This window comes from Bacillus sp. T17B1, from assembly GCF_026796395.1.
Taxonomy (GTDB): Bacteria; Bacillota; Bacilli; order Bacillales; family Bacillaceae; genus Bacillus; species Bacillus spizizenii_A.
Genome location: NZ_JALAYA010000002.1, coordinates 914 through 58,584, shown reverse-complemented (window position 1 = coordinate 58,584; position 57,671 = coordinate 914). Strand labels below are relative to the sequence as shown.

Genomic DNA, 57,671 nt, shown 5'->3' with positions numbered 1-57,671 from the left:
ATCTTAACAGCATTGATCGAACCACGACCACCATCGTAGAACGCACTGTCACAGAATACATTCATTATTATAACAATATTCGTATTCAAACGAAACTAAACAACCAATCACCGATAAACTATCGACAATTGGCTGTTTAAAAGGTGTTTTGATCCCTGTCTCAAAAACGGGGGTCAGTCCCAAGCACTCAGATTTTTTATTTCATCTGTCTACTTTTAGGGGAGCATATCATTTTAAGAAATTGAACATATAACACTTATATATAGGAGGAATAATCGTGCAACAACTATCTAGCCAACCTACTTTAACTCGAGCAGAACTAGCTGAACTGGATAAAAAGCATTATTTACACCCAACAACTCCGCCAACGGCGATTGCCGAAGAAACGGGCTTTGATCGTAAAACGATCAGCAAATACATAAAGAGTGATGAACAGCCCAAAACAAAAGGAAAAAAGAAACGAGAAAGTAAGCTTGAGGCTTTTAAGCTCTACCTTCTGTAGCGTGTGCAGGAAGGAACAACCAATTGTGTCGTCTTGCTTGAGGAAATCGAAGCGATGGGCTATGAAGGCAAAAGTACGATTCTGCGTGACTTCATTCAGCCCTATCGGGCTCACCCAAAGAAACAAACCACGGTCCGCAAAATGATTCAAAAAAATTCCTAACTTTCTAAAGTGGTTGTGATGGAAGAAAACCTGCGGATATTTTTTTAATCGTATTCTGCAGGAAAGGAATTAAAATTTTTTATTCAGAAGGAGAGTCAGCCATGTCAAATTTTGAAGAAGCTAAAAAACGATTAAGAGTATCTATTGCTCCAATCATTACGCCATTTAACGAAGATGTTTCACGACAAGATCTACATCCTCGGCTCCGGCTTCTGCAACAATTGCATTTACTTCTCCAGTGCCTGGATTAATAGACTTAAATGTTTTACCGGACAAAGAATCAATCCATTCCCCATTAATAAACAGTTGATATTTTTTCACTTTTTTGTCTCCTCTCTTTTTAACGCATAAATGATGAAAAACAAACTTGACTTGAAATTATTTTTTACGAACGTTCGTCAGTAATACTACGAACAAAAGTATTACTTTTATTACAAAAGAAGCAGGTATTAACAATGATTTATTTTCTAGTTATAGACTATCAAAGCTTAACAATTTTTTATTGGAAAAATCGGAACTCAAGAAAAATTTATATTTCTATCGAACCGATCTATTAAATTCCAGAAATAAAATGCAAATAAAAACTCGTAAAAAGGCTTGTTCTGCTAGAACAATGCTCTGTTTATTGCCATCTCTTTATTGTTAATTGATTTACTTTACTGCTTCTATTGCGCAGTAAATTTACCTAGTCTCGTATACCCGAAATTTTAAGCTCATTAATCAGATACACTTGTTCAATTACCCTTCCTTAAATGAATGTTGTGCAGTGCGTTTTGTACCATGGTAGATTATACTAATCTTGAATTTACTCTTTTTTATTCTACTTATAGCAGCCCTTATAATTACAAGCTCTTTAATTACAAGGGCTGCTTGCTGTTGTAAATATTTTTTAAATGTCTTCAGAAAAATTGATCAGCTTTGATCTTAGAACCCCTTTTCCCGCTTCATATTTACACGTTTTCTTGTTAAGATAGAGTAGTTGGTTCCTCAAGTGGCTGATTAGCCATATTGCTATTTTTACGTCCAAACACTAAATATATAATTAAGCCAATAAGGAACCAAGCACCACAGGCAATCCAAGTCACTGCAGACAAATTTAAGATTAAATATCCACAGGAAAGTACCGTTAAAATAGTAATAACAGGAAGAAATGGAACTTTAAACGGACGAGATAAATCGGGATTAGTTTTACGAAGGGACAGTACACCAAGCGAGACAATAATGTATGCTCCTAACGTTCCCATACTTACCATTTCCGCTAATTTATTTAATGGAATAACTCCTCCGAAAATAGCTACCAATATACCTGTTACCCATGTAGTTACAACAGGTGTGTCAGACTTCGCATTTACTTTATTTAGTACCTTGGGGAATAATCCATCACGACTCATAGCAAAGAATAGACGTGTCTGTGCGTAAATCATACCCATAAGTACAGTTGTCATTCCTGTAATTGCTCCCAATGAAATGAAACCAGCAACCCAATCCTGGTGAATATAATTCAAGGCAAAAGCAACAGGATTTTTAACATTCAACTCTGTATAGGGTACTATGCCAGTTAAGACCAGAGTAACGATCATATATAGCGCTGTACAGATTAGTAGTGAGGCTATAATTCCTATTGGCATATTTTTTTGTGGATTCTTAACTTCTTCCGCAGCTGTTGATACTACATCGAATCCTAAGTATGCAAAGAATACAGTCGCTGCACCAGCAGCTACCCCAGAAAAGCCGAATGGCATAAAAGGAGCCCAGTTGTCTGGCTGTACATACCATACACCTACTGCAATGAAAAGTAGCACTGCTCCAACCTTGATAATTACCATGGTACTGTTTACACGAGTTAACTCCCTTACTCCCTTGGAAAGTAAAAAAGTAAGAGTCAAAATAATTACGATGGCTGGAACATCAATAAAAGTCCCTTTTTCTAAATTATAGCCACTCGTTAAAGCTGTTGGCAGATAAAGGCCAAAGCCATTTAGAAGCCCTTGAAAATAGCTTGACCATCCACTTGCTACTGCTGAAGCAGCCATTCCATATTCAAGAATAAGGGCCCACCCCGTGATCCAAGCGACCAATTCTCCAAAAGCAATGTAACTATAAGTGTAGGCACTACCAGTTGCGGGTAGAGAAGAGGCAAGCTCTGAATAACAAAGGGCAGCAAATGCACATACAATTCCAGAAATAATAAAGGAGAGAACGAGAGCGGGACCTGCATGTTCAGAAGCTACTATCCCTGTTAAGACAAAAATGCCTGTACCAATAATACAACCAATACCTAACAAGATTAGATCCGTGGCACCAAGTACTTGTTTTAATGAATTCTTCCCACTGTTTGAATTAATAAGTATAGTTGAAATTGATTTTTTACGAAAATTCATACCCTATTTTCCACCTTTCAACGTTTTTCAGAACACTTTTATTATGATTTATCTATACTAATGATTGAAAATTGGAATATAACATTTCTGTTCATAATCATATTTAAGTAATGCCATTTAAAAAACTGCGCTCTCTTTTAGTGCTCATCATATCACTCTGACAAATTAGTACAGTCCGCTGCAAATACACCTTATCTATTAGTTAACTCAGACAAGTTAATGAATATTGTTTGCTAAAAAGATTTCCGCAGCAAATAAGGCATGCTAAACCATTCGAACCCTTTCTGGCTAAAGTAAGAAAGAATCTTAATATAATATATGCTATTTTTAACGACGACCAACCTGATGACAGCCCAGACTATAATGAAAGCGCTTTTTTGTTCAGCTAAAAAAATAAGTTTTCTGCTTTTAAGTGTACCTAGAAAACCTTATATATTGGTATTATGAATGACAACCAATGCGGTTAATTTGCATTGGTTGTCTACACCATAGTGAAAGTGTTTTTCTAAAGAGACAAAATGGTGGATTTTCTGCGCTCTTATTTTGACCATCTTAGCGTAGGCTGTTTAAAGGCAACTTTCTTTGTATTAACAGGCGAAATTAATAGAGTTTTTCATATGAGCATTATACGCAGAAAGTCAATATAATGATTATGCGTGTTTTTATCCATATCATTGACTGGCTTTCAATAATTAATTCACTAGGCTTTGGTAAGCCTTAACAATATCGTTCACTACACAATCGACATCTTCTTTTGAAGTTCGGAAACCAAGAATACAGATTCGCAGGGAGAATTCTCCATTCAATCGAGTTGATGATATTAAATATCGTCCCTCTCCATTAATACGTTCATTTATCTTCTGGTTCAATTCCTCTAATTTTGAGGAATCATTTATTTCTTTAGGATGAACTCTAAAACAAATTATCCCAAATTTTGCTGGTGATAAAATATCGAAATTCCCATTTTTTCTCATCAAATCTTCGGTGTATACGGCTAAATCCATCGCACGATCAATTGCTTCACTAATAGCATTAAGACCAAAGTAGTTTACTGATAGCCATATTTTAAGAGCTCTAGATGATCTTGTAAGTTGTTCTCCGTACTCTGAGAAGTTCACTTTAGAATTTATAGAAGCTGCATCTTTAAGATATTCTGGGTTAACTTGTAAGGCATCTCTCAACTTACTAGGATCGCGTGCCAATAAGCAACCACATTCAATTGGGACAAATAGCCATTTATGCGGATCAATTGTAATGCTGTCCGCTTTTCCAATCCCTGCTAGTTCTTTTTTTCCCCTTTCCGTAAGAACTGAAAATCCCGCGTAAGCAGCATCCACGTGCATCCATAATTTTTCTTCTTCACATATTTCCGAAACGTTATGAAGAGGATCTACAGCACCAGTATTTGTTGTACCAGCACTTGCGACCACCATAAATGGAAGCAATCCCAATTCGCGATCTTTATGCAAGGTCTCTCGTAATTCTTCTACATTCATTCTAAACTGATTATCAACGGAGATTTTTCTTACATGTGTATGCGGAATGCCAGCCATCCAGGCTGCTTTCATAACTGAAGAATGAGCTTGATCCGAAGAATAGATGACCAGTTTTGAGATGTCAGAATAATTTGTTCCTAAGATACTATGTCTAGCTGCAATTACAGCTGTATGCGTTGCTGCTGAACCCCCTGGCGTTAAGAGACCACTAGTTCCTTCTGGCATCCCAAACCATTGACGAAACCATTCAAGAACAACGAGCTCCATCTGGTTGATGCTAGATGCCATATCCCAAAGTCCTGTAAAAAAGTTGAAACCAGCAGCCATATAATCGCCTAACACAGAAGGAAACGTGGGACTGCTTGGCACATAAGCTATATATCCTGGATGTGGTTCACGTGCTGTATTTGGAAAAATGTCTTGATTCAGTTTTTGCATAATTGCATCAAAATCAAGCCCTTTATTAGGTGGTCCTTTCGGCAATAGCTTTTCTGTCTCTGCACGTTCCATTGGTACGAAAACAGGCTGAGAACGCAAACTTGATAGGTGTTGTGCAATAGTATCGGTAACCTGATACCCTAGGTTTCTCATAGTGTCGTAATCTAAATCAAGTCGGGATTTTCCTGTTATATCTACTTTCTGTCGATTTTCCATTATAAATCACCTCTTCAAGAATTTTTTTAAATGAGATTACTTAAAAACATTTTTAGCAATTTTGATAGTTAAATATAAAAAATATTCAGTTAATATTCCTGTGATTTCACTTTAAATTCTATAGTTACTATAGGGTCAATATATTAATTTAAAACATTTATAATTTTTTGAATTTTATTTTAATGTGATCTGTCGCACTGCTGATGTTCATTTCTAAAGACAACCAAAAGGGAGTTTTATCTTCACTTTTAATTTAGTAAGATGAGATCAATGTATACATTTTGCCAAAAACAGTTTATCTATCCAATACGGTGAAAGAGACAGATTACGCAATTTACTCCAATGCCGACAGATAGCAATCGACAATATAAAAAAGAGCTTTTTAAAAAGCCTGTTTGATTCCTATGTAAAATTAATTTTGTCCTTCTGAAAGCCTTCTTTGGTTTACAGCTGTACAAAATACGAATGATATATTCCGGTTGATCTGTTTGTCTTTTTGATCACCACATACCCGCAGTTTTCTCGCTCGACAAAAACTGCCACACAGCTCTTGCTTTTTCCTACGCCTGAACTATGAGGTGCCCAACCTTAGTGACCAAAAAACCTTCGCTTTTGAACTTCTGTCAAATATTTAGGAATCGATGTGCCAACATTATGTTTCCTAAAGCTTTAGATGTCTTCTTTTGCGACTGAGAATTTCAGTTTTTCGGCAGAACCAACCGGGTACAGCAATTTGTAAATCGTTTTGAAGCAGGCTACTCCCTAATGATTTGTTTCTTCTGACAACTAGGCAGATACAGCCTCTCCTTAATAATTTCAGTTACGGTATGAGATCCCTTTCCGTAGCATTCACAGTTTTGCGCCTACCTTCGCATTGACGCTGTGAGATCTCAGAGTTGCACTGTCCAGAAGAACTGTTCCATGTCGACTCTCGTGAAACTGTAGAAGACGACAGCCGATTATTCTGAAAATGTCGACAGACCGTATCCATATTGCTCCAGTGTTTCTAGGTGTACTCATACAAGTTTGCTAAGACATTGATAGCTCAAGACTTCCCTCCATGAATATATGTGGGAACTTAAACTTTACACGAAGCGCCATATCGTTTTTTCATTTCTACATGTTATAATTATAATTACACGCTTTCCCAGTATGGCTAATTTTCTCTAGTCCATGTATCATCATACTTATTCGCCTGTTTTCACACAATGAAAAAACACTTGCACTATTCATTCAATCTCATTTACCTTCGCATACTATTTCAACCCATTGACAAAATAATATAATTAACATAACTGTCATAACTATTAATTACTGAATTAGGGAGGACTCAAATGAAGAACAGATTTTCCATAGGAACAATGTCAAAATTACATAATGTGCCCATTCAAACTCTTAGATACTATGACAAGATTGGACTATTTAAGCCGATTGTAATTGATTCTAATACAGGATATAGATACTATTCTACGGAACAATTTGAACAATTACATACAATAAACTATTTAAAAAATTTAGGTATTCCTTTGAAAAGTATTAAACTTCAACTCGAAACTAGAGATAAGGAATATTTTCTAAATCTATTGAAAAAAGAGAGTGAGATCACCGAGCGCAGAATTAAAGAATTACAGTTAATTAAAACTAGATTTGAAAACCGAATTGATGAAATTGAGCAAGCAATACGAGGGCATAAGTTAGAAAGTGCAACAACAAAATTTTTTCCAGAAAGAAAAATATTACTTTTAGAAGAACCAATTTATTCAGAAGTTGAATTAGAGCTAGCCTTAAGAAAACTAGAAAATACATCTAATATAACTTCTTCAATATTTATAGGAAAAGTAGGTCTTACTGTATCCAAAAATAACATTGAAAGAATGAAATTTAATGAATATAATTCAATATTTATTTTATTAGAAGAACCAATTAAAAGTGAATTGGTAACATCACTTAAAGCCGGAAAATATGCTTGTATTTACTATTCCGGTGACCATAGTGTTTCTTCTAAATATTATAAAATGTTACTAGACTATATAAATAAAGAAGAATATAAAGTTATCGGAGATGCTGTAGAAAGAACAATTATTAATCAATTTATTTCCAAATCTAAAGAAGACTATCTTACAGAAATACAGATACCCATCGGTTAAGTCTTTGTTTATCTTATGTTCCATAATAGTCCAACATTACATCATTACTGCTAATTTCACACAGAAAGAATTATGCAAATAGATATTTTGACTAAGTTAACTCTCTAACTGTGTATATTTTTCAACCTGATTTAAAAATTTTAGGTTGTATTTAATACTCCTTTGCAATTCATTAAGCACACTTTTCCATTCTTTATGAAAAGACCTTTATATTCATCATATACTTGAATAATAAAGGTCTTCTTAATTAGCGTTTTAATAAAATAAACACAATCCTCGACTTTTTAAACCTACTCAATAGCATTAGCAACCAGCCATTATATCTTTTAGTAATCTATTTGCTGATCAAATCACTAATAAGCGAGATAGCTGATTTTTCATTTGTAACAGTAGTTACTCAGCAGCTTTCGTAATATTGTGTTTTTCATCTATATTTTTTAAGTGACTATGTTTATAACCATAAATAGCATAAACAATTAATCCGAGAACGAGCCAAACAGCAAAGCTAATCCATGTTAAAAGATGTAATTGAAGGGCTAAATACATACAAAATGCAAATGCTTATATTATGCAAAAAGTGTTCCGATATTAGTTAACTCAGCTAACCTACCTAAAGGAACTAAACCTGCAAAAACAGATGCTAAAATACACATAATCTATGAATACATTATAGGTGTTTGTTTCTTCGTGTTGATTTTCGAAAAAGATTTTGATAATAAACCATCTCGACTCATGGCATAAAATACACGGGTTTGTCCATACATTAAAACTAGCAGTACTGTAGTAATACCTACTATTGCCCCTACAGAAATAAACCCTGCAACCCAGTCTTGGTTGATATAGTTTAAAGCAAAAGCTACTGGGTTATTTACATTTAACTGTGAATAGGGCACAATACCCGTTAAGATAAGTGAAACGATAATATACAATGCAGTGCAAATAGCCAGGGAAGAAATAATGCCTATTGGCATACTATTTTGTGGATTACGGACTTCTTCCGCAGCAGTTGCTACAGCATCAAAACCAATATAAGCAAAGAAGACCGTAGCAGCACCCGTTGTAACACCTGAAAAACCGAATGGCATAAAAGGTGTCCAATTCTCTGGTTGCACATACCATACTCCTACACCAATAAATAATATAATTACCGCTAGTTTAATCATTACCAGCAATGCATTAAAGCGAGATGATTTTTTTACTCCCTGTGTTAAGAGCATTATAAATAAAAAAATGATTATAACAGCAGGTAAATCTATGTATGTCCCTTTCTCTGGGTTGAAGGCGCTTGTAAATGCAACAGGAAAATGAATGTCAAATCCAGCTAGTAAACCTTGGATGTATCCAGACCAACCACTTGCGACGGCTGATGATGTTAGTCCATACTCCAATATTAAATCCCATCCTAATATCCAAGCAAATACTTCTCCAAATGTAGCATAGCTATACGTATAAGCGCTCCCCGATACAGGAACACTTGAAGCAAATTCGGCGTAACAAAGTGCCGCAAAAACACAAGCCAATCCTGATAAAATAAAAGAGATAATTAATGCTGGCCCTGCATGTTGGGCTGCAGCAACACCTGTTAAGACAAAAATTCCTGTACCAATAATCACCAATTCCAAGCATTGTTAAATCAAAAGAACCTAGATCTCTTTTCAATTTAATATCTTCACTACCTGTTTGTGATAATAAAAAATTTATTGATTTTCTTCGAAATACATTAACATAATTTCCCTATTACTTAATATTCTGAAAATAATAATTATTTTATTTCTTTGTGATTCTGGTTATTGCGTATAGCTGACTTAATAAAATGCTGTTAGTAGTACAGTGATTTGGTAACAGTAAGCAATTGAAAATCCAGGGTTACTAATCTTATACTTAGATAAACTAAAAAACTTTAAATTAAAGAACAGAAGTATTATCAATTACGAAAAAAATAATATCATTACTAATTTGCTTGATAATACTATTATTATATATTTTCATCTCCATTCTACATTTTATTTTTGAAGATTTTCCTACCAAAAACTAACTTTCATTATTAATATCGAAAAACAAGATTGATAATATATTACGAATTTTTAAGGGTCTAATAATTTGTCAGATAATCTCACAAACTTTTTTAAGATGCTAGAGGGTTATAATCCCGTAAAACTTGTTTTAAAATATTCTCAACTAACACTATTGTTCAAAATTCTTGTGAAATTTTCTTACAAATATTTATTAATTTAAAATCTTTTTCTTGACCCTATAGTAACTAAAGCCTTTATTATTTATTTAATTTTATTATTGTGTTGAGAACAACTTAATTGATTTTTTATAAAGTATTAATTTAAAAAAATAATAAAATGACAGAACTTTAAAATTTTTAAAGGAGTTTTTAAGATGAAGTTTATAGTGGATTCGAATGTTTTTACAGCAATACCTAATGCATGCTTTGGCATTGTCGTTGCAAAAGGAATTGATAATACAAAATCTAACCCTATAATAGCTGATATGCTGGTTCGTAACATTAAGTCAGTGATAGAACGGTATGCTAATAAAAGTGTGAAAGAGGACTCTGCTATCCTTCCTTACCGTGAAGCATTTAAGAAGGTAAATATTAACCCTAATAAATATATGAGTTCTATTGAAGCTATGATAACCCGCATTAGTAAGGGAAAAGGTTTGCCTAGTATTAATCCAATTGTTGACCTTGGAAATTCATTATCATTAAAATATGTTTTGCCAATGGGGGCTCATGATATTGATCAAATTGAAACAGATATAAAAATACGCTTTTCTACGGCCTATGACATATTTACTCCTTTTGGTCAAGCTGAATCTGAGGAAATGCCTGAAAATGAGTTAGTCTATGCTGTCGGCAATGAAATTCGTACACGCCGCTGGATTTGGCGACAGAGTGAAATCGGAAAAATCACATCTCAAAGTAAAAATATATTCTTTCCAATAGATGGATTTAATCATACTAACTTGGAAGCTGTATTGTCTGCTAGAGCGGATTTGTCCAATATATGTCAAGATGTATTGGGGTGTAGAGAGGTACAAATCGGCCTAGTAGACGCAAATAGTTCAGAATTTCAACTTTGAATTAAAAAATCAAAAATTCAATATTCTATAATAGCTCTTTGACATTAAAATTACCTGATTGATCGTTGCAAAAAAAACCATCCACTATGCTTATTATGCATCCATCAATACTTTGAGAAAATAAGCATTAAAGATATAACAAAAGCTCAATATTACGCATTTATGGTTAATGAAAGTTCTAGCAAGAGTTGTTAAGTTCCTAAAGAATGCTTAAACAGTAAAACACTAGGGCTACTTGAAAAGTATGAGCTAATTCTTGATATTGTACATGATGAGAGGTTATAACATGGTCTTGAGCTTTTCTATTGGTTTACTTATTCTAGGATGTGCATAGGTGTAGACGCATATTTCTCTGCTTTTTTAGTATCACCATAAGTTCGTTTATAAAGATCAACTTCTTTATCCAGTTGCTTTTCAGATTCTTTGAACTCTTTTTTAAAATGCTTTTGAATATACATATCTGTCAATTTATCAATTTCCGGTCTTACATTTTTAATTCCATTCATGCTATACGCCCAGAGCCTTTTATCTTCTGGCAACATGCTATGAATTTTTTTAAATTGCTTCACCATATCTCGATTAACCACACGATTTTTCAGGGACAATAAATCATCGTCACGTTTTGTTTTTACAACTCTTTCTCGAATAAATTCATTCAGTTTTTCATTTCTTTGCTCCGGTCAAGAATCGTACTGGCTACTTTTGATTTCATGAAATCAATTGATTTTCGCTATCGGTTCTCACGCTCTCGAAAGTTATTTGTTTGAACAGTAGCAACATGAACATGAATATTATCCGTATGAATGGCAGCCAACCAAATAGCACTATCAGACAAACCTTCTTTTCTGATCATTTCATTCACTGCATTTCGTGTCGCTTGTTTCATTTTTTGTTCATCCATAAAGCCATCTTTTAACACGCCATTTTCTTGCAGCCATTCATTATCAAAAGAAATGACATCTGCCAAAGAATACTTCCTTTTTGTTGCGATTGTTCAAGAAGGGATTTTAATTCTTCTTTTTCTTTTGCACCTAACTTGTCATTGTTTGAAGTAAACTAGCCAGTAGACTTTTCTTCATTGCTCATATAATCTTGATAGTTTTGAAAATCGTTTTCGTTCGAATAAGTACTTCTTCTGTCCATGTAATTCAAATAATTATTGAAATTATTTTTTGAACCGGACAATAAAATAAACTTGGATTTAATTACAACAGCAGGTCTTACATAATTACTCATCGTCAATCAGCTCTTTCAAAACAGATACTAATTCGTCTAACGTGTTTGAGGTTTTTTCCATCATCAAGGTGTTAGCAATAAGCTGCTTTTCCATGCGATCAACATGATTATCTTTCATTTGCAAAATTGAAAAATCCTCAAACACGTTTTTAAGAAACTCGTTTCTGGAAATCCTTTTTTTCTAGCAAGCTCTTCGATTTTCTTTACTGCCGCAGGCTCAACATTCCTTAGAAGTAAATCCATTCCCTTTCCCCCCTTTCACGCAACAAAGTAGCATATTGCTTGTGAATTGATAACCGTTGATATAGGATGTCATTGCACCATAATTTTCACATATGGAGGAGATCATATTGAGCCAATCCAATCAAATTGTCAACCATTTTTTATCCCATCGGAACGTGACCAATGAGCTTGCTGAAAAAATCAGCAAAGACCATTACGGCTACAAACCGGCTGAAACGTCTATGTCAGCGGAAGAGCTTGTCAAACACATTCTTACGTCTTTCCACTTGTTTGCAAATGTCATTAAAGAAGGCAATGCGTCACCGTTTCAAAACAAGCAGGAAGAAACAGAAACAGATCTCAATGTTCTGGCAAAAACATACACAGAAAAAACGGTCGCTATCCTTGAACAGCTGACTGAAGAGCAACTGGACAGAGAAATTGATCTGACAGCCACTTTCGGCAGAAAAGTCACAGGCAGCGCCCTGCTTCAGCTTGCAATGGAACATGAAATTCATCATAAAGGCAACCTATTCGTTTATGTGCGGGAAATGGGCCACACGGAGCTTCCTTTCTATCAGCAGCGTATGTAATGCAAACGAGAAAAAAGATACCTGATTTGAGGTATCTTTTTTTATGCCTCCGCCTCACTTCCAGATTTCGTCCAGACACTCATTATAGGTCAAATGAATAAAGATATTGAGCAAACCAATATTTCAAGGAACTAACGCGCGAAAATTCAAAACATTTAATTGATTAACACGACCTAATCATATATAATCTGATAAAAATAGTCGGGTTTTCAGGAGGCCTTTATCATGAGTGTAAGCATCATATTGATGGGTTTGTTTGTCGGAGCCTTAGTCGGATTGACGGGAGTGGGCGGAGCGGCCTTATTAACTCCTCTTTTAATTGTCCTTGGCATTAATCCTTCCATCGCGGTCGGTACGGATCTTGTATATAACTCGATCACAAAGCTGTTTGGCGTTGCCTCCCATTGGCGGCAGAAAACAATTAACTTTAAATTGGTAAAATACTTAGCCATCGGCAGTATTCCGAGTGCGTCGCTAGCCATTGGCATACTGCATTTGTTCCCCGCCTTTCATCAGCATCAGGAAGAAATTATTAAGCACGCTCTTGGCTATGTGTTAACACTAGTTGCGATTTCAATCATCGTTCGTTTGTTTTTGGATAGAAAACTTCGCCCGAACCGATGGCAGCTGATGCCGCTTGAAAATAAGCGGGCGCTGACGATTCTTATTGGTGTTGTGTTTGGGTTTATCGTCGGATTAACTTCAATCGGTTCGGGGTCATTATTTGCAATTGCTATGATTTACTTATTTAACATGAAAGCGTCACAGATTGTCGGAACCGATATCGCGCATGCTTTTCTTCTCGTTACGGCAGCAGGCATTTTGAATGCAAGCTTCGGAAGCGTAGATTATATGCTGGCAGCTAATCTGCTTCTTGGCTCAATTCCAGGCGTGCTGATCGGAAGCCATCTCTCGCCTCGATTCTCTCCGCGCCCGCTGCAATTTATTATGGCGTCCATCATTTTGGTCAGCGGCTTAAAATTGATCTAATGAAAAAGGCTATCCTCCGGAGGATAGCCTTTTTCATTATAACGTCACACCCGATTTAAAAATGGCAAGCTCCCTGAAATCATTTTTTTCATGGTTCACAAGTTGACCGCTGGCCACTTCAATCATATAGTGGATAAACTCCCGCAGCACAAATTCCTCATGCACATCATCCTCTGCTAAAAGACCTGCGTTAAAATCAATCCAATGCGGCTTCGCCTCGTACAGCTCGGTGTTTGTCGCTACCTTCACTGTCGGGACAAAGGTGCCGAACGGCGTGCCTCTCCCCGTTGTAAAGAGGACAATTTGGCAGCCCGCCGCCGCTAATGCGGAGGAAGCGATCAAATCATTTCCAGGCGCGCTCAAAAGCGTCAGCCCTTTTGTCTTGAGCACTTCGCCGTATTTCAAGACATCCGCAACAGGAGAAATTCCCGCTTTTTGCGTACAGCCCAGCGATTTATCCTCAAGCGTAGAAATACCGCCTGCTTTATTGCCTGGTGAAGGATTTTCATACACCGGCTGATCATGTTTTATAAAATATTGTTTAAAATCATTGATTAAATGGACAATTTTATGAAACACCTCTTCATTGGCAGCCCGCTGCATCAGGATGGTTTCCGCTCCGAACATTTCCGGGACTTCCGTCAGCACCGTGCTCCCTCCCTGTGCGATGATATAATCTGAAAAACGGCCAAGCAGCGGGTTTGCCGTTATGCCGGAAAAACCGTCCGAACCACCGCATTTCAGTCCGATTTTCAGTTCAGACAACGGAATATCTTCTCGTCTATCTCCTTTAGCGGCTTCATGAATCTCCTTCAGTAAAGCAATGCCTGCCTCCATTTCGTTTGTCACCGACTGGGATTCGAGAAACTTCACCCGATTCAGGTTCACGTCCTGCAGTGCTTGCTTCATTCCTGCCAGCTCATTGTTTTCACAGCCAAGCCCTAACACCAAGACACCGCCGGCATTTGGATGGCGAATGGCATTCAGCAGAATTTGCTTCGTGTTTTCGTGGTCGTCGCCAAGCTGCGAGCAACCGTATTGATGTTTTAACACGAGCACGTTATCGAATGGAGAAATATCCCCCATTTCTCTGACAAAACGCTGGAGCATTTTTTCAGCTATCCCATTGACACAGCCGACAGTTGGCACAATCCATAATTCATTGCGTACACCGGCATCTCCGTTTTCTCTTCTAAATCCTTTAAACGTTCGGTTCTCATTTGAGTACGGATTTTCATCAAATCTCGGTGTATAGCTGTATGTTTGGATATCAGACAGGTTTGTTTTTGTATTATGGACATGAATATGCTCTCCGATCGATATATCTTGTGATGCATGCCCGATTGGAAACCCGTATTTGATGATGCTGTCGTTTTCTTTGATAGGCTGAAGCGCAATCTTGTGGCCTCTTTTTATATCATCCTTGACTTCAATCGACATGCCATCCGCATTCAGCCGCTCTCCCTTCGTGATATCCCGCAGAGCAAGAAGGACATTGTCTTGTTTATGAATCTTTATACATGACTTCATCGTACCTCTCCCCTTTGTGTACAGCATCGTTCAAGAGCCCGCTGCATGCCCAGCTCATGAATATGATTCAAGCCATCAGCGACTCTGTCAGTCAGCCCCGGTATCTCGTTCAGATCTGCCCCCCACAGCCGCTCTTCACCTAACACCCTTGAGGCAATACGAAGCATGTCTCCATTCTCCTGATGCCACACCTTTTTGAAAAATTGAAGAACAGCTGGATCATCCTGCAATTTCTCGTTTCCCTGATAAAAATACAGAAGAGCGCTGAAAGAAAACACCAAGCGTTCAGGAAGCTGTCCCTTCTGTTTAGCATATTCCTGAATGGTCGGCAGGTTTCTTGTTTTGAATTTGGAAACGGAGTTCAATGCAATGCTTTCTAGGTAATGCTTAATATACGGGTTTTTGAACCGATTCAGCACATCATCAGCATATTGAGAAAGCCCTTCCATTTTTAAAACAGGAAGAATGTCGTCAGCGATCATCTCTCTAATAAACTGCCCCACTTCCGGATGCTCGACAGCATCCCGCACAGTTTTCAAGCCGTATAATAAAGCAACTGGCGTCATTGCCGTATGAGCACCATTTAAAATTCTCACTTTTTTAATTCGGTAAGGGGTCAGGTCGCTGACAATCTTTGTATGAAGCCCGGCAGCTGCAAAAGGCAGTTCTTCCCCAATCCAATCCGGCCCCTCGATTACCCATAAATAATACTGCTCTCCCACAACTATCAGTTCATCTTGATAGCCCAAATCTACAGTAATCTCATCAATGCTGTCGACAGGAAAGCCCGGGACAATGCGGTCTACTAAACTGTTACAAAACGTGTTGGCATCATATATCCACTGTGTGAACCCTTCTTCCAGCTTCCATAGTTCTGCATAATGAAGGATTGTTTCCTTCAACTTTTCTCCATTATTCTCGATCAGCTCACATGGGATTATGACACACCCTTTTGCCTGATCTCCTTTAAAGGCTTGATAGCGAAAGTAGAGAAATGCCGTTAATTTCCCAGGGAATGTTTTTTGCGGCCGATCCTCTAAACGATCTTTTTCGTCACATACGATACCGGCCTCAGTGGTGTTGGAAATGATAAACCGCAGCTCTTCACTTGAAGCCAATTCTTTAAACGCTTCATAATCTGAAAACAGATCAATTCCACGGCTGATTGAGTTGATAATCATATGCTCGTTTACCGCTTCCCCGTCTTTCATTCCCTGTAAAAAAAGCGTGTACAAACCATCTTGCTGATTTAACCTTTTGATTTTCTCTGACCCTCTTGGCTGTACAACTGTGACGCTTCCATTAAAATCAGTGTGTTGATTCAATTGATCAATCTGCCAATCGACAAACCCTCGCAGAAAGTTTCCTTCACCGAATTGGAGAATTTTTTCAGGATACTGAGTATAGTGATCGTACACATTTTTATTTAGCTTCTGCACCTTCATTGCCTCCCTCTCTCACTTATGCACACGTTAACATTTTTCTGTATAAAGAATGCCCGCTGAAAAACGGGGCATCACGTGGTCAATTGTCTAACTGAATCACGCACCATGAATGCTGTATTTTCCAAGATTTTTTCCGCTTTTGTTTCCGGCTCGCTGATCAGCGACAATAGTTTTTGCGCGCCAAGCACGCTGATTTTCTCTACTGGACGCTTCACTGTTGAAAGCCTTGGCGTAATGTATTGCGAGAATCCAATATCATCAAAACCGATCACAGAAATATCATCAGGGACGCGCAGGCCCTTTGCGAATATCGCATTCATCGCTCCGATTGCCATGTCATCATTTGAACAAAAGACAGCAGTTGGAGGATTCGGCAGTGCCAGCAGCCGCTCCATCGCTTGAAAGCCGCTCTCCATATCGTATTGCCCTTTGACACTGTATTCATGTTTGATCGGAATATGATGATGAATTAGTGCGGCTAAGTAGCCTTCCTTACGCTGCTGGGAAGATTTAAAGCCTTCGATTCCCTCAATGATGGCGATATCTTGATGTCCGTTCTTAATGAAGTATTCTACAGCTTCCTGAGAGCCTTCTTTGTCATTGGACAAAATATTGGTGATGCTTCGGTCATCAATATCGCGATTCAGTACCACAAGCGGGATGTTTTTTTCTCGAATATGATAAATAAAAGAATTGTCAATGTCACTTTGGCTCATTAAAATGATGCCGTCATATCTCATTGGCGTAACGGAGTCATAGTTCTTCAGATCATCGATCCCGCGCACATAGAGATTGTAATCCTCACTTATGGCTTGGTTTACGCCCTTGATTGTATCAGCAAAGAAGCTGTGTGAAGTTCCGTTTGTGATGCTTGTAAAGAATAGCCCGATCGTATGTGACTTTTGCATCGCCAGGCTTTTCGCGTTTACATTTGGTGTGTAATTGAGCTGTGCTGCGAGCTCCAGTATTTTTTTCTTCGTATGTTCTTTGATGTAAGGACTGTTGTTGAGTGCTCTGGAAACGGTTGTGTGGGATACGTTTGCGAGTTTTGCGATATCTTTTATGGTTACCATCTAATTCCCTTCCTTATCATACCGGCTGCGATTATTTACTGTATATTGTATCATCAAACATACCGCCTCTCTCACTATATTTCCAGATTAATAAGACAACGGATTTTCCGATTCTGTTCCTGCTTGTTTGCCGATAATCGGACGAACAAAACGAATAACAGCTAGTGAAGCAAAGACAGCTAACCCTCCGGCAAGCAAAAATGCTCCAGAAAACGTGCCCGTTCGGTCAACAATAAAGCCGGTTAAAGCCGGGCCGATAATTCCTGCCGTGTTGGCAAGGAAATGCATAAAGCCGCCTACAGAACCAACATTGTTTTGATCAACCACATCTTGAATGACAGCCCAATAGATAGCGCCTGTCAAATAGAGAAAGAACACTGATAAAGCGACAAGTGTGACAGCGCTCGCAGTAGTTGTCACAAGCCCGGCGAAACCAATCAGGACCGCTGATGAAAACAAACATGAGACAAGCACCACCTTGCGAGAAAACAGCACACCTTTTCGGGCTGTTTTTTTGTACACATAGTCAGAAACAAATCCCCCCGCTGCAAGGCCGATAAAGCCTAAAATCCATGGAATGACTGTGATGACACTCATCGATTCAACACTTAGTCCCCGCTCTTCAACAAGGTAGCTCGGAAACCACGTCAAAAAGAAGAAGAGGATGTAGTTGTAAGCGAAAAAAGCAAATGCCGTAAACAGGACTGTTTTTTGCTTCAGGTAAAAGGTGAGCGGAATTTTTTCTCTAGGAGACGTTTCTGCCTTGATTGCCGGTGCATCCCCCATCGCTACTGGCGGCTTCTCTTTGACAAACTTGAACCAGAGCACTGCCCATATTAATCCAATAATCATAATGAGAACGAAGGATACCTTCCAGCTGAACGCGACTGCGATCATGCCGACGATCGGACCAGAAATGGCTCCCCCGAGTGGCGTTCCGCTGTTGGTCACACCGACAACGGATGCCCGCTGGGTCGGCGGGAACCAGTTATTCACCATTTTATTGATGGTCGCAGACAGCGGGCCTTCTCCCATACCGAAGAGGATGCGTATAATCAGCAGGCTGACAAAACCAAAGGCAAGGGCGACTGCTCCGCTGAACAGCGACCAAACGACCATGGCGACAAACAAGGTCAGCTTTGCCCCGTAGCGGTCAGATGCCACGCCCCCAAGAAAGTTAAAAATGGCATAACCAATCGAAAAACTGCTGAAAATCAAGCCCATTTGCGTGGCAGATAATGTGAGATCATCCTGAATAAAAGGAGCCGCAATGGAAAGCGCCGAGCGATCCAGATAATTAATCACTCCTGCCAGGAACAAAAAAAGGATAACGGGAAGCTTATCTTTTGAGAACATCTCAACCTCACCCCTATGTTGGTTCAGTTTCTTCTGTTGCGCTGCTTTCGTTACACGCCTGAATAAGCCATAAATCCTCCATCGACAGGAACGGTGATTCCGGTGACAAAACCGGAATAGGACTCATCCGCCAGCCAAAGAAGTGTGCCGAGCAGGTCCTCCGGTTTACCAAAGCGCTTCATCGGTGTTCCCGCAATAATTTTGTTAGAACGTCCGGTTAAGGTTCCGTCTCGATTGATCAGCAGATCATGATTTTGTTTTGTCAGAAAAAAGCCTGGGGCAATCGCATTGACCCGCAGCCCGGTTTCGGCAAAATGAACGGCCATCCACATGGTAAAATTATTGATCGATGCTTTGGCGGCACTGTATGCAGGAACCTTCGTCATGGGTGAATAAGCACTCATGGAAGAAAGATTAATAATCGCCGGTGAATCAGCCTTCAGCAGCTCTTTTCCAAACACTTGAGAGGCCAGAAACGCACCGGTGAAGTTGGTGGAGAATACAGTTGAAAAGCCCCCCTCATCCATATCAAAAAAGGATTGGCCTTCTCCCGCTTCTTCATATGTCTCCACATCGGTTATCGCGTCAGGATGATTGCCGCCAGCCCCGTTAATTAACAGATCAACAGAGCCAAGTCGGCCGAGGATGTCCTCCTTTGCCTGCACAAGTGACCCCCTGTCCAGCACATCCGCAGAAACAGAGCATGCTGTCCCGCCAGCCGCCGTAATCTGCTTCACGACCGCTTGGCCTTTTTCAGCCGTCCGATTCAATATCGCCACCTTCATGCCATGCCGGGCAAGCTCCCGGGCCATCGCTGAACAAAGCACGCCGCTGCCGCCAGTAATGACAGCCGTTTTACCAGCCAGGTTCTCATGCAGGGGGATCATACTTCCACCTCTTTTTTTGCCATTGCTTCATAGGCGTCCCACAGCCCGTTCAAATACATGATGCCTAGGGCCCGATCGTATAAGCCATATCCAGGGCGGCATTGCTCACCCCAAAGATGGCGACCATGATCCGGTCTGACATATCCTTTGTAACCCTGCTTATGCAGTTCTTCCATCACGCCTTTAATGTTGATTGAACCGTCGTTCGTCAGATGAGATGTTTCAATAAAATCGCCATTCTCAAAAATTTTCACATTGCGAATATGTGAAAACGGAGCGATGTCGGCATACGCCTTAGCGATTTCCACCATGTCGTTAGCCGGACTGGCTCCCATTGAACCTGTACAAAGGGTGATGCCATTAGACGGTGAATCTGAAATCGCCCGCAGTTTTTTATAGCTTGCCTCCCCTGTGATAATGCGCGGCAGTCCGAAAATCGGCCATGGCGGGTCATCGGGATGTATAGCCATTTGAACACCGTGACTTTCTGCAACCGGAAGAATTTCCTCCAAAAAGAATGATAAATTGTCCCATAGTTGTTCTTCATCAACCATTCTGTAGGCTGCAAACAGCTCTTTGATCCGGGCTAATTTTTCGGGCTCCCACCCGGGCAGTGTCATGTCAGATGCTTGCTCCACCGTCCGAATCAGCTCTTGAGGCTCAAGGCTCTCCACCTTGGCCTTTTCAAAAAACAGAGCGGTTGATCCATCTTCCAGTGAATGGAACATGTCCGTGCGTGTCCAATCAAAAACCGGCATAAAATTATAACAGATCACTTTCACACCAAATTCGGCAAGGTTACGGATCGTTTGTTTGTAGTTTTCAATATACCGGCCGCGTTCTTCGTTACCGAGTTTAATCGCTTCATGAACATTCACGCTTTCTACAACTTCAGCGTGAAAACCATAGGATTGAATATATTCGGTCTCGGCTCTGATTTCTTCTTTTTCCCACACGTCGCCGACAGGTTTTTGATGGAGAGCCCAGACGATGCCTTTGACCCCGGGAATCTGCTTCACGTGTTCAAGTGTGACTGTATCGTTGCCTCGGCCATACCATCGAAATGTCATATTCATGTGTACACCTCCGGTTTCAGTCGATTAATCAAATGTAATAACGGCTTTCCGCACCTGGTCTGGATGCTCCTTGATAAACTGAAATGCGTGATGGACGTCATCTACTGAAAATGTATGGGTCACCAGCCCGTTATGCGCTAACCGTCCTTTATTCAAAAGCTCTACCACCTTGGGAAACTGATTAGTCTGCAATCTCGATCCGGTTATCGTGACTTCTTTTTTTGTAATCGGCAGCTGAGAAATCTGTGCCGCTCTTTCATCAAATCCAAGCACAACCACATGTCCCGCGGGAGAAACGACCTCAACTGAAAGCTCAAAAGTCGCCGGCAGACAAACAGCATCAATGACTACATTGGCTCCTTCATTCCCAGTCCATTCGCGGATTCGCTCAGCAACATCTTCAGTTTGGGCATTCACGACAGCGTCGGCGCCGTTTTCTTTCGCAAATGTCAGCCGCTCGTTGTTCAAGTCCGTCATCATGACGGCCGCGCCCGCCAGCTTAGCCATTTTTAACACACAGATCCCGATGGGCCCCGCTCCCTGGATTAGAACGGTATCACCTTTTTCCACCTGGCCTCTCCACACTGCCTGGGCACCTATCGTATAAGGCTCAGCCATGACCGCTTCCTCCCAAGGCAAGTCCTTTGAGACAACGTGAAGCTGCCTTTCCGGAAGCACAATATATTCCCGCATGCCGCCATCTTCATGTACGCCAAACACAGAGAGCTTGGCGCAAACATTCGGGCGCCCTTTGCGGCAGGCGTAACACGTTCCGCAATAAGAAATCGGCTCAATCACAACGTGGTCACCGGCTTTTAGGCTCTGCACATTGGCACCAACTTCCTCCACTTGTCCCGTTACCTCGTGGCCGATAACTCTCGGGAGGGTCGCAAGCGGATTCGTGCCATGATAAATGTGCATGTCTGAGCCGCAAATCCCGACTCGCTTGACTTTCACGCGCACTTCATCATCCTTTGAAAGAACCGGCTTCTTCATCTCTGCAGTCAGCAAATCATACGCTTTTCGCACTTGAACCGCTTTCATTTATCTCACCTGCTTTTTAAGAATTCATACACGCTCCGAGCAATTGATATTCCGTGTACCTTATTTCTTTCTTCATGCAGCTGCTCGATCTCGCCGGGCACATACACTCTCTCGACTCCAGCAGCCGGCGGTGACTGCTGCAATTCATTGAGCATGGCATCCATCTGCACTAAAAACGTATCCCGGTCGGTAAAAAAGGAAGGGTTAATCGCGCAAACGTAATGTCCCAGCTTTCTTTTTTGATCAAGGCCGCTGTACATTTTGGCGATATGAGGGCCAAAAGCCGCGCCCGCCAGCAATCCGGAAAACACATCCACCATAATAGATAGGCCATAGCCTTTTGGGCCGCCGAAGGTTGAAAGGGAGACGACCTTGTAGGGATCGGTTACTGCTTCTCCGTTTTCATCGACTCCCCATCCCTCAGGAATGTCTTTGCCCTCTTCACGGGCCTGCAAAATCTTCCCAAAGGCCACTTTGGATGTCGCCATATCTAGGATAAATGGTTTTTTATGCTTAGCCGGGACACCGTAAGCAATCGGATTTGTCCCTAAAAAAGGAGACCTCCCCCCAAATGGAACAACGATACTGTCCGTATGCGTCATTGCCATCCCGATCAGCTTTTCTTCAGCTGCTTTTTGCACAAAATAGCTTAGCGCTCCGCAATGACTGCTGTTTACAGCCGTCACCATGCCGACTCCGTTTTTCTTCGCCATGTCAATTGCACGGTCTATCGCCATATCACAAATTACATGGCCGAAACCATCGTCTCCGTCAAGCACACCGGTCACAGGCCCCGTTTCTTTAAAAACAGGATGTGCTTTGGGATTGACCCCTCCCGCCCTTAGCCTGTTCACATAATGTTCTGTTCGCAGCACACCATGCGAATGTACACTGCGCAAATCGGCGTGCACGAGGACATCGGCTATTTTTTCAGCGTCTCGTTCATTCAAATGAGCACCGATCAGCTTGACCCGAACGAGTTCCTTGGCTTCTTCAGCCGGTATCGTTACCGTTTTCAATCAAGTGCCTCCTTTCTTGTCTGTTTTTCAGGCACACCTGAGCGAAAACCCTTACAAACACATTGTATTTACAAACTATTTTAAATATTCTCTATATAGAATTGTCAGCTCTTTTGATGAAGATCCTGAACAATCTGTGCATGCTGCTGGTCTGTGAGTTTATAAAGAAAGCCGATAATGATCATCGCTAATGCCAAAGCAATGGCCGGATACAGAAGCAGAAGCGCTTTGATTCCGATTAGCGCCTGTGCTGTCTGGACTGCATTCGGCACATAGCCGATAATCCCCAAACCGATTCCCGAGAGAAAACCGGACAATGACTGAGCAAGCTTTCTGGAGAAATTGAAAAGTGAATATGTCGTTGCTTCTTTCCGTTCACCGGATTTCCATTCGCCATAGTCAATAATATCGGAGACAAGCGCCCACGTAATACCATTTGGGATACTGATACCGATAAAGGCGATACTGGCTAGAATCGTAAACACATAAACGTTAGATGGCAGCATAAAGTTGATTAGATCCGCTGCTACACTGATGCCGAAGCCGATCATTGCCGTTTGTTTCTTTCCAAACACCTTGACAAGCTTTGGCAGAAATACGACGCCCAAAAAGGAAGAACCGATAATAATAAAGTTCATATAAGCCATTAATTCAACATTGCCCAGGTTATATTGTGCGAAATAGACTAGCATGGCGGATTTAATGTTGTATGCGGAAATTGAAAAAATCGTCATCAGGACTAGGGTTAACAGCGGTTTATTCGTAATAAATGTTTTGATGACAGATGAGAATGTTAATTTTTCTTTTGGCGCTTCCGATATGACAATGCGCTCTTTGCAGTTGCGGTAGCAAATATAAAACCAAATTACGCCGAGTGCGGCAAACAGGCCCATGACCACCGGGTAGCCGACCTTCGGATTATCAAACTTGACGAGCAGCGGCATTACGGCCACACTTGTGATAAACAAAGCCCCAAGTGATCCGATTTGGCGGAAAGTCGAAATAGAGGTCCGATCCTCAGAATTTTGAGTCATCGCTGCCCCTAATGAGCCATACGGAATATTCACAAATGAATAGCCGATGCCCCAAATCATATAGGAAGCATATGCATAAATAAGTTTTCCAGTTGTTGATACATTGGGAGACAGAAAAATAAGAACAGTAAGCACCGCAAGCACGATGCTGCCGATTAATATATAAGGCCTGAATTTCCCCCGTTTGCCGATATGTTTGCGATAATCAATAGATGAGCCCACAATTGGATCTATTATCGCCGCAAACAGCTTGCTGACTAAAAAAATGCCGCCGGCCATCGCAGCCGGGATTCCCGCTACATCAGTAAAATACTTTAATAAATAAATCTGGCCGAGATCAAACATAAAACCGTTGCCAAAATCACCAAATCCATACGAAATTTTCTCTTTCAATGAAAGCTTCTTCTCCGTTTCGATCGACACAACCTTATTTGCCAGTTCAGTTCGCATCTTACACCTCTGTGTCTTAAGAATTTTCGGGTAGTGACCCGCTCAGGCTGACACATAATCGCGATACTGAGCGGACATTTGGTTACACGTTTGCTTTCTCTTCTTGAAATTGAAAGTAGTGTTTCGCATTGTCATAGCAAATCCCCTGCACAATGCTTCCCAGAAGCTCCATATCTCGCGGCACTTCGCCGTTTTCCGCCCATTCCCCGATCAAATTGCAGACGATCCGCCTGAAATACTCGTGGCGCGTATAGGAAAGAAAACTTCTGGAATCTGTGAGCATACCGATAAAGCGGCTGAAAAGCCCGACGTTTGACAACGCTTTCATTTGATCAAGCATCCCGTCTTTTGTATCGTTAAACCACCAGGCTGTGCCGAATTGTATTTTTCCCGGGATAACACCGTCCTGAAAACTGTTGATCATGCTGGCGATGACATAGTTATCGTTTGGATTAAGTGAATATAAAATGGTTTTTGGCAGCTTGTTCTCCATCTCAACTGAGTTCAACAGCTTGTATAAAGGCTTAGCAATTTCTTCATCATTCATAGAATCATAGCCTGTATCAGGCCCAAGTCTCTTCATCATTTTTGTATTCGTGTTTCTTAAAGCGTTGATATGAAACTGCATCGCCCAATCGAGCTCCGCATACAAACCGCAAAGAAACTGAAGCGTATACGTCTTAAATTTCTTCTCATCTTCATAGGAAACCTCTGTTCCTTGTAATCTATCAGAAAAAATCCGTCCCGCTTCCTCTTTTGTCGTCTCAGCAAATACCATCGAATCTATGGCGTGATCTGACACTCTGCCGCCGGCTGAATGGAAGAATCGCACCCGTTTTTCTAACGCCTTTAGAAACTCATCGTAGGTTGTAATTGAAATCGCTGCGGCATCTTCAAGTGCCTGCACCCAATCTGGGAAGCCTTCACGATTGATCTCAAGTCCCTTATCCGGCCGAAATCCAGGCAGCACGCTGACAGGAAAATCTTTGTCTTCTTTTAATAATAGATGGTATTCAAGAGAATCGACAGGATCATCAGTTGTGCAAACGACCTTTACATTTGATTTTACGATTAGATCCCTTGCCCCGAAGCCTTCTCCTTGAAGCAGTTCATTCGTCCGTTTCCATATAGCCGGCGCGGATTGCTCATTTAATATCTCATAAATGCAAAAAAAACGCTGCAGTTCTAAGTGAGTCCAATTGTAAAGTGGATTGCCGATCGCCATCGGTACGGTTTCCGCCCAAGCCATAAATTTCTCCTCATCAGGCGCATCGCCGGTAATGTATGTCTCTTCAATCCCATTGGCTCTCATGATGCGCCATTTGTAATGGTCTCCATACAGCCAGGCTTCTGTGATGTTTTGAAAGGTCTTATTTTCATAGATTTCTTTCGGGCTTAAATGGCAGTGGTAATCAATAATCGGCATGTCTTTTGCATACTGGTGATAGAGGCTGACAGCGGTTTCATTTTTCAATAAAAAATTTTCGCCCATAAAGGGTTCCATGTCCTCACCGTCTTTCATTCTATTTCAAAATGTTAACGTTAACATTTTGATTTACTTTATTTTACCGTTATACAACTCTGGGATCAATCTCTTTTTTGAAAATAAAATGTTAACGTTAGCAATCAAAACAAAAAAAGACATTGCCGGAAAGCATCCCGAAAGGAACACTTTTGGCAATGTCCGAGTTCACAAAAAAGGATTAGTAAGCCAGGCTGAAAAGTCCTTTAATGTGAGTTAAGTAGCGTACGTTACTTGCTTCTTTCATCAAGGAAGCAGGAAGACCTTTAAGCGGTGTAGAATTTGCACCAATGATGGCAACCGCGTCTTTGCGTCCGAGGCTTGCAAGTGTACCAGAGTTTACTGGTTTGAATGTTTCAAGCGTTTTGCCTTCTAAGTAAGCGAATAGGTTGTAACCGATCAGCTCACCCATTTGCCATGCGATTTGTGCAGTCGGCGGGTATGGACGGCCGTCTGGAGCAAAGTAAACTGCGCTGTCTCCAGCAACGAATACATCTTCATGAGATGTAGATTGCAGGAAGTCATTTACTGTCGCGCGTCCGCGATTCACTTCAAGACCTGATTCACCGACTAATGGGTTACCTTGTACGCCGCCAGTCCAAACAAATGTGTTGGCAACAACTTTAGATCCGTCTTTCAGATCAATCACGTTTCCTTCTACATTTGTAACAGGAAGACCTGTTAAGAACTCAACGCCGCGTTTTTCAAGGCTTGCAGTCGCACGCTCGATTAGATCATCCGGAAGGACAGGAAGGATTTTCGGACCTGCTTCAACCAGCTTCAATTTGATTTCTTTATGGTCTACGCCGTATTTTTTCGCAAGGTTCGGCATAATATCAGCAAGCTCACCGACAAGCTCAACACCTGTTAAGCCGCCTCCGCCGATAAGGATTGTTGCATCAGCTTCGTTTTTCGTTTGAGAGTACTCGCGCACACGATCTTCAACATGTTGGAAGACTTTGTTCGCATCAGCAGCAGATTTCAATACCATGCTGTTTTCTTCAAGACCTGGGATGCCGAAGTAAGCTGTTACAGAACCAAGACCTACAACAAGCGCATCATAAGTTAATGTAGAACCGTCAGCAAGCGCAACTTCTTTTTTATCAACAGAGAAAGAGCTTACTTCCGCGATTTTAAGATCAATGTCTTTGCCTTTGAAGAGTTTTTCTAATGGCATTGCAACCGCTTTTTCAGACACGTTGCCTGCTGCAAGACGGTGTAACTCCGTAATGATTTGGTGAGTTGGGTATTTGTTTACCACAGTCACGCGTGCTTGTTCTTTTGTGTAATGTTTGCGAACTGTTAGAGCAGAAAGAACTCCGCCATAACCAGCGCCTAGAATGACAATATGTTTTGACATCGTATATCCTCCGTCCTTTATATCAATTTGAATCTGAGATTATTTTTGTTTTTCGTTCATGATTTCAAGGTAGCTGTTAGCAAAACGGAACAGCTTTTGAGCTTGAGGATCTTTCAGCATGCGCAACAGGCCGAAAAGACCAATCGTTTCGTTGCTTGCATCCGCGCGGTCTTTCGCTTCGATTGCAGTCGCAGCTACTTCTTTCGCTGTTTCTTTTACAGGCTCAAGCATTTCAGTGATCGCACCGACAGTGTCGCTTTTTAGCACTTCGTCAGTTGCTACAGACTGAGCGAAATCATAAGACTTCGTTAAAATATTCACTAACTCAGTCAGCTTTGGAAGCTGGTCAACTAAAACGGTCAGTGATTCTTGAACTTCCGGCTTTAACAGCTGATCGATTAGATCTTGCTGGCTTTGGCTGACAGACGCATTTGTTTGATCGATTGTTTCTGGCATATCCAATTCTCCTTTACTATAAGCAGTTTGCAGATTTTTTGTGGAAAGGGTAGTGCCTCTCCCTGGTCTCATGCTTGAAAGCATAAGAATAAGGATTGTGAATTCATGCACAATCATTTACAAAAATAAATGTTTACTACCCAGTTTTTCATCTTGCCATATTCAGTATTATTTTTATCTCAAAAATAAACAATTGAATAAGTCAAAAATCTTTTACTCTCTCTGAAAATAGCAAACACAAAAAACTCCAATTCGATTACCTTCTATATGATAACACTTTTTGAACAAAATTTGAACGTGAATTGCTTCGATTATGAAATTAATTTATATGGAGCTCATGTCATAACATTTCTCCGGCACTAGTTATTGACAATCTACCAATTTTCTCCCCTTCACTTTACCCATATCTCCAATAGAGGTTCTCTTTTTCCTGTAATCGGATCTTTCGCTGGCAATGACAACCGCTTGATCTGTTCCCTCGCTTCCTTCCGTTCACTCGGCTCTCCCGTCTTCATATCATAATGAACGCCTCCCGGATAAGCGCCAATGACGGTAAAATTGGAACTCGCGCTTAGCTTTTTATGGCCGACTCCAGCTGGAATCACGACTGCGTCACCGGATTTGAAAGGAATAGCGGCCCCTTTTTCTCCCCCAAATTGAATCACAGCCTCTCCCCGGACTGCAATCAGGACTTCATGCGTATTGCTGTGATAATGATGGTATGGAAAAACACTCCCTGACCAGCTGTTAGACCAGCCATGCCGATTGACGATCCGCTCTGCCTGACCGGTGTCCTTGAGTGCGTTTTGATACACAACGAGCGGAAAATCAGGGTGATTCGGAATCCTGCCATCATCCTGAAAAAAGTAAGTCTGTGTCCTTGGTACCATCAATGTCACCTCCATTTTTTGTCTTCCACATAAAGCGGTTCGCAAAACATGTTTATTTTCTGACGACTCCATTGATCTGTGCGATACCGAATAGTATAGTAAAAAAAACATGCCAGAATGAGGGATATCATGAAAGCAATCGTTATCGGAATATTGGCTTCACTCTTTTTCGCCGTTACCTTTATTTTAAACAGAGCGATGGAGTTATCCGGAGGCAGCTGGCTTTGGAGCTCTTCGCTGCGCTTTATTTTTATGGTTCCGTTTTTATGTTTGATTGTCATCATGAAAGGGACATTCACCCCTCTCTTACAAGAGATGCGGAAAAAGCCGTTCTTTTGGATCAAATGGAGCTTTGTCGGCTTTGTGCTTTTTTACGCCCCGATCACATTTGCAGCTGCATACGGTCCAGGTTGGCTCGTAGCCGGGACCTGGCAAATCACAATTGTAGCCGGCGTTCTTTTATCTCCATTTTTCTATGTCAAAAAAGACATGCCGGTTGGGCCGCAGCTCGTTCGGCAAAAGATTCCCCTTGTTTCACTTGGCACTTCCGTAATCATCCTGATCGGAGCGGCACTGATACAGCTTCAGCATGCAGAATCGCTTTCTGGGAAGATGCTGCTTTTCAGTGTGCTGCCGGTTGTCATTGCGGCTTTTGCCTATCCGCTAGGAAACCGGAGAATGCTCGAAGAATATGGGGGCCAGCTTGATACATTTCAGCGTGTGCTGGGGATGACCTTGGCAAGCCTTCCATTCTGGCTTATCGTAGCAGCTTACGGCTGGTGGTCAGATGGCCTTCCGACAGCAGGACAAACTGTTCAATCCTTTATCGTGGCCGTCAGCTCAGGCATCATTGCGACCGTTTTATTTTTCTGGGCCACTGATATGGTAAGAGACAATCCGCAAAAACTCGCAGCCGTTGAAGCCACTCAATCCGGTGAAGTGATTTTCGCGCTGCTTGGTGAAATTGTTCTGCTGTCAGGCGTTTTTCCATCCCTTTTATCATTTGCCGGTTTGTTCATAATTATTGCGGGGATGGTATTACATACCTTTGCTTCACAGCCGAGAAAAAGGAAAAAGAAAACACAGTCAAATCTGACCGCGTAGGCATCTGCCGGAGAATGGGTGAAAGCCTGTTCTCCTTTATTTTTACTACCACAAGGCATTGGTTTCACGTTATATTAAATAGAGTATCAGCCTACTTATACTGAAAGGTGATTATTGTAATGGAAGCAAATGATCAAACACAAAACATACCAGCCATCTCCTTCAGATCAGTCAGAAAAAGCTATGAACAAGATGGACAAGCTTATGATGTACTGCAGGATGTCACCGGAGACATTCAACAGGGCGCAATCGTTGCTGTTTTAGGCCCTTCCGGTTCAGGTAAAAGCACCCTTCTGTCCATGTGCAATTTAATGAACACGCCGGATCACGGCGAAGTGAAAATATACGGAAAGGAAATCAGGGATTGGAATGTCAATGAGCTGAGGCGAACGGCAGCTCTCGCGTTTCAATCGGCTCCCGTTCTTGACGGAACAGTACGTGACAACCTTAGTCTCGTACAAAGGCTGCATCAATCCCAGCTGTACTCCCCTGAAAAGCTTGCTTCTCTTATAGGGCTGCCCCCAGAGCTGTTAGATAGAAGCGCCAAGGACTTATCGGGCGGACAGCGGCAAAGACTGTCACTGGCCAGAACACTCGCAAATCCTTCCTCTATTTTATTGCTGGACGAGATCACGTCGGCCTTGGACCCTGTGTCTGCTCTTGAGATTGAAGAACTGATCAAACGTCAGCATCAAGAGAAAAAATGGACAGTCATGTGGGTCACTCATAATATGGAGCAAGCAAAACGAGTTGCCGATACCATTTGGTTTATGGCGGATGGCCGTCTGCTGGAAATTGCAGAAACGGATACATTTTTCTCCAATCCACAGCATAAAGCAGCTAAAGATTTCTTGAAGGGAGGAACCCGCTAATGGATTACCTTTCTCTCTCTTTAACGATGATCTTTGTTTTGATCGCCTTGTTTTTATCAAAATCCTTTAAAGCCGGCGTAGAAAAAGACATGATCATTGCCACCATCCGGGCGGCTGTACAGCTGCTTATCATCGGTTATGTACTGTCGCTGATTTTCCGCGGAGACCATCCTGTTTTTATCCTTCTGATGGTGCTGTTAATGCTGGCAGTGGCAGCGCAAAATGTCATCAAACGAAAGAAAAATACAATCGGTTCGTTTTGGAGAGTGTTTGCGGCGTTAGCAATTGTAGAAATTGTGACGCAGGGAATTCTCTTGTCTCTTCATATCATCCCGCTTACGGCCCGTTATGTCATTCCGATCAGCGGAATGGTCATCGGAAATTCGATGGTGCTTTCCAGTCTATTTTTAAACCGGCTCAGCTCAGAAGTCGAAGTTCGCAAAGAAGAAATCCAATTAATATTGTCTCTTGGAGGCACACCGAAGCAATCCATACAGCGTATTCTTACTTCTGCGATGAAAATGAGTATGATCCCGACGCTGGAAAGCCAGAAAACACTGGGGCTTGTTCAGCTTCCAGGCATGATGACAGGCCAGATTTTAGCGGGCGCGGATCCGATTCAGGCGGTCCGTTTTCAGCTCTTAATCGTGTTTACAACGATGGCGTCAGCGGCGCTGACATGTGTGATTTTAAGCGTGCTGACATACCCGTCATTATTCACCTCGCATCAGCAGCTGAAGCAGAATGGCTGACAGACAAAAGCCGCTTTCCAAGAGAAAAGCGGCTTTTTGTACTCGTTATTCCGTTTCTTCATAATACTTGGACAGTTCAACAATCATCGCGCCCATCCGCTCAATCTCCGGCGCAAGCAGTCTCGTGATTCCTTCTTCCCGCAGCGCTTCAGCAGTCACTTTTCCGACAGCCGCAGCGATGGCGCGCTCTTCGAATACCGCCTTCACCTCATTGATATAGCCGCGCTCCCTGGCAAAATCAAATAGGGAACGGACCTGAATTGCCGTTGTAAAACATACGGCGTCGACCTCACCGTTCATCAGTTCTCGGCATAACCGCTCCACCGTTTCCTCCTCTGGCGGGATGTGCTGATAAGGCAGAATCGGCAGAACAGACGCGCCCTTTTCTTCAAGAAATGCTATGAGGGCTGGTGCTTTTTCTCCATGTAGCTGCACCATGACTGTTTTTCCTGAAAAGTCGTAAGGTTCCAAGGAACGGATTAAGCCTCTTGTTGTCCCGTCTTCGTCCGAAGCTTCCGGTGTGATCCCAAGCTTTTTCAACGCAGACAGCGTTTTGTAGCCTCGGCATGCCGCTTTCGCTTGGCGAATGGCCTGCAGAAACTCGTCTTTCAGACCGATTTTCTCTGCCATATCGACAAGAGTCTCCGTGCCGATGCCTGTCGTGAAAATGACCCAGTCAGCTTTTTCCTCCGCAAACGTCCGCAAATCCGGCTCCACCTGCTTCTCTGCTAAGTAAACCGTGCCTTGGAGAGGCCGGATGACAGGAGTTCCGCCCTGTTTTTCAATGATCGTACTGATTTCTTCCGTTTTTCGGGAGCCCCCGATCGCCACTCGCTTTCCATGTAACCCTTTTCCCATAACCGTTTCTCTCCTCTTTGCATAGGCTTTTTATGTATACAAGTTTAATAAAGCTATTGTGGCGCAAACCAAGGGAGAAATCAAGATAAACCCAAGCCTTTAAAATCCATTTGAATACACCTGAAGCTTGCTGTAAGATAAACAGCAGACACGTTTACGAACGGAGGATCGATTATGGAAACAAAAAAAGAAGAATATGAAACAAAAGGCTACGATACATCGATCGTTTACGAATTTAACGAATATCCGGACGTCCGCAGCGGGCGCTGTGATAATTGTGATTACACACTGTTCAAAAGCTCTGTAAAAGGCGGTAAATTTCTTAGAGAATGCCGGAGATGCGGGATGAAAAAAAATATTTAAACAAAAAACCGAAATCGTATATTGATTTCGGTTTTTGTGATTTACTGCGGTACAGTAGATTTTTTCATAAACGATTCAATCTCAGCTGCCGCTCGCTCCGCTCCGCCTGCTTCTTTTACATCCTTTTGCATATTCTTGACGCGGCTGAGCACCTCTTGATCACCGGATACAGCCTGAACCGCTTGCTGCAGCCTGGAAACCGTCACTTCCTCTTTCGGCAAATAAACCCCAAGGCCTAATTCATCGACACGCTTAGCAGTGAGCTCCTGCTCATACATTTGCGGAATGACGACAAGCGGCACACCGGCATTCATCGCTTCCATCGTACTATTCATCCCGCCATGAGAAATAAACAAATCGGCTTTTGCCAACACCTCAAGCTGCGGCACACTTTGGCGAATGGTAAAGTTAGCAGGAATTTCATCCAGGCTTTCAGGATCAATCGTTTTCCCGACGGACATAATCACTTGCCATGAAGAATTCCGAAATGCTTCAATGCACATCTTATAAAACTCCGGCCATGCGTTAAACGCCGTTCCCAATGAAATGAGCATAACCGGGCGATCGTCCTTTTCAATTAACAGGCTTTCCTGTTCCGAGCGTTTTCCAAGGGATGGACCGACAAAACAAAAACGGTCATCGAAGGTCTCATGCTGAATCTGAAAAGACTTTGGCATAAAAACAATATTTAATGCTTCCGGCACAGCTAACTGTTCAAATGAAACATGCGGCAATTGCTCTTGCTCCAAGTAGGTTTTAAATTCTGCCTCTGCTTCTTTCATTTTTAACATCATGTCTTCATTTCCTAGCTGAAAGGATTCATTTTGGGCATATGAAGAACAGAGCTTGATGACAGGTACATGAAGCTTGTCAGCAAACAATTTTCCCGCTAGCGCAATAAAATCATAGATAATCAGATCAGGATGATCATTCTGATATAAATCCTCAAGCTGCGGCAGGATGCTAAGTGATTCTTTTAAGAGACTGATCGGTGTTTCATTTTTTTCCATCAGCTCCCTGATTTGCATAGGATCAATATTCAAGGATGTATGATAGATCAATGCTTCTGCACCGGCTTGCTGAACAGCAGGTGCGAACTCCTCAGTCGTCGCATATGTGACACGATGCCCTTTCTCACAAAGCTTCTCTACTAAAGCAAGCGTAGGATTGACGTGCCCGTACGCCGGTATATTGATTATCGAAATATGGTGCTTTTTCATCATTCTCAGTCTCCTTATCTATTAAATGTTCAGACGGAAGCTCTTTAATCCGTATATCACGCTGTTTTCAATCGGAGTGATACTGGCGCACTCCATATGAGGAAAAGCAGAAATCAAAGACGTTAACGCGATCGTTGCTTCAAGACGGGCAAGCGGTGCCCCAAGACAAAAATGGATGCCGTGTCCAAACGCGATATGCGGATTAGGATGGCGGTGAATATCAAACAGGTGTGCCCTGTCAAACTTCGTTTCATCACGATTTGCAGATGCCACAAAAGCCAGAATCATATCACCTTCTTTAATGAGGTGTCCACCGATCTCCGTATCCCGTTTGGCAATTCGCCTCAAAACCGGTGCAGGCGCCCTAAAACGCAAGGCCTCCTCGACAGCCTGAGGCATCAATTCAGGATGGCTGCGCAGTTCATCATACACATCCGGTGTTTCCAATATGCTGTACATCGCATTTGAAATCAGGTTTGTCGTGGTTTCATTCCCAGCCACCAGCAGCAGCGTACAAAACGGAACCAGCTCTTCTCCGGACAGCTTCTCGCCTGTTTCTTCCGCTTCCACTAAAATTGAAATGATGTCCTGTGCCGGTTTGTTCCGCTTTTATTCAATGATGTTGGCAAAAAACGCGGCCAGTTCTTCTTCGCACTTGTTTCGTTCTTCCAAAAAAGCTTTTTCAGCTTCTTCACTTTTATCCTTCGGCGTGCTGACCAGAAGATCAGACCATGTTTTAAACTGATCCATATGCTCCGAAGGCACTCCGAGCAACTCAGATATCACGACAACCGGTAGCGGATATGAAAAATCGTGAACAAGGTCAAACTCGCTTCGCCCCTGAAATGTTTGAATTAGTTCATCGGTGATTTCCTGAATTCTCGGTTCCCATTGCTTCATCACACGCGGCGTGAAGGCTTTATTCACTACAGAACGGATTTGCGTATGCCTCGGCGGATCCATGTTAATGATGGAATTTCCAATAGTGCTTGACTGCTGCGGCATATAACTGGAAAACAGCTCTTTATCCCCAATGACTTTTTTGACATCATCATAAAGAAAAACGCTCCACACTTGGTTTTCTTCATCAAAGGAAACAGGCGCATCCTTTCTCATCGATTCGTACCAAGGAAACGGATGATAAGCATCCTGTTGGTTTTTTCCATTGAGCAGCGCTCGCTGCAAGGCTTGCCGGCGGTTTAACACATTCATGCATTGTCACTCCCCTTGAAAGAATTCAGCAATTGACGTTCTTCTTCACCTCCCGCTTTCAAAAAAGAGAGGGACAACAAATATAGACAAATTCATAACAGCAGGCAGGCGATCAAGATGTCCGATGCAGGCATCATATATTCCCCCTCGAATTTCGTTCATCTTACCATAATCTTTCAATTTTTTTCTATTCTGCACTACCGTTTTGGCTCACAACGTGACCTTAGGCATAAGCATGCAAATTCAATATGCATTCAATTGCACCGCTCCGATCAGAAAACACCCCTCATTCCAACCAATAGCCCTAACCTAAAAAAATGACTTTTCCAGTATATCAAGCAAACTGATTCTGTGATTAAATAAAGGATAAAAGGTGAAGGAGAGAACAACATGGCAGCACAGACCTATTTCAAAAAACAAGTTGTCGGCATCCTACTTTCACTGGCATTTGTATTGTTTGTGTTCTCTTTTTCTGAGAGACATGAGAAACCGCTTGTTGAAGGAAAGAATCAGGAAAACTGGCATGCTGTCGTTGACAAAGCTTCTGTAGAGATTTACGGCAGCCGATTAGTTGAAGAAAACAAATTAAAGCAAAAACTCGGCCTTAAACAAGCCGATTCTATATTGACCCTTCTAAAACTAGCCAATGAAAAACATATTGCGCTATAACAAAGAAAGAGCCTTCCGGGCTCTTTCTTTGTTTAGTCAAATATTGTGGCCCTTTCAGGATGGCGCATAAAATCAAACACCATGCCTAGCTGTGAAGGTGTGTTTCGTTTTAGAGAAAGCGGCGGGAGTCTGTCTTCCGGAAAAAAAGCGGCATGGTTCGTCTCAATTCCTATTTCTCCCTGCCCATCTAATATGCTGCATTCAATGAATATCTTATAGAAATGATATGGCTGAGGAGGATGAGGGTGCTTATGGCTGTCTAGCACGGCCAGCAATCGGGACGGTTCAGTATCGTAACCCGACTCTTCTTTGATTTCCTTGATCACGTTTTCAGCCGGTGATAAACCAATCTCGCAAAACCCGCCCGGCAGCGACCACAGCTCATCATGCTTCTCTCTTACAAGCAAAACCTGATTCTCTCGAAATACTGCGCCGCGAACATCCGCTTTCGGTGTCGGATAGCCTTTCTCCCCCTTCCATAAATCAGTGATGACTTCCATTTCCGTTTGCGAGTAATCCGCCATCATCTCTACGCTGAGCTTCATCAGCTCTTCGTACCTTTCCCGGTCATACACATCCTTGGAAAAAGCGAGCCCCGCCTGTGCGATCGCCTGAATCCGTTGCGCCCGTCCCAGCCATTTGGTTTGCACTATTATCACTCATCCTTTTAAGTTATTTTTCACTATAAAAAATGCACGTTTCCCATTGATGAAAACGTGCTAACGGCAAATTAAGTTCTAATCTAACTTCACCAAATAATCAATATCGTCCTTTACTCTCTCTTCAATATTACTTCTTGTGGTATCAGCTAAAAACGGATTATATACCAGTGTGTAATGTTTCTGTTCACCTTTAGGGATGACATAACTGACTACATCTGTAACCTTTTTTCCTGGCACTAGTGTTCCTCCCATAAGGGTCCTGCCCTTCTCTTCTATAGAAAAAACAGGCCGGACTGATTGATCGTTCTTGTCTTTTAAATCAAACCCGATAAAATTGTAGCTTATTGAATCTTTTCCTATGTTTTCTATTGTAACTTCTATAATTAGCCGTTCCTCTTTTTCTTTTATTGTTTTTGGCTTCGCGTCTACAGCTCCTCCAACATCCATATATTCACCTTTTTGCACTCTATCAACTTTATTCACTGTAAGATTCGTATGTCCTGCTTTAACTGTTTCTCCTATTTTATGTATTTGATCATCTTTTTTAGACTCCGATACATTGCCTTCCTTCAGTTCTTTATCAAGTTCCTTTTCAAGCTCTTCTTGCGTTTTTTCTTTCGGTTTTTCCTTCTCTGACGCATCGCTCGATTGGCTGCATGCGGAAAGCGCAAACCCGATCGTCAAAACAAATAATAGCCATAAGACTTTTTTCATCACTGTTCCCCCATCTAAAGTAATCGTTTTCTATTATAATCATATTTTTACTTTTATTAACAGAAAAATAATGTTTTTTTCTGTCTCATTCATTACAAACTTACTTCTTTCTAGTCTTTGAACATTTTTCACTAGTCTATTAGACCCATTCGTCAAAAAACCCGAGCAGGCAGCATCCGGCTCGGGCAGGTGATCAATCTCGCTTATTCATATCCCTTTTCTCTCGGGGTTCCTGATGATGTTTTTGATGCTCTGGAGGCTGAGTCGTGCGTTCCAGCTCCTTTGTATCTTGTCCCATTCCTTTTAAAAAGGAGAAAAGCAGTGTAACTGCTTTGTTGATTTCCGGATCTTTAAGTGAACGGATGATATCAAAATAACCTGTTTTCTCTTCGCTGTCCTTCTGTTCCACCGCATTTGCCACACCCGCATTCACTCTCAAAATGAGAGGCTCCAGCTGTTTCACATCCAGCATGCCTAGCGTTCCAAACAGAAGAAGCAGATTTTTCAGCGTATTGGCTGTTTCCTCTGTATCTGCCTTTTTCACTAAGATATCAAGAACTTTATCTCCTTGGCCAAAAAGGCCGCGGAGCAATGGCAGGACGCCGCGCTCGTTCATGTGGCCGAGCATTTGCAGCGTTTCTAGAATGGCTTCCTTATTTTCAATTAATGCATCTTCAATTTCTTTCATATCACGCTTACGCTGATCCTCTTCGGTTACTTGGATTTTCTGGATTTGTTTAATTGCTTTACCCATTACGCCCAATCCCCCTTTTTACTGCGTCTCCAGGGAAAATATAATCCTTCCGCGCCCATTTCTTTTGCACTTGCACACCGATTTGCGGCTGCGGGTTGCCGTTGCGGTGATTGATTTTAGGGAGCGGGCTGGTTCCGTCGTGCTTCAAAATTTCCATCTTAGCTGATGTTTCCTTGTATGCCGGCGTATCGGTATCCTTATCTGCATGGCTGCCTGTTAACAGGTTGATCGCCGCTTCCCCTGAGTCGTTCATTGGCAGATATACTTCCTTCCCTTTGACACGATCAGTGATCAAACACTTCACTTTGACATTTCCGAAAGGCGATGTGAGTCTGACAAGGGTTCCGTCCTGAATTCCCCGTTCTGCCGCAAGCTCTGGAGAAATTTCTAAGAACACTTCCGGTGTTTTTTTCGAAATGCCTTTTGATTTGTAGGTCAGGTTCCCTTCATGGAAATGCTCTAAGAGCCGCCCATTGTTGACGTGTATATCATATTCCTCACCGAACTCTTTTGGCTCCGTCCACTGAACAGGATATAGAATGGCTTTTCCGTCCGGGAAAGGAAAGCGCTCGGTAAAGAGTAAAGGCGAATCCTTTCCATCAGCGCTTACAGGCCATTGCAAGGAATTGTAGCCTTCAAGGCGTTCATAGGTGACGCCGGCATAAATCGGAGACAGCTTGGCTGCTTCCTCCATAATGTCTCCAGGGTTCTCATAGTGCCAGTTAGCACCGAGCTTATTGGCAACCTCCATAATAATCTGCCAGTCCGGCTTTGAATCGCCCAGCGGTTCAAACACCTGATACAGCCGCTGAATACGGCGTTCTGTGTTTGTAAAGGTTCCCTCTTTTTCAAGGCTCGGGCTCGCAGGAAGAACAACATCAGCAAACTCGGCTGTACGTGAAAGGAAAATATCCTGTACCACAAAGAAATCAAGCTTTTCATAGGCGGCGTGTACATGATTGATATTGGAATCGACCAGACCCATTTCTTCCCCTTTTACATACATCGCTTTCAGCTGGCCGGAATGGATTTTTTCGATCATTTCGTGGTTGGTCATGCCCGGCTCCTTCGGCAGCGGTACACCCCACGCCCGTTCGTACTTTTGGCGAACTTGTTCGTCCGTCACTTTTTCATAGCCCGGCAGTCTGTCAGGCATGCTTCCGAAGTCACTTGCTCCCTGCACATTGTTATGGCCACGCAATGGGTAAGATCCTGCTCCCGGTTTTCCGTAGTTTCCTGTCACTAGCAGCAGATTAGAAATAGCCGTGCTTGTGTCACTTCCGCCAATATGCTGTGTCACGCCCATTGCCCACAATGCGCACACACTGTCAGCCTGACCTATCATCTCTGCCATTTGGATGAGGGTCTCTTGATCAATTCCGGTTTTCTCCTCGGCATATTCAAGGGTATATGGCGCCAGGCTTTTCACATATTCATCCCGTCCGTTCACTTTTTCCTGCATAAATCGTTCATCGGCCTTGCCGTTTTCAATTAAATATTTGGCGATGGCATTCAGCCAGACGATATCTGATCCGGCACGCGGCTGGACAAATAAATCAGAACGCTCTGCCATTTCGTGTTTTCTGATATCTGCTACGATCACTTTTTGCCCTCTCAGCTTATGAGCCCGTTTAATGCGAGTGGACAAGACCGGATGCGACTCAGACGTGTTCGAACCGATGATCAAGACAAGGTCCGCTTGCGCGATATCTGTAATCGACCCTGAGTCACCGCCATAGCCGACTGTCCGGAACAGGCCGGCAGTCGCAGGAGATTGGCAATAGCGCGAGCAGTTGTCCACATTATTTGTGCCAATGATCCCTCTCGCCAGCTTTTGCATGAGGTAGGATTCTTCGTTTGTACATTTAGATGATGTAATAAAGGCAAGTGAATCCGGGCCAAACTCTTCTTTTAAATCCGTGAACTTGCTGGCAATCAGCGATAACGCCTCCTCCCATTCCGCTTCGCGGAAATGGTCGCCTTCGCGGATCAGCGGCTTTGTCAAACGTTCCTCACTGTTCACGAAGTCCCAGCCGAACTTTCCTTTTACACAAGTAGAAATACCGTTGGCCGGCGCTTCCTCCTGCGGCTCGACTTTCAGAATGTCTCTGCCCTTTGTCCAGATATCAAAACTGCAGCCGACGCCGCAATAGGTGCAGACGGTTTTCGTTTTTTTGATTCGCTCATCACGCATGGCGGATTCCATATCGGAAATAGCGAGAATCGAGCCATAGCCTGTCTCTACGCCTTTTGTGATCTCGATCATCGGACGGAGCGATTCGTTATCAATGCCTGTTAAATATCCAGCTTCCCCCTCCATTCCTTTTTCCATCATCGCGTTACATGGACAAACGGTGGAACAGTGGCCGCACGATACACAAGACGACTCATTGATCGGCACATCGTTATCCCAAATGACCCGCGGGTGTTTCCGCTCCCAGTCAATGGTCAGGGTTTCAGTCACCTGAACGTCCTGACACGCTTCGACACAGCGTCCGCACAAAATACATTGATCTGGATCATATCGGTAAAACGGATGTGATTCATCCTTATGGTAAGGCTTCTGGTCAAACGGGATGCTTTGGTGATTGATTTTCATTTCCTTCACCGTATTATGTATTTCGCATCCCCCGTTGTTATAATCGCAAACTGTACAATAAAGCTCATGATTATATAAAATCTTGTCCATCCCGATGACCTGAGCTTTTTTCACATCAGGTGAAAGCGTATCAATGACGTCTCCATCCTTTAATTCAGTGGAGCACGACCTCTTCAGCTCACCATTGATACTGACGATGCAGGTATCACATGTTTCAATCGGCCCTAAGCTTGGATGATAGCAGACTTGCGGCACTTCAATCGAACTGTTATTCAAAAGCTGAAGCACCGTCTGTTCTTCGGACGCTTCCATTTCAACGCCGTTTATAGTGATGTTTTTCTGTTCAGCCATCTCCATTCCCCTTTCTTGCTTGTGTATATACCGAATTACCCATTTCTGTTCCCTTACAGGGGATCAATAAAACATACAAAGCGCACTCACAAGTTTTGTTGCATAAACACCGGGAAACGAGAGGGTAGAATGAAAAAGGAGGGATCAGCATAAAAAAAAACAATGTCTGTTCTAACCGCGGCAGCAGCACTGACTGGCTCTCTTGCCAGCTTCGGGGCGGCGTCTTTCTCAACACCGGCAACAGCCGTCACTCAAACAACCTCGCTCTCTGAAAACACAAATCAATCAGCCGCCGAGCTTGTCAAAAATCTTTACAACACCGCCTACACAGGGGAAATGCCTCAGCAGGTGCAAGGCCTTACCATTAACAAAAGCACGAAAGGCGATGTCCATGCTAAATTAGGAGAACCGGAACCACCGTCCAGAGGAGACAATCGGTTTGATTTATATCACAGGAATATCGGGAACCCGGGCTACGGATTCTCCTATCATAAAGACATGACCATTTCAGAAATCAGCTATTTTGGAACCGGCGTGGAACGGCAGCTGAATTTAGGCGGAGTTACCCCAGAAGTGCTGCGGAATGAAATAGGCCCCGCGAATCGAGTGTTAACCGTCCCGTTTACCGATGAAATCGACTATGTATATGACACAGGCCGATATGAACTTCACTTTGTCATTGGCAAGGACCAGACCGCTGACCATGTGAACCTTAAAGCAAAATAACCCCATCATGCGGCTGTTCAGCCGCTTTCTTATTGGACAAATAAAAAATATATACCTTACAATACATGGGAGATGAAACAGAGACGGGGTCATTTTTCATGAAGCGAAATCGATGGATATATGCAGCGTTCACCATCATGATCATAGGTCTGGGACTGGGAGCCAGAGCATTCTCCAGTGTACTGCCGGATGCCCTCAATGCTTACCTGGGAGACTCGCTATGGGCGGCCATGATCTTTACGGGATGCGGGTTTCTATTTCAGAAAATGAAGTCAATGTTGACGGGCATTATCAGCCTTGCCTTCTGTTTTTCCATTGAAATCAGCCAGCTGTATCATGCCGAATGGATCGACCAGATTAGAGACACTTCTCTTGGCGGCCTTGTACTGGGATATGGATTTTTATGGAGCGACATCGCAGCGTATACACTTGGAGTTTCCTCTTGTGCCGCCATAGAGCTGCTGGCCCTGGGAACCATAAAGCGCCGCTGTATGTGACGCTTTTTTCATTTGGAAAACAGCCCGCACTGAGAAAGAATGGTCTCCGTATCCAAGAGCGTGGCCTCGCTTATCGTGACTTGATGTTTATCCATAAATGACTGAACGGCATGATATCCAACCGCATAACCCGTAAAAGCCGATAATCCCGCAGGCTCAAAGCCTTGGACTTTCGCAATCGGATCACCAAACATATAACGGCTTACTTCCGAAAAGCCTTTCACATCCAACACCTCATTGATGACGTCAATGGAATACTGCAAATCTTCTTGATCAAAACGTGTTACCCAAGGACCCAATTGCGCCCCGCCAAACAGCTCTCTGGCAAAGGACTCAGCCAACCCTTCAATCACAAGATAATCCCCGACACTCACAGAGCCATAATGAAAATCAACATACGAAAACCGCAAATTATGATGAAACTCATGAGCAATAATTGAAGGTATCCTTGGCAGGTTATAGCTGTCCGGATTCATCCATACATGTATAAAGCCCGGTATCCCGCCAAATCCGCAGTAGCCTTTTTGCAGCTGAAGCTTATTTGGGTCAGCGATGTAAAGGCCGAATTTGATCTCATCTGCATTCACCCGCAGCTGTTCGCGCTCTGCAAAATAGATACATTGCCGGAGCGCAGATTCAGCTGTCACTGCAGCATGTGATTCTTTCAATATTTTTAATGCTTTCTGCCCGGCTTCAGCATCACGGACATCCAAATAACCAAGCATTTTCACAGCCATGATGACATCATAGCCGTTCGGTTCTTTTGCTCTCAGCGGAACTTGGATAGCGCTCCACATCTTTTCAAACGGCCTCATCATCGTATACCGAAACTCATCCTCTCTTTTCTCTTCTGCCATTGAAAACAGCTTTTCATATTGCTCAAAGGTTTTTTCCATAACAAGATTCATCCTGATTCCCCCTTGTCAAAAACATACGGTATGACGCAGCGCAAGGGTCAACAAGGAAAATTAAGCCATTTTTCACTGTAAAATCCTCCAAAGCTGCCGATAGGGTAGGCATAGGAGGTGAAACGATGGATATTCCTGCTTTATCAGCTGCCATGCATCAAGCATCCCTTGCCCAAAATATTAGTATCGCCTTAACGAAAAAAATGCTGGACACCGCCCAGCAAAATGCCGATCAAACCTTGAAGATGATTCAACATCCGACGCTTGGACAGACCATTGATGTAAAAGCTTAAACCCCAACACCAAAGGCGGCCAAGAACTCCATCCTCCCGGCCGCCTTTATTGTTCACAAAAAAGCATGCATGTTTTGATTGTTCCTCCGTATGATTTATTGTTTGCCATATTAAGGAGGTCATAAAGGACATGAAAAGACTGTTTACAAAGGTTTCATTGGTGTTATTCGCAGCTGTATTGATTTTTACCGTCAAAGGAGCGCCTGCCAATGCGGAAACCCATGCCTATGATGGAAAAAGCCCTTATTACAATGATTGTGCATCCAGCGGCTCTACAAAAAAATCCTCAAACTTAGTGAATGCCAACAATCAAGTCATCGGGGTAGTCGAGCTTAAATTCAGCAGTACGTGTAAAACGGCTTGGGCAAAAATTACGATGAATCATACATTGACGTCAGGCTTTGAAGCAAATGCGGAGATTACCCGGAACACGGACGGAAAGAGATATAATTGTGATTCTGCAGGCGGCAACGGAAAAGCGGTTGCCGGCCAAAAATCTTGTTATACGCCGATGGTATATGATTTAGACCCAAGGACTTCTTACGCTTTCGGCAAGTATTCAGGACCCAGCCTGAATGTTTGGGCCACCACAGGCTCTTATTAAAAAGAAAAAAGGCTGTCCGGGCAATATCCGCGGCAGCCTTTTCGTATTAACTCGCTTCTCTTTGTTTTTTAACCTCTTCAAGCTGAGAGACCGTCACCAATTGATAGCCTTGATCAGTGAGTTTTTTGATTATTTCATCGGCAGCATCAGCAGAGGTGCGGTAAATGTCGTGAATCAGGATGGTTCTTCCATCTCCCGCCTGACTCATGACACGGTCAACGATTGTTTTTTTGTTTCGGTCTTTCCAATCTTCCGGATCAACATCCCATAATGCTACATCCATTTTCAATTGACTCCGCAGCTCATCATTAATGCCGCCGTATGGAGGTCTTACGAGCGTTGGGCGGTATCCGCTTATTTTTTCAATGATATCTTGCGTGTCATTGATTTGCTTTAATGCCTCTTTCACTGAAAGCCTTGTGAGAAGCGGATGGCTCCACGAATGGTTCCCCACTTCATTTCCTTCCTTCAGCATTCTTTGAAGCGTTTCCGGGTAATATTGCACCCTGCTCCCGAGAACAAAAAACGTGGCATGCCCCTTATATTTCTTCAAGGAGTCCAGAATCTGATTTGTTGTCGCAGGATTCGGGCCGTCGTCGAAAGTAAGTGCAATGACTTTTTGATTAGGATCAACCGTTTCCTCTTTGGGTAAAGAAATCACTTCATGCTTCGGTTTTTGTTCTTTGATTTTATTTTTGTTTTTTGCTTTATCAATATATTGTTCTTTCACGATGTCTTTCAAAAGGCTTTTCTTAATGGCAATCGATTGCTCTCCAAGATTGCCTGCTGCGACCTGATATGTATCAAAATAAAATTCGATATAATCTTCTTTGATGGCAAAGCGGCTGAAATGATCTTTTTTCGGTGCCGTGCCTTCTCTTAATAGTGCATCGTCTGCAGCAATGTCCTTATCCTTTTTCAGCTCATGATAAGCGATTAATGAAAGCTTATGTAAATAGTCAGCGTCCTCTTTGAAAAGATCATCAATTGAAAGAAAAGCTTGCTTACTAAAATCATAGTTAAACGTTTTTTTCACGGTTTGGCCGTGTGCACCGCCGATCAATTTATATTCATTAAATACAATCGCTACAGTCTGCTTGGCATAATGGACAATTTTATAATCAACATTTAATTCGTTGCGCTTTGTCGTATGTTCCTGATCAACGTCTTTTGTTTCTTTCTGAAATTGGCGAACCTCTTTCTCTGCGAAACTCTTTAATACCGAATCCATTTTTTTATTTTTGAAAACGGGATAGTTGACCGCGTAATTGAAGGTTTTCCCATCATTCACGAGCGTTGCAATCTCCACATTCCCATACTGAGAATCAGTTTTTACTTTATTCATAACCATTTCTTTTTTTAATGAATTATGAAAAAAGCCGATAAGGCCCGCCACGCATACAACTGCTATTAATACATGAAACCATTTAATTCTTTTTGCAAACAACCCAAATTCCTTCTTTCATAACCGGTTCGACTTATTTTTCTTCAATTAGAACTGTATCTATTTAGAAATGTTTTTGTAACATTATAGTAACATTTATTTTACATTTGTAATATTATGAGATTTAGAAGTTCTTGTCAATCCTTTTTCTCAGAGAATTCACCAAAAAAAAAACAAGATTTCACATATGGACAGACACCCAACTCAAACATCAAGAATATGGTATACAGAATTAAAAAAACTAGGGAGGTTTTCCTCTTGGATTATCCTTTAAATGACCAGACATTTGAACAAAGTACACCTTATGATGAAAGACAGCCTTATCATTATCCACGCCCAAGACCGCCATATTATCCGCCTTATTATTACCCAAGACCGTACTATCCGTTCTATCCCTATCCTTACCCGTATTATCCGCGTCCGCCTTACTATTACCCGCGCCCACGCCCGCCTTACTATCCTTATGGCGGAGGATACGGATCCTAGTCGTCGTTTACAAAAATGGGGGCAGTCCAGCTCCCCATTTTTGTTTTAAAAATGACAATATGATGACAATTATAGGAAATAATTGCTGATTTCATATCCCCCTTGTTACGATAACAAAAGCATGCAGTTTTGGGGGAGGCGTCTATTTTTGGGGAATACAAGAGAGTCTGCAGCTATATCTGAAACGCCATACATAAAAGCTTCGAACCGCGTAACAGTTTACGATTTTATCAAACTTGCAAAACCCGGCATTATCATATCAAACTCGATAGCAGCCTTCGGTGGATTTTGGATCGCGTTTGCAAGCGCAGAAAAACCATTAACCGGAATGGCTTTTTTGGTGACAATGGTGTCGGCGATGCTTGGAACCGCGTTTGTCATGGCTTCCGGCACTGTCTATAACAACTTTTTCGATCGACATATGGACGCAAAAATGGCCCGCACCCGCAGCAGGGCCTCAGTCACAGGGAAAATCCCGCCAGCCATGATCGTAACGTATGGTTCTGTTTTAGGAATCACCGGTCTTGCGATGCTCTACTCCCTCAATCCATTAACTGCCCTTCTCGGACTGGCCGCTTTTATTTTTTATGCAATCATCTATACAGTATGGGTGAAACGCACCTCTGTGTGGAGCACATTTATCGGGAGTTTTCCCGGGGCTGCGCCGCCATTGATGGGGTATTGTGCAGTAACCGGTGACATCAGTATGACTGCAGTGCTGTTGTACGCGATTATGTTTCTGTGGCAGCCTCCGCATTTTTGGGCGATTGGGATCAGGCGTAAAGAGGAATATCGGGCAGCAGGCGTTCCGCTTTTGCCTGTTGTAAAAGGAAATCATGTAACAAAAATAAAAATGATTCAATATATTGCAGTGCTGGTGCCGGTCACGCTATTAGTGCCTTTTTCTCTCGGCACCGGCCATATCAGCCCATTTTATTTCTTAGCTGCCCTGGTTCTCGGAGGCATATGGATCAAAAAAAGCATCCGGGGATTCAAAACGGACGATGACGTTAAGTGGGCAACGGATATGTTTATCTACTCGCTCATTTATTTTTGCTTGCTGTTTTTGATCATGATGATTGATTCATTTGTGATGTTTTTGATCAGATGATGTTATGCAAAAAGAGCCAAACCTTAATGTGACTCTTTTTTGTTTAGAAAAACAGCATCTAATAGAAATGTCACGATCAAAAACACAGCCATGCAAATCAAAAATCGCACGATTTCACTCACAATCCAGCTATGGGCAATACGCATACCATCGGTTTCTCGGAGGGTTGCGCATATTGAAAAAATCATAAGTATGTTTTTTAATGTTTCTTTGTTCATGAAATACCATCGCTTTCTGGTTAAGATCACCAATCTTCAAAATAACATATAACTGGAAGCGAAAAAAGATGAAAATGCAAAAAAGCACCAGCCTAAGGGACTGACCCCACAAGATGAGACAAATAAAAAACACCTTCAAGTTTGAAAAAGGATGATTGTTATCCGACATTAGACTTGGAGGTGTATTTTCTATGAGGATAAGAGTGAGTTATTCGGTTGAAGTGAAACAGAAGGCTGTAGAAATGAGATTGGCAGGCGTGCCTATGAAAGAGATCATGGATATTGAATATTAAGAATAAGACACAGGTTCAGACATGGGTTGGTATGGAGCAGCCGCTTATTTTGAAATCATATTCGAAAGAGATGTGGAAAGAGCTTAGTCGATGTGCCTAAGCTTTTTTGGTTTATCTTCATTGCGTGCCATCTATACGATAAATGCGACATCGCACGCTTTCGCTAAGTCTTATGGTGCTAATTTCAGCTGAAGGACCGATATTCCCTCCACTGATGTTAAAATCAAATGTTTCAGCAGCTGCATCAATATAGGTCGGGAACGATACTTTTCATGCCAATCGGTGAGCAGCCGCCGCGAACATAACAAGTTACCCTTAATAATTCCTTCATGGCAATCTGTTCTATTTTCTGCCCAGTAAAGGATCTCACTCCTTAAGTTCCATTCTTCGTCAACTTGAAACAAAACAGGAATTAACAAAATACACATACATACAATTTGTATGAATGTAAAACTAAGGGGTGGTTGCTTTGTATCATTACTATTATGGTCCCGCGTTAATTCCTTACTTTACACATACTCATAACACTCAAAGAAATCCAGACTTTTCAGAAAGACAGCGAAGAAGAGAAATCACATTAAGTGTAGATGGCAATATACCGCCATCTTCTTCTGAGGATCTCGGAGACGGCTTTTATTCCTTCGCATGGACTGGCCAACAGGTAATAGATCCTGGTGAATACCTTGTCTGCCAGCTTGAAGGAAGGGATATCAAAGTGATTAACGGAGGCTTTGCTACACGCGATACTGCTCCATTGTATGCAATCGCAAGCTTTCCAAGGAGAAGAAATCAATGGGTCATAATCATTCATAACCCTCTTCAAACCCAAAGAGCGATATCACTTTACTTGATTGCGAAAAGGTAGTGCTAAATATTTTCAGCAGAAATAGAAATACGGGTAGGGATGCTGTGATATCAGCGCTTTCCTACCCGTTTTAATTTATGATATTGCCCGATCTCTCCCCGTCAAGGCAATGACGAAGGGAATGAAGTTGTTCCCCGTAGAAAATGGGTATCAAATTCATCGTGTCTTCGCCAAACCCTGATAATTTTTGACGCCATTCCATATTTCCGCGAGAAAATAGTTGAAAACAATGGGATAATAGGATTTGACAAATAACCCTCCAATTTATTTTTCCACATTCAGCAACACTTTAGTCCTCTAGATTAAACAGTCTGTATCATCCTAAATTGAATTATAGATGAGAGACGATACACTCTGCCTGCCCCTCCAGTTTAAATTCTCCAAAACCATACGGCAGCAATATATGATCTCCTTTTTTGAAGCTATTGACATACCCACTGGATATCACACGGCCATCCCCTTCAATAACACTGATAAGAAGGAATGGTTTTTGCTGTTGTAAGCTTGCCGATCCTGATAAATCCCACTTTTTTACCGAAAAGTAAGCGCATTCAATCAATGTTGTTATCATTAAATCCTCGATTTGTTCGTGATGAACTGTTTGCTGATCTAGGATAGATGGAACCTCTATCACTTCCATACTCTTTTCCAGATGAAGCTTGCGCGTATTGCCTTCTTCATCTTTTCGCTCATAATCATACAATCTGTAGGTTGTATCTGAATTCTGCTGTGTCTCTAAAACGAGAATACCCTTTCCAATCGCATGAACGGTACCGCTTGGCACATAGAAGAAATCCCCAGGCTTTACCTTTACCCGGCGCAAAAGTTTGTCCCATTCTCCAAAATCAATCATCGAGATCAGTTCTTCCTTTGTTTTTGCGTTGTGGCCGTAAATGATCTCTGCATCTTTTTCGCAATCAATGATGTACCAGCATTCGGTTTTTCCGAGCTCTCCATGTTCATGTATTTTGGCGAACTCATCGTTCGGATGCACCTGAACGGATAAAACTTGGTCCGCATCTATTATTTTTGTAAGAAGAGGGAAGCGGTCTCCTTCAAGCTGTCCAAATAGATATCTGTGATGCTCCCATAATTCGCAGAGTGTGAACCCTTTATACATTCCGTTTTGAACAACGCTTTGCCCATTTTTATGAGCAGCAAAAGCCCAGCACTCCCCTGTTCGTTCTGACGGAATGTTATAGCCGAAAGCAGATAAAGCGGTACCGCCCCAAATCCTCTCTTTGAAAACAGGCTTGAAAAATAACGGTTCAGTCGTCATGAATATCCCCCGCATCACACGATTTCTTCCAGCAGCTTGTATGCATCTTCTTTTGTTTGCACGGAGAGCAGCTGCTTCCTATAGCTATCATCCATTAGTTTTCGGGATAACATCTGCAATATTTTCAGATGCTGGTTCCCTTCGCTCTCTCCCGGTACAGCAATCATAAAGATTAATTTTGCATCTGATCCATCCAGGCTGTTCCAGCCAACGCCTGATCGTTTGATCCCAAAGGCAACACTCGGCTCCCTGACTGAATCAGATTTCCCGTGCGGAATTGCGATATTCATGCCAATCGCCGTTGTGCCCTGTTGTTCACGATTCAAAATGGCTTGTTTAAACCCGCTCTCGGACAGCAGCATACCTCTCTGTGACAATTTTTGAATCATTTCATCAATAATGTCATCCCTGGTTTCCCCTGATAAATGTGGTTCAATCAGCTCGGGGCTGATGATGTCTGTCAGTTTTTTGATTTCCGTCATCCCGGCTTTTTGGCTTTCGGCTTGAGTTTGCTGCGGTATTTCTCTCGCCGCAGCAGCTGCACTTGGCGGTGCAGTTTCGCTGAGCACAGGGGACGCCGCCATAATATCCTTTTTTAGTACATTGACGAACAGGGCAGTGACAAGAGATCCTGCAATCACAGCAATGAAAAACATCAAGACATGATCAACTGCGCCAAGCACTGCAACGATAGGTCCGCCGTGCGCTACTCTGTCTCCCACATTGCCAATCATCGCTATCACAGAACCCGTCATAGAACCCGCCATAATACTGGGAATGACTCGAAGAGGATCCTGTGCTGCAAATGGAATGGCACCTTCAGTGATGCCGAAGAGCCCCATAGTAAATGCTGCTTTCCCCATCTCTCTTTGCGACGCCTCAAATTTTCTTCTACCAAAAAACGTTGCAATCCCGAGGCCGATCGGGGGTATACAAATGGCGACGGCAATCGGTCCCATAATTTCATAGTTTCCTTCTCCGATCATGGCCGATCCAAACAGAAACGCCACTTTGTTTACGGGACCGCCCATATCAAATGAAATCATTGCTCCTAAAATCAATGCCAGCAGTATGGAGCTCGAACCTTTCATCCCCGCCAGCCATACCGTTAAAGATGTGAAAATTTGGGCTACAGGTGCGCCGATCAAAAACACAAACGCCAGACCTACAATCAGTGATGCAAACACCGGGATAATAATAATCGGCATGATCGGCTGGATTGCTTTTGGAACCTTTAATTTTTTTATCCAAAGGGCAGCATACCCCGCTAAAAATCCGGCAATGATTCCGCCGAGGAAACCGGCGCCGCTTGCGCTGTCATAAAAACTTCCAGTCGCTGCAATATATCCTCCAATCATTCCCGGCACAAGTCCCGGCTTATCAGCGATGCTATAGGCGATATATCCGGCTAATATCGGGATCATGAATGAAAATGAAGCACTGCCGATCTGTTCAATCGTTTTCCAGAAAGAATCATCCGCAATGACTAAGCCTTTAGGTGTTTTCTCGCCCCCAAGCGTTAATGCAACCGCTATCAATAATCCGCCGACGACAATGAAAGGAACCATAAACGAAACGCCATTCATTAAATGACGGTAAATCGGATTTTGTTTCTTCTCCTGTTGATTGTCTGATTCCGATTTTGTAGCGGAATAGTAGACCGGTATATTTCCGCTAAGTGCTTTTTGAATCAATTCTTCCGGTTTACGAATGCCGTCCTGAACCCCGACAGACAGCAGTTTTTTGCCTATAAACCGCTCTTTGGTTACCGAGCGGTCTGCCGCAATAATGATCGCGTCCGCTTCCCGAATTTCCTCTGCGGTTAGCTCATTTTCTACCCCGATTCCGCCCTGGGTCTCGACTCTGATAGTAACACCTAATCTGTCAGCAGCTTTTTGCAGATTTTCCGCTGCCATATACGTATGGGCAATTCCGTTCGGACAAGATGTAATCGCTAACAGTTTCATAGGAAACCTCCTTTACATTTTGAATCACAAAATCTTGTCTCAACTGTATACCGAAATCATGCCGTTAAAATCGCTTTTTTTTACCATAAGTTCCGGAAATAAAGGCATTTTTCCCTATAAACAAAAAAAGCAAGGAATGACCCCTGCTTTTAATAATCCAAATAAGATAAAAATGTCATGACATTGTTTTCTTTCGTCAGCTTCTGCACAAAGGCCGGCTGCTCACTTAGGTAAGAAAGCTCACGAAACAGCTGCTTTGTCATATTTTGATCCTCGTGTTTGAGAGCCAGCATAAAAACAAGCGATACTTTCTCATTTCCCCACTCAAGCGGCTCTTTTAATGTGGCAATTGCGATTGCTGATTGTTTGATATATTTAGCATTTGCATGAGGAATGGCTATGCCTGCCCCAATGTTTGTCGCCGCCATTTTTTCCCTCATCACCGCATGAACCGCATAGTCCTTTTCAACATAGCCTTTCTCAAACAAAGCAATCGCCAGCTGTTCAATTAACTCGTAGCGGTGCTCTGCTTCTTGCTGCAAAAAAACCAAAAAAGGAGTCGTATTGTTCAGCATTTGGAAATTTTGCTTTTGGCAGTGCGATTCATCAAGCTGACGTATAAATTCATTCAATTTTTTCTCATCACCAGGCTCCAAAAGCGGTGATACAACAATATGGGGAATCGTTACATGCTCCAGCGCAATGGTGGAAACGACAAGATCGATATCCTCATGCTGTTTGATGAATTCCTTTAGATCGGCTTTAGCGATACAGGCCATTACAGCGATATGATGACATTTCCGTTCAATTTTTGTCCGCAGCAATTGTGACATTCCAATCCCCATGTGGCAGACGATGATCGCCTTTTTATGTATCTCGCTGCTGCGATGCATCCTTTCAATCGCTGCCTGAAAATGCAGCGTCAAATATGCTGCCTCTTCCTCAGGGATATATAGCTCATACGTTTGATTGATGTCTTCCAGGACGTCAATGATCAGATGAAACAAATAAGGGTACATCATTTTGATGTCATTAAGCATAGGATTTGATACAGAAAGATCGTAGCTCAGCCGCTGTAACACTGTATTGAGATGAATATTCAATCCGTTGATCAAATCCTGATCTTTATGAAAATCCAGCATTTTCAGCTCTGAAACACGGTTGATTAAATATTTTACAACCTTTGGAAGAACCTCATTTTCAAGGTCCTTTGTCTCTTCTTTCTCTATTGGATAACGAACTTTCCCACCCAATATATGTAATGTTAAATACACGGCTTCTTCTTCAGGAAAACGAATTGCAAAAACCGGCTCAAGCCGTTGCAAACTAGCAAAAGTCCATTGATATTCCTTCTTCTTCTTAACTGCCGCCAGTTCTCTTGGAGATATCGAGATCGGCTGCTTCATTTTGATCCGGCGGATTATGAACAATGTATGCAGCAGCAAACGCTCAAACGTCTCGTCTGTGAAATAGAGCGAATGCTTTTTTTGTAATGATTTGATTTCTTTCGCCACAAAATTGACTTCGTGAGGTAAGAACTTCCTTTTAATAAATTGGCTAGTAAACTCTGTGTTATCAATCAAATCAGATATTCTAGCCAATGCTTTTCTTTTATTTTTTTCGTTCCCTTCAACCTTCAAACCAAGCCGCTGCCTAGAAACCAATGTAAGGTCAAATCGCTTCAGCCACTCTTCTACCGCACATAAATCCTTTTTAATGGATGATCGATTCACGAAATGCTGAGCGGCTATCTCTTTTGCGGAAACAGGCTTTACATTCATTAATAAGTCATAAGCAATATGAAGCATTCTTTCTTCATCGGTCCGCTGCCTAGAATGAGTATGTTCTGTATGTAATTGTTGGCTTAACCAGGTTCTTTCCTGTTCTTCTATATGTAAAAATACGCCTAACCCTGGTTTCCGAATGAGCTCCGCGTGAGAATGCTCATTGAGATAATCCCCTATCACTTTCAAATCATTCCGGATTGTTTTTTCAGAACACTGTACCCTGTCTGCGAAATCTTGCACAACTAAATAGTCATCAGGTTCAGATAACAACAGATACAAAATCTCTTTTTGTCTTGAATTCATGTATTTCATCTGTTTTTCTATCCTTCCTGTCAATATCCACTTGAACAAATAGATAGTAAAAGTATACTATAAATGTAATCGCTTACATTATAACGCAAATTCATAGAGTCAAAAGTTTCGTTTTTTACCGAAGGTTCCGGAAAAAAGGTTTTTTTATGTTATTAGAGTGTTCTATGATCAAGTACGTTACCCGCTTCCCATTCCCATTTAATAGAATAAGAAACGCTCAGACACGGTAATGGTCCACCGCTATTCTCCACCTTAATACGACTAAGTCAACGCAATAAAAAGCGGCTAGAAACGTTATAATGCCTCTAACCGCCGTTTATGATTCCGAATGGGCTCCACCCAGGACCTCTACCCTGCCAAGGTAGTATATGCTTTTTGAAGTTATAGATATATCAAACAAAATTTCGTTCAGATACTTGAGATTGGGCTGTTTTGAGCCATAATTAGCCCTTTTTAGCCCTTTAATGTAAAAAGGACAGGAAAGGCGTTTTACTAAGGTAGGGGTGTGTTTGACGAAGTTGAAAATGGAGAGCCAGAAAAGACCCACGCTCCACAGTTCTCACGTCGGGGTCTTGTAAATCAATAAAAAGGACTACTACAGCTCTTCTCCATGTAATCTGTTTATACTATTTTCTTTTGCTCTGAACGTTGTTTTTCATAACGTTTAGTTACCTGCTCTTTGACTTTGGCCCATAACGATATTGCTTTATCAAGCTCTTCTGCAATATCTTTTATACTTGCTAAATACATGTTATTAATTCTCGGCTGAATAGTTATCTCAATATCTTCGTTCCACATTTCTATTTTTCTATGACTAAATAAACAATAATCTGTGTCTGTAATATCTCCTATTTCCCCTGATACACGATCTAATTCACTTAAAAATTCATAATATTTTTCTCTATTAATTCCGTCAAAAAACGGCCCTCTCCATGCGTTCCAATGTTCTACTAAAGAATCAGAAAAAAAGGCCCAACCATTATGGACTTTATTATAGGGAAATACATCTTGATCTAATTTCTTAAGTCTCTCAATGATGTCATTAAGCTTCATCATCTCTTCATATTCATTAAGAGTTATATTATATTTACATTTTTTTAATGTTTCGTTTGGTTTATGGATAACCTTTTTATTATTATGTTCAAGAATTTCCTTTAGTCCAAAAAGTCCAATGACAAGACCTAAACCCAAAAGAGTAAAACTATCACCAATCGATTGAGCTAAAGGGAAGTTTAAATTAATTGGTAATAACCACAAAGTCATTGATAAAATAAAAAAGAGCAGGGCTGTTAATTGTACGTAGATTCCATATTTTTTAAAACGAGTTATTTCTAAAACGTCAGATAAACTGACAAGTGCAGCAATAACTGAGATTAGTGCCACTACTATACTAGGAAATAAATATCCAAAAAGTCTACAGATGGAACATATAAGAAATATTGCGCCGACAGATAAAACAACATATGCAGATTTAGATTTCATAATTACCACCAATCCGATTGTATTCGCATTCTAATTTTATCAAAATCTTATTTGTTTGATTATAAAAATATTCAAATAGTACAAAATAAAGAAGGCACCCATCTTCCAGACAGGTACCCTTCATAATTACATTCCTTCAAATCATCCTCAATATCTTTTTCCAATCTTCCCTATAAATCTAAGGATCCCGCTTCAACCTTCAACCTACAAAAAGTCTTCTAAAAACATGAGGACTAACAGGAACGGCGTTCTATACCTTCTCTATACGCAGGAACGTAAATTCATATGACTGACTACTCTCTTCTCTTTCTCACCCGTTTAAATATCTAATGTATTTAATGGATTAAACTTATCTTTTTGCTGTCTAAAAGCTGTCCCCCAAATAGCCTAAATATACTCTCAGTCATTTTCAACTGCGATGCCTAACATTTTTTGAAGAGTAAATACGTCCCCTCCCTTCATCATGAACCTGTGAAGGTATGTCTGAATGTTCAGCAAATAATCTCCCTCTTTAAAATTCATGATTGTTTTAAGGCGCTTAAAGACATTTTTAAAAGAAGTCCAAAAGATCGAAAAACTTATTCTTGATGAATACTAGCTGAAAGATATGGCACGCACTATTTGCGTGCCAATGGAGTTCACTCGGTTCTAGTCCCCAGCGTGTATAGAGACGGCTTATTGAAGAAGCAACAGGGCATGCGCATTAAACAAATGAAATTAAACCAAGGCTACTGTTTTAAAGGGATTGCACGGGTTATCACTTTTGTTGCTTTAGTCTCCAATAAGGTTTTCAGCAGCTTTAATGTCTAACAAATAACACTTTTAAGGTTTACAAAGAACATACGTTCTGTTATAATTAAGGAATTTAAAAAAGAAAACTTGTCACATTTCTCCTTTTCCATGTTAAAATTTTCTACAAGTATTATTCCTCGGAAGGTGAAAACAGTGCAGGTGATTTTTTGAACCGATTTAATATTAAAACATATAATGTAGTTAAATTCGAAAAAGAAGTGGGTAATGGTATAACTAACCCATTAATTATGCAAACTGATAATGATTTTTACATTGTAAAAGTAGCTGAAAATAATGACGGCCCTAAAGTACTGATCAACGAATATGTTTGTTATAAACTGGCTAAATTATTAGGAATACCAATTCCAGATGCTGCATTAATTAATATTAGTCCCGAAGTTATCGACATTGATCCACGTCTTAAAGAATTAGCCGTAAAACCCGGTATTCATTTTGGGAGCCATTTTATAAAGAAAGCAGGACCATCCATTCAGATGCCTTTATTAAGTCTAGTTACAAATACTGAAGATATTCCTTCAATAATATTATTCGACCAAATAATTTATAATAATGATCGTACACTAAATAGAGGGAATTTAATTATCGATTTAAAAGAGAAGAAACTTCTCGCAATAGATCATAGTCACCCATTTAAATTAGGCGCTCTGTGGGATGTGACACAATTACAAAAAATACACGAGGAGGAGCTCTGCCTAGTCAATGATTTTCACGGGCATAATTACAAACTTTTATTAAGATATGTAAACGGAAATAATCCTTTTTATAAAATTTTACAAAATATAAAGCGAATTTCACAAAACGATGTTGAGTGGTGTTTTGAAGGACTGCCAGTTCAATGGGGATTAACCGATAATGAAAAAACCGCACTTAAAAATTTTATTTGGTATCGAATAGAAAATGTAGATGCAATTATGAAATTGTTAAGAGATCAATGCCCTGATTGGAAAGGAGGGGATTTATTTGGAAACTAGTGTGATTTATTATTCCATCTGTAGGTATGTTCCTGACGTTTTAAGAGGAGAAGTTTTAAATGTCGGTGTTTTAACACATATCCCATCTAGAAGCTGGTGTAAATTTAATCGATCAAAAAATTTATCAAGAATAAAAAGTTTTGATGATGAGGTTGAATTAGATGTAATAAAAGCGTTATTAGAATCTTTAGAACACCAATTCAACACTGAATCCAATATAAATTTCCAATTGTCAGGACTAAAGAATGATGATTTCTTAGAGAAAGAACTAGTTTATTTCGTTAACCAAATTCAGTTTAGCCCAGTCATGTCTTTATATACCACACCAAGTGCCATTAAAGAGGATTTACAAGACCTTAATGATATGTACTTATATTACGATAAGAAAAAATCAGAACGGATTAATGCTGACAAGGTTAGAAGACTCACTTCAAAAATGTTCAAACAAAACACTATTGAAGTTAAACGTAACCCAGAAGCAAAGAATCAATTTAAACAACAGCCATTTGATTTTTCAATAAAATTAGATAATCAAGACACATATATAAAAGCACTTAGCTTTGATTATAAAAATCACAATAAATTCTTCAACGAAGTTAAGGCTCTTTTAAATGATCTTGCTTATTTCAAAGAGTTGAATATTGGTGAAATAAAGGTTGTAGTAAATAATACAGATTTCCAAGAAGAGTATGAAAGATTAGCATATGAAGTTCTTAAAGAACATGTTGAAGTGCTTACTCTAGAGAAATTTAACGAATTTCTAAAAAACAACAAGAAGATATCAAATAAAAGTAATATTGAACAACTGAGCTTTTTCAATTCTTAATTTTCTCAAAGCCCTTCCATTGGGACTGACCCCCGTTTTTG

At 41.5% G+C, this 57,671-nt stretch carries 47 protein-coding genes and 8 pseudogenes (1 of these 55 cut by a window edge); 21 read left to right on the top strand and 34 right to left on the bottom strand.

The features are described 5' to 3' along the window. Both MOF34_RS01485 and MOF34_RS01480 read left to right on the top strand, forming a co-directional pair. Positions 1-140: pseudogene (locus MOF34_RS01485) on the top strand (IS3 family transposase) (its annotated part extends 28 nt beyond the left edge of the window); the annotation flags it as partial. A 230-nt stretch (positions 141-370) separates the two neighbouring features. Further along, positions 371-640: pseudogene (locus MOF34_RS01480) on the top strand (IS21 family transposase); the annotation flags it as partial. Between the two features lie 192 nt (positions 641-832). Here MOF34_RS01480 and MOF34_RS01475 read toward each other — a convergent pair. From MOF34_RS01475 to MOF34_RS01465, 3 genes and pseudogenes are all read right to left on the bottom strand, one after another. Next, a pseudogene (locus MOF34_RS01475) lies at positions 833-985 on the bottom strand (betaine-aldehyde dehydrogenase); the annotation flags it as partial. Positions 986-1,629: 644 nt separating this feature from the next. Further along, complete coding sequence (locus tag MOF34_RS01470) at positions 1,630-3,045, bottom strand: amino acid permease (protein ID WP_268398122.1); 1,416 nt, start codon at positions 3,043-3,045, stop codon at positions 1,630-1,632. Positions 3,046-3,737: 692 nt separating this feature from the next. Then, the gene (locus tag MOF34_RS01465) at positions 3,738-5,195 is read right to left on the bottom strand and encodes an aminotransferase class V-fold PLP-dependent enzyme (protein WP_268398120.1); all 1,458 of its coding nucleotides are present in this window, start codon (positions 5,193-5,195) and stop codon (positions 3,738-3,740) included. A 1,334-nt stretch (positions 5,196-6,529) separates the two neighbouring features. Here MOF34_RS01465 and MOF34_RS01460 point away from each other — a divergent pair. Then, entirely contained in the window at positions 6,530-7,342 is an 813-nt protein-coding gene (locus MOF34_RS01460; RefSeq protein ID WP_268398119.1) for a MerR family transcriptional regulator, read from the top strand. A 393-nt stretch (positions 7,343-7,735) separates the two neighbouring features. On the opposite strand, the pseudogene MOF34_RS01455 reads toward MOF34_RS01460, so the two are convergent. Then, positions 7,736-9,043 (bottom strand): annotated as a pseudogene (locus tag MOF34_RS01455) (amino acid permease). A 687-nt stretch (positions 9,044-9,730) separates the two neighbouring features. Here MOF34_RS01455 and MOF34_RS01450 point away from each other — a divergent pair. Further along, the gene (locus MOF34_RS01450) at positions 9,731-10,435 is read left to right on the top strand and encodes a phenylalanine--tRNA ligase beta subunit-related protein (RefSeq protein ID WP_268398118.1); all 705 of its coding nucleotides are present in this window, start codon (positions 9,731-9,733) and stop codon (positions 10,433-10,435) included. 314 nt (positions 10,436-10,749) lie between these two features. On the opposite strand, the pseudogene mobL (MOF34_RS01445) reads toward MOF34_RS01450, so the two are convergent. From mobL (MOF34_RS01445) to MOF34_RS01435, 3 genes and pseudogenes are all read right to left on the bottom strand, one after another. Further along, positions 10,750-11,097: pseudogene (mobL, locus tag MOF34_RS01445) on the bottom strand (relaxase MobL); the annotation flags it as partial. Between the two features lie 68 nt (positions 11,098-11,165). Beyond that, complete coding sequence (mobL, locus tag MOF34_RS01440; RefSeq protein WP_268398117.1) at positions 11,166-11,402, bottom strand: relaxase MobL; 237 nt, start codon at positions 11,400-11,402, stop codon at positions 11,166-11,168. A 261-nt stretch (positions 11,403-11,663) separates the two neighbouring features. Then, entirely contained in the window at positions 11,664-11,795 is a 132-nt protein-coding gene (locus MOF34_RS01435; RefSeq protein ID WP_268398114.1) for a hypothetical protein, read from the bottom strand. Positions 11,796-12,021: 226 nt separating this feature from the next. Here MOF34_RS01435 and MOF34_RS01430 point away from each other — a divergent pair, with 226 nt between their 5' ends. Together MOF34_RS01430 and MOF34_RS01425 are read left to right on the top strand one after the other, a co-directional pair. Then, positions 12,022-12,486 (top strand): DinB family protein, encoded by a 465-nt coding sequence (locus tag MOF34_RS01430; protein ID WP_268398113.1) that lies wholly within the window; start codon positions 12,022-12,024, stop codon positions 12,484-12,486. A gap of 225 nt (positions 12,487-12,711) precedes the next feature. Continuing rightward, positions 12,712-13,476 carry a sulfite exporter TauE/SafE family protein gene (locus MOF34_RS01425; RefSeq protein WP_003245643.1) on the top strand — a complete coding sequence of 255 codons (765 nt, stop codon included), beginning with the start codon at positions 12,712-12,714 and terminating at the stop codon, positions 13,474-13,476. A 36-nt stretch (positions 13,477-13,512) separates the two neighbouring features. Here the strand turns inward: MOF34_RS01425 and MOF34_RS01420 are convergent, their stop codons facing one another. The 13 genes from MOF34_RS01420 to MOF34_RS01360 all read right to left on the bottom strand — a co-directional run bounded on the left by MOF34_RS01420 (position 13,513) and on the right by MOF34_RS01360 (position 28,618). Then, positions 13,513-15,006, bottom strand: a complete 1,494-nt coding sequence (locus tag MOF34_RS01420) for an altronate dehydratase family protein (protein ID WP_268398112.1) — start codon at positions 15,004-15,006, stop codon at positions 13,513-13,515. Then, entirely contained in the window at positions 15,003-16,445 is a 1,443-nt protein-coding gene (locus MOF34_RS01415) for a tagaturonate reductase (RefSeq protein WP_268398110.1), read from the bottom strand. The genes MOF34_RS01420 and MOF34_RS01415 overlap by 4 nt, the downstream gene beginning before the upstream one ends. A 77-nt stretch (positions 16,446-16,522) precedes the next feature. Continuing rightward, positions 16,523-17,524, bottom strand: coding sequence for a LacI family DNA-binding transcriptional regulator (locus MOF34_RS01410; RefSeq protein ID WP_213401841.1), 1,002 nt, complete (start codon positions 17,522-17,524; stop codon positions 16,523-16,525). Positions 17,525-17,611: 87 nt separating this feature from the next. After that, positions 17,612-18,880: an MFS transporter gene (locus MOF34_RS01405; RefSeq protein ID WP_368045752.1), complete on the bottom strand. Its 1,269-nt coding sequence runs from the start codon at positions 18,878-18,880 to the stop codon at positions 17,612-17,614. Positions 18,881-18,930: 50 nt separating this feature from the next. After that, positions 18,931-19,767, bottom strand: coding sequence for an SDR family oxidoreductase (locus MOF34_RS01400; protein ID WP_019714062.1), 837 nt, complete (start codon positions 19,765-19,767; stop codon positions 18,931-18,933). Next, complete coding sequence (gene uxuA, locus MOF34_RS01395; protein ID WP_268398108.1) at positions 19,764-20,843, bottom strand: mannonate dehydratase; 1,080 nt, start codon at positions 20,841-20,843, stop codon at positions 19,764-19,766. Before uxuA ends, MOF34_RS01400 begins: the two co-directional genes overlap by 4 nt. Positions 20,844-20,867: 24 nt before the next feature. After that, complete coding sequence (locus tag MOF34_RS01390; protein ID WP_268398106.1) at positions 20,868-21,887, bottom strand: zinc-binding alcohol dehydrogenase family protein; 1,020 nt, start codon at positions 21,885-21,887, stop codon at positions 20,868-20,870. A 5-nt stretch (positions 21,888-21,892) separates the two neighbouring features. Next, on the bottom strand, positions 21,893-22,906 hold the full coding sequence (gene allD, locus MOF34_RS01385) for an ureidoglycolate dehydrogenase (protein WP_268398105.1): 1,014 nt from the start codon (positions 22,904-22,906) through the stop codon (positions 21,893-21,895). Between the two features lie 104 nt (positions 22,907-23,010). Further along, complete coding sequence (locus MOF34_RS01380) at positions 23,011-24,390, bottom strand: MFS transporter (protein WP_268398104.1); 1,380 nt, start codon at positions 24,388-24,390, stop codon at positions 23,011-23,013. 82 nt (positions 24,391-24,472) lie between these two features. Continuing rightward, a complete protein-coding gene (gene uxaC, locus MOF34_RS01375) occupies positions 24,473-25,894 on the bottom strand; it encodes a glucuronate isomerase (RefSeq protein WP_268398102.1) in 1,422 nt (473 codons plus the stop codon). 199 nt (positions 25,895-26,093) lie between these two features. After that, the gene (locus MOF34_RS01370; RefSeq protein WP_003220513.1) at positions 26,094-27,272 is read right to left on the bottom strand and encodes an NAD(P)/FAD-dependent oxidoreductase; all 1,179 of its coding nucleotides are present in this window, start codon (positions 27,270-27,272) and stop codon (positions 26,094-26,096) included. 39 nt (positions 27,273-27,311) lie between these two features. Next, positions 27,312-27,728, bottom strand: coding sequence for a DUF1641 domain-containing protein (locus tag MOF34_RS01365; RefSeq protein WP_268398100.1), 417 nt, complete (start codon positions 27,726-27,728; stop codon positions 27,312-27,314). Positions 27,729-28,120: 392 nt separating this feature from the next. Next, positions 28,121-28,618, bottom strand: coding sequence for a cupin domain-containing protein (locus tag MOF34_RS01360; protein ID WP_268398099.1), 498 nt, complete (start codon positions 28,616-28,618; stop codon positions 28,121-28,123). Positions 28,619-28,747: 129 nt separating this feature from the next. Between MOF34_RS01360 and MOF34_RS01355 the strand changes: the two genes are divergently transcribed. The 3 genes from MOF34_RS01355 to MOF34_RS01345 all read left to right on the top strand — a co-directional run bounded on the left by MOF34_RS01355 (position 28,748) and on the right by MOF34_RS01345 (position 31,346). Continuing rightward, positions 28,748-29,722: a multidrug resistance efflux transporter family protein gene (locus MOF34_RS01355; RefSeq protein WP_268398098.1), complete on the top strand. Its 975-nt coding sequence runs from the start codon at positions 28,748-28,750 to the stop codon at positions 29,720-29,722. A 119-nt stretch (positions 29,723-29,841) separates the two neighbouring features. Further along, positions 29,842-30,594 (top strand): phosphate ABC transporter ATP-binding protein, encoded by a 753-nt coding sequence (locus MOF34_RS01350; RefSeq protein ID WP_268398097.1) that lies wholly within the window; start codon positions 29,842-29,844, stop codon positions 30,592-30,594. After that, positions 30,594-31,346 carry an ABC transporter permease gene (locus MOF34_RS01345; RefSeq protein WP_019714053.1) on the top strand — a complete coding sequence of 251 codons (753 nt, stop codon included), beginning with the start codon at positions 30,594-30,596 and terminating at the stop codon, positions 31,344-31,346. The genes MOF34_RS01350 and MOF34_RS01345 overlap by 1 nt, the downstream gene beginning before the upstream one ends. Positions 31,347-31,391: 45 nt before the next feature. On the opposite strand, the gene MOF34_RS01340 is transcribed toward MOF34_RS01345, so the two are convergent. Beyond that, positions 31,392-32,204 (bottom strand): uroporphyrinogen-III synthase, encoded by an 813-nt coding sequence (locus tag MOF34_RS01340; protein WP_019714052.1) that lies wholly within the window; start codon positions 32,202-32,204, stop codon positions 31,392-31,394. 174 nt (positions 32,205-32,378) lie between these two features. Here MOF34_RS01340 and MOF34_RS01335 point away from each other — a divergent pair, with 174 nt between their 5' ends. Then, the gene (locus MOF34_RS01335) at positions 32,379-32,567 is read left to right on the top strand and encodes a hypothetical protein (RefSeq protein ID WP_014113438.1); all 189 of its coding nucleotides are present in this window, start codon (positions 32,379-32,381) and stop codon (positions 32,565-32,567) included. A 41-nt stretch (positions 32,568-32,608) separates the two neighbouring features. Here the strand turns inward: MOF34_RS01335 and MOF34_RS01330 are convergent, their stop codons facing one another. After that, entirely contained in the window at positions 32,609-33,787 is a 1,179-nt protein-coding gene (locus MOF34_RS01330) for a glycosyltransferase (protein ID WP_268398096.1), read from the bottom strand. A 21-nt stretch (positions 33,788-33,808) separates the two neighbouring features. After that, a pseudogene (locus MOF34_RS01325) lies at positions 33,809-34,999 on the bottom strand (cytochrome P450). A 390-nt stretch (positions 35,000-35,389) separates the two neighbouring features. Here MOF34_RS01325 and MOF34_RS01320 point away from each other — a divergent pair. Beyond that, complete coding sequence (locus MOF34_RS01320) at positions 35,390-35,668, top strand: hypothetical protein (protein ID WP_268398095.1); 279 nt, start codon at positions 35,390-35,392, stop codon at positions 35,666-35,668. A 32-nt stretch (positions 35,669-35,700) separates the two neighbouring features. Here the strand turns inward: MOF34_RS01320 and MOF34_RS01315 are convergent, their stop codons facing one another. The 4 genes from MOF34_RS01315 to fdhF form a co-directional block, all read right to left on the bottom strand. After that, positions 35,701-36,327, bottom strand: coding sequence for an NUDIX hydrolase (locus MOF34_RS01315; RefSeq protein ID WP_268398094.1), 627 nt, complete (start codon positions 36,325-36,327; stop codon positions 35,701-35,703). Positions 36,328-36,405: 78 nt separating this feature from the next. Then, positions 36,406-37,044, bottom strand: a complete 639-nt coding sequence (locus MOF34_RS01310) for a DUF4352 domain-containing protein (protein WP_268398093.1) — start codon at positions 37,042-37,044, stop codon at positions 36,406-36,408. A 193-nt stretch (positions 37,045-37,237) separates the two neighbouring features. Beyond that, positions 37,238-37,798, bottom strand: a complete 561-nt coding sequence (locus MOF34_RS01305) for a DUF1641 domain-containing protein (protein WP_268398092.1) — start codon at positions 37,796-37,798, stop codon at positions 37,238-37,240. Continuing rightward, on the bottom strand, positions 37,791-40,748 hold the full coding sequence (gene fdhF / locus MOF34_RS01300) for a formate dehydrogenase subunit alpha (RefSeq protein ID WP_268398091.1): 2,958 nt from the start codon (positions 40,746-40,748) through the stop codon (positions 37,791-37,793). The genes MOF34_RS01305 and fdhF overlap by 8 nt, the downstream gene beginning before the upstream one ends. 162 nt (positions 40,749-40,910) lie before the next feature. Between fdhF and MOF34_RS01295 the strand changes: the two genes are divergently transcribed. Both MOF34_RS01295 and MOF34_RS01290 read left to right on the top strand, forming a co-directional pair. Further along, positions 40,911-41,474, top strand: coding sequence for a YjgB family protein (locus MOF34_RS01295; protein ID WP_268398090.1), 564 nt, complete (start codon positions 40,911-40,913; stop codon positions 41,472-41,474). 98 nt (positions 41,475-41,572) lie between these two features. Further along, entirely contained in the window at positions 41,573-41,971 is a 399-nt protein-coding gene (locus tag MOF34_RS01290; RefSeq protein WP_268398088.1) for a DUF2809 domain-containing protein, read from the top strand. 8 nt (positions 41,972-41,979) lie between these two features. Here MOF34_RS01290 and MOF34_RS01285 read toward each other — a convergent pair whose 3' ends face one another. Then, the gene (locus MOF34_RS01285; RefSeq protein ID WP_268398086.1) at positions 41,980-42,879 is read right to left on the bottom strand and encodes a DUF2268 domain-containing protein; all 900 of its coding nucleotides are present in this window, start codon (positions 42,877-42,879) and stop codon (positions 41,980-41,982) included. Positions 42,880-43,004: 125 nt separating this feature from the next. Here MOF34_RS01285 and MOF34_RS01280 point away from each other — a divergent pair, with 125 nt between their 5' ends. Together MOF34_RS01280 and MOF34_RS01275 are read left to right on the top strand one after the other, a co-directional pair. Beyond that, a complete protein-coding gene (locus MOF34_RS01280) occupies positions 43,005-43,172 on the top strand; it encodes a YjfB family protein (RefSeq protein WP_019714040.1) in 168 nt (55 codons plus the stop codon). A gap of 130 nt (positions 43,173-43,302) precedes the next feature. Beyond that, positions 43,303-43,776, top strand: coding sequence for a YjfA family protein (locus tag MOF34_RS01275; RefSeq protein WP_019714039.1), 474 nt, complete (start codon positions 43,303-43,305; stop codon positions 43,774-43,776). Between the two features lie 46 nt (positions 43,777-43,822). On the opposite strand, the gene pdaC is transcribed toward MOF34_RS01275, so the two are convergent. Beyond that, positions 43,823-45,223: a peptidoglycan-N-acetylmuramic acid deacetylase PdaC gene (gene pdaC / locus MOF34_RS01270; RefSeq protein WP_268398084.1), complete on the bottom strand. Its 1,401-nt coding sequence runs from the start codon at positions 45,221-45,223 to the stop codon at positions 43,823-43,825. 255 nt (positions 45,224-45,478) lie between these two features. Here pdaC and MOF34_RS01265 point away from each other — a divergent pair, with 255 nt between their 5' ends. The 3 genes and pseudogenes from MOF34_RS01265 to MOF34_RS01255 form a co-directional block, all read left to right on the top strand. Next, on the top strand, positions 45,479-45,706 hold the full coding sequence (locus MOF34_RS01265) for a hypothetical protein (RefSeq protein WP_019714037.1): 228 nt from the start codon (positions 45,479-45,481) through the stop codon (positions 45,704-45,706). A 121-nt stretch (positions 45,707-45,827) separates the two neighbouring features. Continuing rightward, a complete protein-coding gene (cyoE, locus tag MOF34_RS01260; protein ID WP_268398079.1) occupies positions 45,828-46,817 on the top strand; it encodes a heme o synthase in 990 nt (329 codons plus the stop codon). Positions 46,818-47,226: 409 nt separating this feature from the next. Further along, a pseudogene (locus MOF34_RS01255) lies at positions 47,227-47,356 on the top strand (IS3 family transposase); the annotation flags it as partial. A gap of 142 nt (positions 47,357-47,498) precedes the next feature. Here the strand turns inward: MOF34_RS01255 and MOF34_RS01250 are convergent. After that, positions 47,499-47,680, bottom strand: a pseudogene (locus MOF34_RS01250) (Cys-tRNA(Pro) deacylase); the annotation flags it as partial. A 117-nt stretch (positions 47,681-47,797) separates the two neighbouring features. On the opposite strand from MOF34_RS01250, the gene MOF34_RS01245 reads away from it, so the two are divergent. Then, complete coding sequence (locus MOF34_RS01245) at positions 47,798-48,193, top strand: hypothetical protein (RefSeq protein WP_268398077.1); 396 nt, start codon at positions 47,798-47,800, stop codon at positions 48,191-48,193. A gap of 331 nt (positions 48,194-48,524) precedes the next feature. Here MOF34_RS01245 and manA read toward each other — a convergent pair whose 3' ends face one another. The 4 genes from manA to MOF34_RS01225 all read right to left on the bottom strand — a co-directional run bounded on the left by manA (position 48,525) and on the right by MOF34_RS01225 (position 55,020). Next, positions 48,525-49,472: a mannose-6-phosphate isomerase, class I gene (gene manA / locus MOF34_RS01240; RefSeq protein WP_268398076.1), complete on the bottom strand. Its 948-nt coding sequence runs from the start codon at positions 49,470-49,472 to the stop codon at positions 48,525-48,527. Between the two features lie 14 nt (positions 49,473-49,486). Further along, positions 49,487-51,439, bottom strand: coding sequence for a fructose-specific PTS transporter subunit EIIC (locus MOF34_RS01235; RefSeq protein WP_268398075.1), 1,953 nt, complete (start codon positions 51,437-51,439; stop codon positions 49,487-49,489). 149 nt (positions 51,440-51,588) lie between these two features. Then, the gene (locus MOF34_RS01230) at positions 51,589-53,538 is read right to left on the bottom strand and encodes a BglG family transcription antiterminator (RefSeq protein WP_268398074.1); all 1,950 of its coding nucleotides are present in this window, start codon (positions 53,536-53,538) and stop codon (positions 51,589-51,591) included. A 621-nt stretch (positions 53,539-54,159) separates the two neighbouring features. Further along, a complete protein-coding gene (locus tag MOF34_RS01225; protein ID WP_268398073.1) occupies positions 54,160-55,020 on the bottom strand; it encodes an APC family permease in 861 nt (286 codons plus the stop codon). A gap of 959 nt (positions 55,021-55,979) precedes the next feature. Between MOF34_RS01225 and MOF34_RS01220 the strand changes: the two genes are divergently transcribed. Both MOF34_RS01220 and MOF34_RS01215 read left to right on the top strand, forming a co-directional pair. Then, positions 55,980-56,804, top strand: a complete 825-nt coding sequence (locus MOF34_RS01220; protein ID WP_268398071.1) for a HipA family kinase — start codon at positions 55,980-55,982, stop codon at positions 56,802-56,804. Further along, a complete protein-coding gene (locus MOF34_RS01215) occupies positions 56,794-57,630 on the top strand; it encodes a DUF3037 domain-containing protein (RefSeq protein WP_268398070.1) in 837 nt (278 codons plus the stop codon). The genes MOF34_RS01220 and MOF34_RS01215 overlap by 11 nt, the downstream gene beginning before the upstream one ends. The last annotated feature ends 41 nt before the right edge of the window (positions 57,631-57,671 follow it).

Coding starts and splice junctions, on each gene's coding strand:
- MOF34_RS01320 (WP_268398095.1), top strand. CDS start 35,390: ATGGCAGCACAGACCTATTTCAAAAAACAAGTTGTCGGCATCCTACTT.
- cyoE (WP_268398079.1), top strand. CDS start 45,828: ATGCAGTTTTGGGGGAGGCGTCTATTTTTGGGGAATACAAGAGAGTCT.
- MOF34_RS01355 (WP_268398098.1), top strand. CDS start 28,748: ATGAAAGCAATCGTTATCGGAATATTGGCTTCACTCTTTTTCGCCGTT.
- MOF34_RS01420 (WP_268398112.1), bottom strand. CDS start 15,006: ATGAAGTCATGTATAAAGATTCATAAACAAGACAATGTCCTTCTTGCT.
- uxuA (WP_268398108.1), bottom strand. CDS start 20,843: ATGAATATGACATTTCGATGGTATGGCCGAGGCAACGATACAGTCACA.
- MOF34_RS01285 (WP_268398086.1), bottom strand. CDS start 42,879: ATGAATCTTGTTATGGAAAAAACCTTTGAGCAATATGAAAAGCTGTTT.
- MOF34_RS01330 (WP_268398096.1), bottom strand. CDS start 33,787: ATGAAAAAGCACCATATTTCGATAATCAATATACCGGCGTACGGGCAC.
- MOF34_RS01405 (WP_368045752.1), bottom strand. CDS start 18,880: ATGTTCTCAAAAGATAAGCTTCCCGTTATCCTTTTTTTGTTCCTGGCA.
- MOF34_RS01410 (WP_213401841.1), bottom strand. CDS start 17,524: ATGGTAACCATAAAAGATATCGCAAAACTCGCAAACGTATCCCACACA.
- MOF34_RS01390 (WP_268398106.1), bottom strand. CDS start 21,887: ATGAAAGCGGTTCAAGTGCGAAAAGCGTATGATTTGCTGACTGCAGAG.
- MOF34_RS01290 (WP_268398088.1), top strand. CDS start 41,573: ATGAAGCGAAATCGATGGATATATGCAGCGTTCACCATCATGATCATA.
- MOF34_RS01335 (WP_014113438.1), top strand. CDS start 32,379: ATGGAAACAAAAAAAGAAGAATATGAAACAAAAGGCTACGATACATCG.
- MOF34_RS01380 (WP_268398104.1), bottom strand. CDS start 24,390: ATGCGAACTGAACTGGCAAATAAGGTTGTGTCGATCGAAACGGAGAAG.
- MOF34_RS01400 (WP_019714062.1), bottom strand. CDS start 19,767: ATGATCCCCCTGCATGAGAACCTGGCTGGTAAAACGGCTGTCATTACT.
- MOF34_RS01460 (WP_268398119.1), top strand. CDS start 6,530: ATGAAGAACAGATTTTCCATAGGAACAATGTCAAAATTACATAATGTG.
- MOF34_RS01470 (WP_268398122.1), bottom strand. CDS start 3,045: ATGAATTTTCGTAAAAAATCAATTTCAACTATACTTATTAATTCAAAC.
- MOF34_RS01225 (WP_268398073.1), bottom strand. CDS start 55,020: ATGAAATCTAAATCTGCATATGTTGTTTTATCTGTCGGCGCAATATTT.
- MOF34_RS01230 (WP_268398074.1), bottom strand. CDS start 53,538: ATGAAATACATGAATTCAAGACAAAAAGAGATTTTGTATCTGTTGTTA.
- fdhF (WP_268398091.1), bottom strand. CDS start 40,748: ATGGCTGAACAGAAAAACATCACTATAAACGGCGTTGAAATGGAAGCG.
- manA (WP_268398076.1), bottom strand. CDS start 49,472: ATGACGACTGAACCGTTATTTTTCAAGCCTGTTTTCAAAGAGAGGATT.
- MOF34_RS01450 (WP_268398118.1), top strand. CDS start 9,731: ATGAAGTTTATAGTGGATTCGAATGTTTTTACAGCAATACCTAATGCA.
- uxaC (WP_268398102.1), bottom strand. CDS start 25,894: ATGGAACCCTTTATGGGCGAAAATTTTTTATTGAAAAATGAAACCGCT.
- MOF34_RS01425 (WP_003245643.1), top strand. CDS start 12,712: ATGAGTGTAAGCATCATATTGATGGGTTTGTTTGTCGGAGCCTTAGTC.
- MOF34_RS01345 (WP_019714053.1), top strand. CDS start 30,594: ATGGATTACCTTTCTCTCTCTTTAACGATGATCTTTGTTTTGATCGCC.
- MOF34_RS01295 (WP_268398090.1), top strand. CDS start 40,911: ATGTCTGTTCTAACCGCGGCAGCAGCACTGACTGGCTCTCTTGCCAGC.
- MOF34_RS01310 (WP_268398093.1), bottom strand. CDS start 37,044: ATGAAAAAAGTCTTATGGCTATTATTTGTTTTGACGATCGGGTTTGCG.
- MOF34_RS01280 (WP_019714040.1), top strand. CDS start 43,005: ATGGATATTCCTGCTTTATCAGCTGCCATGCATCAAGCATCCCTTGCC.
- MOF34_RS01275 (WP_019714039.1), top strand. CDS start 43,303: ATGAAAAGACTGTTTACAAAGGTTTCATTGGTGTTATTCGCAGCTGTA.
- MOF34_RS01370 (WP_003220513.1), bottom strand. CDS start 27,272: ATGTCAAAACATATTGTCATTCTAGGCGCTGGTTATGGCGGAGTTCTT.
- MOF34_RS01465 (WP_268398120.1), bottom strand. CDS start 5,195: ATGGAAAATCGACAGAAAGTAGATATAACAGGAAAATCCCGACTTGAT.
- MOF34_RS01305 (WP_268398092.1), bottom strand. CDS start 37,798: ATGGGTAAAGCAATTAAACAAATCCAGAAAATCCAAGTAACCGAAGAG.
- MOF34_RS01340 (WP_019714052.1), bottom strand. CDS start 32,204: ATGGGAAAAGGGTTACATGGAAAGCGAGTGGCGATCGGGGGCTCCCGA.
- MOF34_RS01365 (WP_268398100.1), bottom strand. CDS start 27,728: ATGCCAGAAACAATCGATCAAACAAATGCGTCTGTCAGCCAAAGCCAG.
- MOF34_RS01350 (WP_268398097.1), top strand. CDS start 29,842: ATGGAAGCAAATGATCAAACACAAAACATACCAGCCATCTCCTTCAGA.
- MOF34_RS01235 (WP_268398075.1), bottom strand. CDS start 51,439: ATGAAACTGTTAGCGATTACATCTTGTCCGAACGGAATTGCCCATACG.
- MOF34_RS01360 (WP_268398099.1), bottom strand. CDS start 28,618: ATGGTACCAAGGACACAGACTTACTTTTTTCAGGATGATGGCAGGATT.